Origin of the sequence: Frigoribacterium sp. PhB24, assembly GCF_003755185.1 — a bacterium.
GTDB lineage: Bacteria > Actinomycetota > Actinomycetes > Actinomycetales > Microbacteriaceae > Frigoribacterium.
This window is the reverse complement of sequence record NZ_RKIC01000015.1, coordinates 149638-205409: the sequence shown is the minus strand read 5'-3', so window position 1 is coordinate 205409 and position 55772 is coordinate 149638. Positions and strand designations below refer to the sequence as shown.

The following is a 55772-nucleotide window of genomic DNA, read 5'->3' as shown; positions in this document are numbered from 1 at the left end:
CCTCTACGTTCGTGTCAGCGGTCAGTGACCGAGAAGCTTCTTGGCGACCTTGGCGTCAGCGGGCGCGAGCACCTGGTCCTGGTTCAGGCGAGCCTTGCGCTTGGCGCTCTTCACCTCGAGGTTGTGGCGCATGCCGGCCTGCTGCTTCATGATCTTGCCGGAACCGGTGACCTTGAAGCGCTTCTTGGCGCCGGAGTGGGTCTTCTGCTTGGGCATGTCTTACTTACTTTCTTCTGTCGGTCGGTCGGCCGGTGCATCGGCCGGGACCTCGTCGGACGTCGGGTGCTTCGGCGGCTTGGCGGCCGCCTTGCGAGCCTCGGCCTCGGCCTTGGCCTCGGACTTGTTCTTGTGCGGGCCGATCACCATGACCATGTTGCGGCCGTCGATGGTCGGGGTCGACTCGACGCTGCCGAACTCGGCGACGTCTTCGGCGAAACGCTGGAGCAGACGCACGCCCTGGTCGGGACGCGACTGCTCGCGACCACGGAACAGGATCATGGCCTTGACCTTGTCGCCGCCCTGGAGGAAGCCCTCGGCGCGCTTGCGCTTCGTCTCGTAGTCGTGCTTGTCGATCTTCAGACGGAAACGGACCTCTTTGAGGATCGTGTTCGCCTGGTTGCGACGAGCTTCTTTCGCTTTCTGCGCAGCCTCGTACTTGAACTTTCCGTGATCCATGATCTTGGCCACGGGAGGCTTCGAGTTGGGGGCCACCTCGACCAGGTCGAGCTCGGCCTCTGCGGCGAGACGCAGGGCCATGGCGATGGGGACGACACCGACCTGTTCTCCACCAGGCCCGACGAGGCGGACCTCGGGGACGCGGATACGGTCGTTCGTACGGGGATCGCTGATGCGGAACTCCTCTGTCGTTTCTTCTGCATCTGGCGGGACCGGACGGCCTCGCCAGAGAAAGAGGAGTTTCGTGTGGGCGTCATCTCGAACGCGTCACACTGCACCCTGGCTGCTCGATCGATGCTCACACGCTGCCTCTCACGAGGAGCTGGATGAAACGGTGGTGCTGATCGAACGGGGTGCCAACAACCCGGTAACCTTGTCTAACGGTCAAGCGCGGGTGGGAGAATCTCCACTTTCGCACGGAGCAGACGCTCCGAGCCTGGACGAGTTTAGCAGAGGATCAGTTCGTGAGCCACTCCCCCGACGATGCACCCACTCCCGACGCCCGCTTCGGCGGTGCCGCCTCGGCGACGCCCCACGACCCGACATCGGGGACGAGCCGGTTCGAGGACGATCTGCGGTTCGGCGACGACGCCGCCCGCGACATCGCCGACGTCAACGCGGTCGAGGTGATCAACACCGTCTGCGTCCACCTGATGAGCGCCGCGGCGGTCAAGGTGGGGCTGGCGGACGACCCGCGGACGCAGACCGACCTCGACGAGGCCCGCAAGCTCATCACCTCGCTCGCCGGGCTCGTCACGGCCAGCGCACCCGAGATCGGCGACCAGCACGCCCGGGCGCTCCGTGACGGGTTGCGGTCGCTGCAGCTCGCCTTCCGCGAGGCCTCGGCCATACCGGACGCCATCGGCCAGGGGCCGGGCGAGAAGTACACCGGCCCCGTCAACTGATCCGGCTCCTCGGCCGTAGCACGCCGTCTCGAGCGTCGGAGCGTCAGCCCGGGACGACCTTCACCGACATGCTGTCGACCCGGTCGACGATCAGCGGGTCGACGGCCCAGGCCCCCTGGAGCCGCTGCAGCAGAGCCCCGAGGGCGTCCCGGTCGAGACCGGGCGTTACCCCGAGTTGCACCACGATCTCGGGTGCGCCGAGTCGGGCGTCTCGGTAACCGGGTGCGACGACCAGACTGACCAGCGCCTCCTCGTCCCGGGACGCGTCGAGGAACGCACGCAGGACCTGTTCGTCCTGATGACTCGGCGTCCAGGGCAGATCCCGGGCGACCGCCCAGACGGCCGGGCGACGCAGGCCGAATTCCGTGATCGACCCGGGGTCGATCACGATGCGGTCGGTGGCTTCCGAGGCCGCGGCGAGGGCCACCCGTCGGGCGTCCACGGGCACGGGTCGAGCCGCGGAACGCCACCGGGTCAAGGTCTCGACCGAGGTGAAGGCCGGCAGCACGTCGCGACCGTCGGGGCCCGAGACCGTGACGATCGAGAGTTCCTGGGTCTTGTCGACGCGGCGACCGTGATCGTCGAGATCCTCGTCTCCCGCCACGGCGACCAGCGGCACGAGCAGACGCGCGAGGCGGAGCGCGTCGACGACGTCCCCCTCGCCGAGTCGCCCCTCGCGGAATCCGAGGAGGGCGTCCAGGAGGCGCGGGTCGGCCGAGCCGTCGTCACCCGCGTGCGCCGCGTCGTGGTGGTCGAAGGTGCGTCCCGCCCAGGGGCGACCCGCGCTGTCGGCCTCACGGCCGGCACCGTCGTGCGTGTGCCCCGACCCGCCGGGCCCGGCGGTCATCAGTTCGAGGCGACGTCGAGGGCCGCGGCCAGCGTGAAGGCCCCCGAGTACAGCGCCTTGCCGACGATCGCGCCCTCGAGACCCTGCGGCACGAGCTCACGGAGGGTCGCGAGGTCGTCGAGGCTCGAGATGCCGCCGGACGCGATGACCGGATGATCGGTACGGTCCATCACCTGACGGAGCAGGTCGACGTTCGGGCCCTGGAGCGTGCCGTCCTTCGTGACGTCGGTCACGACGTAGCGCGCGCAGCCGGCCTCCTCGAGCCGGGCGAGCACCGTCCAGAGGTCGCCGCCCTCTTCGGTCCAGCCCCGCGCCGCGAGGGTCGTGCCACGGACGTCGAGCCCCACGGCCACCGCCTCGCCGTACTCGGCTATGACATGGGCGGCCCACTCGGGGTTCTCGAGGGCGGCCGTCCCCAGGTTGATGCGCTTGACGCCGGTGCTCAGCGCGTCCTCGAGGGACTTGTCGTCGCGGATGCCGCCGCTCAGCTCGACGTTGACGCCCTTCACCTGCTTGATGACCTTCTTGATCACCGAACGGTTGTCGCCGCGCCCGAAGGCGGCGTCGAGGTCGACGAGGTGCAGCCAATCGGCGCCCTGGCTGGCCCAGTCGTCCGCGGCGGCGACCGGGTCACCGTAGTTCGTCTCGCTGCCAGCCTCGCCCTGGGTCAGGCGCACGGCCTGACCGCCCGCCACGTCGACGGCGGGGAACAGGGTCAGGGCGGGGGTGGTGCAGAACTCGCTCATGTCGTCTCTCTCACGGGCCGGGGCGCCGCAGGGTCAGGAGGCGCGATCGGGTCGGTCGCGTCGGGGTCAGAGGGTGTCGAGCCAGTTCGAGAGCAGCCGGATGCCCGGCCGCCCCGACTTCTCGGGGTGGAACTGCGTCGCCCAGAGCGGACCGTTCTCGACGGCGGCGACGAACCGACCGCCGTGGTCGGCCCAGGTCACGTGCGGCTCGGTGAAGGGACGGATCACGTCGAGCGACCATTCTTGCGCCGCGAACGAATGGACGAAGTAGAACCGCTCGTCGGCCACGCCGTCGAACAGCACGCTGCCCTCGGGCACGTCGACGGTGTTCCAGCCCATGTGCGGCAGGACGTCCGCCCTGAGTTCGTCGACGACCCCTGGCCAGGCACCCAGGCCGCCGGTGCTGTTGCCGCGCTCGACCCCTCCCTCGAAGAGGATCTGCATGCCGACGCAGATGCCCATGACCGGACGCCCGCCGGCCAACCGTCGGTCGATCAGCTCGCCGCCACGGACGGACTCGAGTTGGCTCATGACGGCTGCGAACGCACCGACGCCGGGGACGAAGAGCCCGTCGGCCGCCTGCACGCGGGCCCGGTCGGCCGTCAGCTCGACGTCGGCGCCCGCGAGCTCGAGGGCCTTGACCGCCGAGTGGACGTTGCCGCTGCCGTAGTCGAGGACGACGACCGACGGACGGACGCCCGTCACAGGGCGCCCTTGGTCGACGGGATGCCGCTGACCCGCGGGTCGGGCTGGACGGCCTGACGGAGGGCCCGGGCGAACGCCTTGAACTCGGCCTCGGCGATGTGGTGCGGGTCGCGTCCGTCCAACACCCGGACGTGCACCGTGATGCCGGCGTGGAAGGTGATCGCCTCGAAGACGTGACGGACCATCGAGCCCGTGAAGTGCCCGCCGATGAGGTGGTATTCGAATCCCTCGGGCTCACCCGAGTGCACGAGGTACGGGCGGCCCGAGACGTCGACGACCGCCTGCACCAAGGCCTCGTCGAGGGGGACGAGCGCGTCGCCGTAGCGCGAGATGCCGGACTTGTCGCCGAGGGCCTGCTTGAGCGCGGTGCCGAAGGTGATGCCGATGTCTTCGACCGTGTGGTGCACGTCGATGTGGGTGTCGCCCGTCGCCGCGACTTCGAGATCGATCAACGAGTGCTTGGAGAGGGCCGTCAGGAGGTGGTCGAAGAACGGCACCGACGAGTCGATCGATGATCGACCCGACCCGTCGAGGTCGAGGGCGAGCGTGATGCTCGACTCGCTCGTCGCACGCGAGAGGGAGGCGGTTCGGGCGGCACGGGTGGTCTCGGTCACGAAGAGAGCCTAATGTCGCGGAGCGCCTCGAGGAACGCGGTGGTCTCGGCCTCGGTACCGGCGCTGACCCTCAGGTGGTTCGGGATGCCGAGGTCACGGACGATGATCCCCCGCTCGAGGAGGCGTTCGAAGACGTCGCTCGGGTCGTCGACCCCGCCGAAGAGGACGAAGTTCGACCAGGTGGGCCACGGTTCGTACCCGAGCTCGGTCAGCTCGTGCACGATGCGATCACGCTGGGCCTTGATGTCGTCGACCATGGCGAGCATCTCGCTCGCGTGCGAGAGCGCGGCGACCGCCGCCGCCTGCGTCAGGGAAGAGAGGTGGTAAGGAAGGCGCACGAGACGCAGCGCGTCGGACACGGCCGGGTGCGCGGCCATGTACCCCACCCGGGCGCCGGCGAAGGCGAACGCCTTGCTCATCGTGCGCGACACGACGAGACGCTCGCGACCGGCGAGCAGGGTCAGCGCCGTGGGCTGATCGGCCGGCATGAACTCGGCATAGGCCTCGTCGACGAAGACGATGCCGTCGGTGGCGTCGTAGGCCGCCTCGATGGTGGCGAGGTCGAGGGGCGTGCCGGTGGGGTTGTTGGGGCCGCAGAAGAAGACGATGTCGGGACGCGTGCGTTCGATCTCGGAGACCGCGGTCTCGGGCGAGATGCGGAAACCCTCGTCGCGGCGCCCCTCGATCCATCGACTGCCGGTGCCCGTGGCGATGGTGGAGTGCATCGAATACGTGGGAGGAAAACCGAGGACGGAACGACCCGGACCGCCGAAGGCCTGGAGGAGTTGCTGGATGACCTCGTTCGAGCCGTTCGCGGCCCAGATGTTGTCGCGGGTGAGCCCGTGCCCGAGGTAGGCCGCCAGCGAGTCACGCAGCGTCGCGAATTCGCGATCGGGATAACGATTGACGTCGAGGACGGCTCGAGCCACGGACTCGACGATGTCTCGGGCGACGTCTTCGGGAATGGGATGCGTGTTCTCGTTGACGTTGAGAGCGACCGGGACCTTCTTCTGGGGGGCGCCGTACGGCGTCAGACCCCTGAGGTCGTCACGGATGGGCAGGTCATCGAGGCTGAAGGACACCCCTCCATGCTACGGGCGGGTCGACCGTCCGGCGGGCCGGCACGGGCACCCCCGCCCGATGACTCAGCGCACGTACTGAGCGGGTACGGCGAGGCTCTGACCCGCAGAGACCTCGGCGCTCGGCAGATTGTTCAGCGAGACGAGGTCGGCGATGACGTCGCGAGGGTCGGCGCTGGGATCGATCTCGGCCGCGACCTGCCACAAGGTCTCGCCACCATCGACGGTCACGTGCTGGAACTCGGCGGAACTCGTCGTGTCGGACGCGACCGCACCGCCCCCGTTGAGGACGAGAGCGCCTGCCACGAGGACGAGCGGGACCGCGACCAGCGCGGCCACGACCGCGCGACCTCGTCGGGTGATGCGCAGACGCGTGCGCACCACGCGGGGCGAGTCGACGGGGGACGCAACTGCTGATGCTGACGTGACGCTCATGAGGTGGTCCTTTCACTGCAGGAAGACGAGGGACGCGTTCGTGCCCGGCACTCGGCCGGGAATGCCGGGCACGAAGACGTGTTCCGAACATACATTCGATTCTCGGCGCTTTCAACCCCTCAGGGAGGAAAACCATGGAGAACCGAGCAGGATCAGGAGGCGAATACGCGACACACTCGAACATGTGTTTTGTCGACACCGTCTGATCGGATACGGTTTCGATCGGTGGTAGGAGTCAAACAGGGACCACCGACATCGACGGCAGGAGACCCATGAGCGACCCGAAGCGCACCCCGCAGGCGGCCCCCGACGCGCCCCGTCGGGTCGACCCCGGTCTCCTCCCCCGCAAGGAGTTGACCGCAAAACAGTCGTCGATCCTCGCCGCGATCACCGAGAGCATCGGCCACCGTGGGTACCCGCCGAGCATGCGCGAGATCGGCGACGCGGTCGGCCTCAAGTCCCTCTCCAGCGTCACGCACCAGCTCAACCAGCTCGAACTCGCCGGCAAGATCCGCCGTGATCCGAACCGACCCCGCGCCCTCGAAGTCCTCGTGGACGCGACGGCGCCGGTCGCTTCCCCGGCCACCGTCTTCACCACCAGCGACGACGGCGACACCGCTCACGTCCCCATGGTCGGGCGAATCGCCGCCGGCATCCCCATCACGGCCGAACAGCAGATCGAGGATGTGATGCCCCTGCCGCGTCAACTCGTCGGCAAGGGCGAACTGTTCATGCTGCGGGTGGTCGGCGACTCGATGATCGATGCGGCCATCTGCGACGGGGACTGGGTCGTCGTGCGGCAGCAGCAGGACGCCGAGAACGGCGACATCGTCGCGGCCATGCTCGACGACGAAGCGACCGTCAAAGTGTTCCGCCAGCGAGACGGCCACACCTGGTTGCTCCCGCGCAACAGCGCGTTCGAACCCATCGTCGGCGATCACGCCCAGATCGTGGGCAAGGTCGTCGCCGTGCTGCGCTCCGTCTGACGTTCCGGGCCCGCTCGGCCCTCTCCCCCTTTCGCACGACGAAGCGCCGGCCACCTCGAGGTGGCCGGCGCTTCGTGTCGGCGTGAGCGCTCCGGTGTCAGCCGCCGACGCCGACCGGTGCGACGTAGGGCGCGAGCCCGGCGACGTCGCTCGGATAGACCCGAGCGTGCACCCGAGTGCCCTCTTCTTCGTAGTCCGTGCTGAGGATGCGACCGGAGTCGTGCAGGTGCGAGACCACATCGCCGCGGTCGTACGGCACCAACAGGTCGAGCTCGATCTCGGGCTCTGGCAACACGGAGGCGATGCGGGCGAGGAGTTCGTCGATGCCCTCACCGGTCCGAGCCGAGACGAAGACCGCCGTCGGTTCGAGCCCGAGCAGGACGAGACGCTGGTCGTCGTCGACGAGGTCGCTCTTGTTGAAGACGACGATCTCGGCGATGTCGCGACCGTCGACCTCGGCGATGACGTCTCGAACCGTGGCGAGCTGCGCAGCCGGGTCGGGGTGTGACCCGTCGACGACGTGCACGATGACGTCGGACGCCTCGACCTCTTCGAGCGTCGACCGGAACGCTTCGACCAGCTGGTGGGGCAGGTTGCGCACGAAACCGACGGTGTCGGCGTACGTGAAGGGGCGCCCGTCCGACGTGACGCTCTTGCGGACCGTCGCGTCGAGCGTCGCGAACAGTGCGTTCTCGACGAGGACACCGGCACTCGTGAGACGGTTCAGCAGGCTGGACTTACCCGCGTTCGTGTAACCCGCGATGGCGACCGTGGGCACCTCGTTGCGGTCACGGTTGGCCCGCTTGGCGTCGCGGGCCGGCTTCATCTCTTTGATCTGCCGCCGGAGCCGCGCCATGCGGGTGTGGATGCGGCGCCTGTCGAGCTCGATCTTGGTCTCACCGGGCCCACGGCTGCCCATTCCGGCACCCGCGCCTCCTACCTGCCCACCGGCCTGGCGCGACATCGACTCGCCCCATCCTCGGAGGCGGGGCAGCAGGTATTCGAGCTGAGCGAGTTCGACCTGCGCCTTGCCCTCGCGGCTCTTGGCGTGCTGGCTGAAGATGTCGAGGATGACGGCCGTCCGGTCGATGACCTTGACCTTGACGACGTCTTCGAGGGCACGACGCTGGCTGGGGGCGAGTTCGGTGTCGGCGATGACCGTGTCGGCGCCGAGGGCCGCGACCGTCCCGCGGAGTTCTTCGGCCTTGCCCTTCCCCAGGTAGGTGCTCGGATCGGGGTTCGGCCGTCGCTGCAGCAGCCCGTCGAGGACGACGGCCCCTGCCGTCTCGGCCAATGCCGCCAACTCGCGCAGGGAGTTCTCGGCGTCGGACATCGACCCCTGCGAGTAGACGCCGATGAGGACGACGTTCTCGAGACGCAGCTGGCGGTACTCGACCTCGGTGACGTCCTGCAACTCGGTCGAGAGTCCCGCGACACGGCGGAGGGCCTGGCGGTCGTCCCGCTCGGACTGGTCGCCGTCGGAGCCGTCGTCGTGCAGCGAACGGGTCTGGATCGCCTGGGCCGGCGAGAAGACGGTGTAGCCGGAGGCCCGCTGGGCCGCACGATCGAGGACGCGCGCGACGACGTCGTCGGGCTGGTCGTCCCGCTCAGAATCGAGCGGTGTCGTGGTGTGGTCTGTCATCGGGGTGATACTAACCCTTTCGGTGTGTGGGGAGCAGGGAACGGCGCCCCGGCGGATGTTCGGTAGGTTGACGAGCATGGCCAGCGAGCACTACTTCTCACCCCAGCCCGGCAGCGCGGCCAAGCCCAGGACGATCGACGTCGTCCTCGCGGGCCGCGAGTGGACGTTGACCACGGCTGCCGGGGTCTTCAGCCCGGGCCGCGTCGACCCAGGAACCTCGGTGCTGTTGGCAGGCACGCCGACGCCGCCCCGGGCGGGTCATCTGCTGGACGTCGGATGCGGTTGGGGCCCCATCACACTGAGCCTCGCGTTGTCGTCACCCGACGCGACGGTCTGGGCCGTCGACGTGAACGAGAGAGTGCTCGACCTCGTGCGCGAGAACGCGCGCTCGATCGGCCTCGAGAACGTCAACGCCGTCACCCCCGACGGTGTTCCCGACGACCTGCGGTTCGCGACGATCTGGTCGAATCCCCCGATCCGGGTCGGCAAGGCCGAACTGCACTCCCTGCTCGAACGGTGGTTGCCCCGACTCGACGTGGGCTCGGACGCCTGGCTGGTCGTGCAGAAGAACCTCGGGGCCGACTCGTTGCAGCGCTGGATGAACGAGACGATGGCCGACGTCGTGGACGTGACCCGCGCCTCCACCAGCAAGGGGTACCGCATCTTGCGGGCGGAGCGCCTCACCGAGGCGGGCTGAGCGGACGCCCCGTCGGGGTCGGGGACGACACCGCTGGGCCTCAGAGGTCGAGCGCCCCGGTGAAGACCAGTTCGGCCGGCCCGCTGAGCGAGACGTGCTCTCCGTCGTCGTGGTGGCTGATGGAGACGCCCACGACACCACCGGGAACGTCGACCAACCAGGCCTCGGGTGCGGAAGCACCCGCCCAGTGCCGTGTCGCCAGGGCGGCCGCGGCCGCGCCGGTGCCACAGGAGAGGGTCTCGCCACTGCCACGCTCGTGGACGCGCATGCGGATGCGGCCGAGCCCGTCGACCACGAGCGGGTCGGCGGGCACCACGAACTCGACGTTCGCCCCGTCAGCCGGGACCGGGTCGACGATCGGCACGTAGGTCAGGTCGAGTCCGTCGAGTTCGTCGTCGCCGGCGAGGGCCACCACCACATGGGGGTTGCCGACCGAGATCGGCAGGCCCGGACGGGCGGCGTGCAGCTCGCGCGCGCGAACGACCGGATCGTCGTCGCCGAGACGCCAGGGGCCCAGGTCGACACGGAAGCCCGTGCCGTCGCGTCGCACCTCGCGCGCACCGGCTCGCGTACCCACGACGAGCACGTCGTCGTCGCCCAATTGCACCAGACCCCGCTCGACGAGGTACCGGGCGAAGACGCGGATGCCGTTGCCGCACATCTCTGCCGGGCTGCCGTCGGCGTTGTGGTAGTCCATGAACCACTCGGCACGCGGTTCGGCCTGCAGCAGGGCCGCCTCGGTCGACAGTGCCGCCGTCCGGACCGCGCGGATCACCCCGTCGGCGCCCACCCCGAACCGCCGGTCCGCCAGAGCCCGGATCATCGCGGGTGTCAGGTCGGTGCCGGCGTCGGGATCAGTGAACAGGACGAAGTCGTTGCCGGTGCCCTGACCTTTGGTGAACTGCAGCGTGGTGGTCACCCGAGGAGTCTAGCCACGGCCCGGTCGACGGCTCGGGCATCACCCGAGCGGGACCACTCGACGTCGTCATAGCGACGGAACCAGCTCGCCTGGCGGCGGGCATAGCGACGGGTGAGGGCCGCCGTGGCATCGATCGCCTCGGCCTCGGTGAGCTCGCCCCGGATCTGCGCCGCGGCCTGCGCGTAACCGATGGCCCGGCCCGCCGTGACCCCCCGCTCGAGCCCGAGGGGAAGAAGGTCCCGCACCTCGTCGACGAGGCCGCCTCGCCACATCTGCTCGACGCGTCGATCGAGGCGTTCGACGAGCACGGGGCGCTCCTCCGCGACACCGAAGACGGTCGACGGTCGCCACGGCGACGGCTGCTCGGGCAACGTGCCCGAGAGTGGTCGCCCCGTCAGGTCGCCGACCTCGAGCGCCCGGACGAGGCGCCGCACGTTGAACCGCCCGATCGAGGTGGCGGACGCAGGGTCGCGTTCTGCCAAGAGATCGTGCAGGGCCCCAGGCCCCTGCACGTCGGCGATCGCCTCGTACTGCGCCCGGATCACGGGATCGGTACCAGGGAACCGGAAGTCGAACAGCACGCTCGAGACGTAGAGCCCTGACCCGCCGACGAGGACCGCGACGGCGCCACGCGCCACGATGTCGTCGACCAGGGCACGGGCCTCGCGTTGGTACCACTCGACGCTCGCCTCGTCGGTGACGTCGAGGACGTCGAGGAGATGGTGCGGGATGCCTCGTCGTTCGGTGAGGGGCAGTTTGGCCGTTCCGACGTCCATGCCGCGATAGAGCTGCATGGCGTCCGCGTTGACGACCTCGACGGCCTGGCCCCGGTCGGCCATCGCCGCGGCGAGGTCCAGCGAGAACGCCGACTTCCCCGTGCCGGTCGCCCCGACGATCGAGACCAGCACGTCAGCGGAGGTCGTCGGTCGCGCTGTAGATCGGCGTCGTCGCCACCCGCAGCGTCGGCAGACCGAGGCTCACCCTCGCCGGCCGAGCCGAGGAGGCGCGGGTCGCGTCACCCCCGGACGGCACCCCGCACGAGGCGGCCTGCGCGGCGTCCCAGGCGTCGCCCGCACGCGTGCGACGGACCTCGTAGAGGGACTTCCGGCCGTCGACCGCATCGGCGAGCAGGTAGAACGGAGCGGCGTCGGTGACTCGCACCCGGACCACGTCGCCGGGGCGTGGGACCGGACGCCCCGGGGGCACCTCGAAGTGGACGAGACGGCTGTCTTCCGCACGCCCCGAGAGACGATGCGTGGAGGCGTCCTTCCGACCCTCGTCGGAAGCCACCAGGACTTCGACCGTGCGGCCGACCTGGCGACGGTTCTCTTCGGCGGAGATGCGGTCCTGGAGGGCGGTGAGGCGCTCGAACCGTTCTTGCACGACGGCCTTCGGGATCTGGTCGGCCATCTCGCCGGCCGGCGTCCCGGGACGCACCGAGTACTGGAAGGTGAACGCGGAGGCGAACCGGGACCGCTCGACGACCCGGAGGGTCTCGGCGAAGTCGTCCTCTGTCTCGCCGGGAAAGCCGACGATGATGTCCGTGCTGATCGCGGCCTCGGGCATGGCCGCACGCACACGGTCGATGATGCCGAGAAACCTCTCGCTGCGGTAGCTACGCCGCATGGCTCGCAGCACCCGGTCGGAACCCGACTGCAGGGGCATGTGCAACTGGGGCATGACGGAAGGGGTCTCGGCCATGGCGGCGATCACGTCGTCGGTGAAGGACGCCGGGTGGGGGCTGGTGAACCGCACCCGCTCGAGCCCGTGGATCGTCCCGACGGCACGCAGCAGCTTGCCGAAGGCGAACCGGTCACCGAACTCGACACCGTACGAGTTGACGTTCTGTCCGAGCAACGTGACCTCGACGGCACCGTCGTCGACCAGTGCCTTCACCTCGGCCAGGATGTCGCCCGGCCGTCGGTCTTTCTCCTTGCCCCGGAGCGACGGCACGATGCAGAACGTGCACGTGTTGTTGCAGCCGACCGAGATCGAGACCCAGCCGCTGTGCGTCGAGTCACGTTTGGTCGGCAGGGTCGAGGGGAAGACGTCGAGCGATTCGAGGATCTCGAGCTGCGCCTCGTCGTTGTGGCGCGCCCGCTCGAGGAGAGTGGGCAGGGCGCCCATGTTGTGTGTGCCGAAGACCACGTCGACCCAGGGTGCCTTGTCGAGGATGACGTCCTTGTCTTTCTGGGCCAGGCACCCCCCGACGGCGATCTGCATGCCCTCGTGTCTCTTCTTCAGGCCCGCCAGCGTACCCAGCGTTCCGTAGAGCTTCTTGTCGGCGTTCTCGCGCACCGCACAGGTGTTGATGACGACGATGTCGGCCTCGTCTCCACCGGCGGGTACGTAACCGGCCGCCTCGAGCGAGCCACTGAGACGCTCGGAGTCGTGGACGTTCATCTGACACCCGAAGGTGCGCACTTCGTACGTACGGGCCCGGTCGTCGACGGGCGAGAGGTCAGGGATGGTGGCGACCGTCGTCATGGTGACTCAGTGTAGATCGCCACCACCCTCGAGAGGCTCACTCGAAGCGGACGCCGCCGCGGGCGCTGCCGCCACGGGGCAGGGCCTTCTCGATGGCGCGGCGGACGACCTCGGAGCGGTAGCCCCGGCGCATCAGGTAACCGTTGAGGCGACGTTCGGCCGTCTCGCGGTCGAGGCCACGCAACGACCCGGCCCGCTTGCGCGCCCACTCGTCGGCACGCTCTTGCTCTTCGTCGTCGTCGGTGTCGGACAGGGCCTCGTCGATGACCGACGGGTCGATGCCCCGCGCTCGGAGTTCGGACGTCACAGCACCCCGGCCGAGACCCTTGCGCTCTTGCTTCGACCGCACCAGCGTGGCGGCCAATTCGGTGTCGTCGAGCAGACCGACCCGCTCGAGTCGAGCGATCTCGTGGGCCACGACCGACTCGTCGAGGTCACGGGACAGCAGGAGCTTCTCCATCTCGTGAGAGGACACTCCACGACGGGAGAGGGCGTGCAGGCTGACGTTCTCGGCACGCCGCTGCTGCGCTTCGAGGTCTTCGGGGCCGTCATCCGGCTGGTCGTCGAAACCGGACGCCTTGGGCCGGCCCGCGGCCCCGGCCCGAGAGCCCCGGACGGAAGGATGGTCGGCCTCAGAGGCCGAGGAGGACGTGCCGCCGACCCAGTGGGCACTGATGGCCGTGAGCACGCCCTCGGCACCCTGCGTCGAGCGACCGGGAGATGTCGTGTCGTCCGTCATCTCGGCGACACGCGAGCCGCCCGCGTCGCCGAAGAGAGGAGTGACGGGCGCAAGCCGCCCGGTGTCGGTACCGTCGGCAGACGGGCCCGACACCGAAGGGTCGTCGTCGTGCGAGGTCATGCGCCCTTTCGAGCGGCGATCTTCGCCTCGATCGATTCGACGGGTGCCTCGACGGGCTTGGCACCGCCGACTCCGAGCTTGGCGAGGATCTTCTGCTCGATCTCTTGCGCGATGGCGGCGTTCTTGATGAGGAAGTTGCGCGAGTTCTCTTTGCCCTGGCCGAGCTGGTCGCCGTCGTAGGTGTACCAGGCACCCGACTTGCGGACGATGCCGTGCTCGACACCGAAGTCGATCAGGCTGCCCTCGCGCGAGATGCCCACGCCGTAGAGGATGTCGAACTCGGCCTGCTTGAAGGGCGGGGCCATCTTGTTCTTGACGACCTTGACACGGGTGCGGTTGCCGACCGCGTCGGTACCGTCTTTCAGCGTCTCGATGCGCCGGATGTCGAGGCGGACGGACGCGTAGAACTTGAGCGCCTTGCCACCGGCCGTCGTCTCGGGGCTGCCGAAGAAGACACCGATCTTCTCGCGCAGCTGGTTGATGAAGATCATGGTGGTGCCGGTCTGGCTGAGTCCACCGGTCAACTTGCGCAACGCCTGAGACATGAGTCGAGCCTGAAGGCCGACGTGCGAGTCACCCATCTCGCCCTCGATCTCGGCACGCGGCACGAGGGCGGCGACCGAGTCGATGACGACGAGGTCGATCGACCCCGAACGGACGAGCATGTCGGCGATCTCGAGCGCCTGCTCGCCGGTGTCGGGCTGCGACACCAGCAGGGCGTCGATGTCGACGCCGAGCTTCTTGGCGTACTCGGGGTCGAGGGCGTGCTCGGCGTCGATGAAGGCGGCGATGCCGCCGTTGCGCTGGGCGTTCGCGATGGCGTGCAGGGTCAGCGTCGTCTTGCCCGACGACTCCGGACCGTAGATCTCGACGATGCGGCCGCGGGGGATGCCACCGATGCCGAGAGCGACGTCGAGGGCGATCGAGCCGGTGGGGATCACCGCCACGGGAGCACGCTCGTCGCTGCCGAGGCGCATGACGGCGCCCTTGCCGAACTGTCGGTCGATCTGGGCGAGAGCCGTCTCGAGGGCCTTCTCGCGGTTTTCGGCTGAGGGCATGTCGTTCTCCTTCGTGGTGGTCGTCCGTGCGCCTGTAGGCTGTCGCGTCGACGTCGACCGGTGGTGCAGGGTCGTCGTCGCTACGACAAGGCTGGTGTCGCCGGCATGTGCCGGCGACGCGGGACGTCGATGCGAGAAACGCTACGGGCCACCCCCGACATCGCGGTGGCGGTGACGGCCCGACGTGTAGAACTCGATCGTCCACGTCCTTGTGGAGGACGCTACCATCCGCCCGAACACGTGTTCGACCCATCGTCCCGGCGTGTCGAACACACACGCGAGCGAGCTGCGCCTCAGCTCGTCGGTTCGGGGAGCCCGACACCGTGACGACGGGACACCGGGACACCCTCGGCCTCGCAGAGCGCCAGCCACACGTCGCGGGGCGACTCCCCCTGGGCGATCGCCTGTTCGGCGGTCCGGTCACCGAGGGACTGGATCACGAGGTCTCGGGTGATCACCCGGCCGTAGGCGTCTCCGAACTCGTCCTCGACGGCTCGGGCGAACTCGCTCTTGCGCATCAGACGAGGGTACCCCGGACGACGAACGCCCCCGGCGTGAGCCGGGGGCGTTCGGAAGGACGTCGGGCGGTCAGCGCACCGCGAGGTCGGAGTCGAACTCGGCGACGAGGTCGTCCGGCAGGGTGTCGGGGATCGGGTTGAGCCCCTCGATGACGGCCATGCGGTCGCCGACCTCGCGCATGATCACCGAGATGGGGGTCTCGAGCGCATCGGCGACGGAGGCCAGGATCTCTGAGCTCGCCTCTTTCTGGCCCCGCTCGACCTCGCTGAGGTAACCGAGGGCGACGCTCGCCTTGCTCGCGACCTGACGGAGCGTGCGGCCCTTCTGCAGACGGAAGTCGCGAAGGACGTCGCCGATTTCTTGACGTACCAGGACCATGGGGACCCTCCTTCGGGGACGACCCATCTGACGGGATGGTTTCAGATGGGGGAAGACGACTGGTGCTCGGACCGACTGACCACGACTGTAGCCATCGGGGACTGTGCACCTGTTGTGAACTCGAGAGATGTAACGAGACCGAAACCCGTGCTATTCCCTTGTCTCGGCCAACCATCGACCGAGCATCGCCAGGGATTCGGAGACCGTGCCGTTTCGGATGGCCCGTCGGTCACCCGAGAGCGAGAGCTCGACTACCCGGACCTCCCCGGGCACCGCCAGACCGACGAAGACCGTGCCGGGTTCGTGTCCGCCCTGGGGGTCGGGGCCCGCGACGCCGGTGGTCGCGAGTCCGATGTCGGCGGCCTGCCCGTCGACCGCGAGTCGGTCACGAACCCCGGTCGCCATGGACGTGGCCACGTCGCGATGTACCGGCCCGTGACGCGCGAGCAGCCCTGCGTCGACCCCGAGCAGGGTGTGTTTGAGCTCGGTCTGGTACGCGACCACCCCACCCCGGACGACCGCCGAGGCACCCGGCACGGAGACGAGTTCGGAAACCAGGGCACCCCCGGTGAGGGACTCGGCCACGGCGATGGTCAGACGTCGGTACGTCAGCTCGGCGACGACGTCGGCCGCCAGCGTCACACCCCGGCCCTGCCGTGCCTCAGCGCCACACGCATGTAGTCAGCACCGGAGAGGAGGGTGGCGACCGTGGCGGCCGTCATGAGAGCGCCGTTGACCCAATGCATGCCCTCACCGAAGACGTTCCAGAGGGGAAAGAGCGCCAGCGTCACCGCGACGGCCTGCAGCACCGTCTTGATCTTGCCGCCACGGGACGCCGGGATCACGCGGTCACGCAGGACGGCGAACCGGTAGACGGTGATGCCGACCTCGCGAACGAGGATCAGTGCGGTGACCCACCACGGCAACTCGCCGAGGATGGTGAGCGAGACGAGCGCTCCGCCGATGAGGACCTTGTCGGCGATCGGGTCGACGATCTTGCCGAAGTCGGTGACGAGGTCGAGACCGCGCGCGAGCATGCCGTCGAGGCTGTCGGTGAGGATCGCCACGACGAAGAGGGCCGCGGCCCAGACGCGGAGCGAGCCGTCCGCTCCGTCGTCGATCAGCAACCACGCGATGAAGAGCGGCGCCATGAGGATGCGCACCACCGTGATCACGTTCGCGATGTTGCCCGTGCTGGCGGGGCCCGGACCCTTCGACGCGAAACGACCGCGGAACGAGAACGCCGAACGCGGGGCGCCCGGGCCGGTGGCGTCGTGCTGGCTCATGATCTAGTCCCTGCCCGTCAGATGCCACGCGTCTTCGGCGCCGGCGGCGTCGTCGTCTTCGGCGTATCCGCGGGTCATGGCCTCGACCGGGTCGTCGTCGTAGTCCCCCGACTCGGCACGCGTGGCGGACGCAGCACCCGAGGAGGCGCGACCAGCACCGGACCCGGCCGCCGCGTCACCCCCGCGCAGCTTGGCGAGCACGCCCGGGAGCTGCTCGGTCGTGACGAGCACGTCGCGAGCCTTCGACCCCTCGGAGGGGCCGACGATGTCACGTGATTCCATGAGGTCCATGAGGCGGCCGGCCTTGGCGAAGCCGACCCGGAGCTTGCGCTGGAGCATCGAGGTCGAGCCGAACTGCGTGCTGACGACCAGCTCGGCGGCGGCGAGCAACAACTCGAGGTCGTCGCCGATGTCGCCGTCGATCTCACGCTTCTCGACCACGGCGGCGACGTCGGGACGATAGTCGGGACGCGCCTGACGAGTGACGTGGGCGACGACCTGGGCGATCTCGTTCTCTTGCACCCAGGCCCCCTGCACGCGCATGGCCTTGGAGGCCCCCATGGGGAGGAAGAGCCCGTCGCCCTGACCGATCAGCTTGTCGGCCCCGGGCTGGTCGAGGATGACGCGCGAATCGGTGACGCTCGAGACGGCGAAGGCGAAGCGCGAAGGGACGTTGGCCTTGATGAGGCCGGTCACGACGTCGACCGACGGTCGTTGCGTCGCGAGGACGAGGTGGATTCCGGAGGCGCGGGCGAGCTGCGTGATGCGCACGATGCTGTCCTCGACGTCGCGGGGAGCCACCATCATGAGGTCCGCCAGCTCGTCGACCACCACGAGCAGGTAGGGATAGGGCTTGAGCTTCCGCTGGCTGCCGGCCGGGAGCACGATCTCGCCACCGACGACGGCGCGGTTGAAGTCGTCGATGTGGCGGAAACCGAAGCTGGCGAGGTCGTCGTACCTCATGTCCATCTCTTTGACGACCCACTGCAAGGCTTCGGCGGCCTTCTTGGGATTCGTGATGATGGGGGTGATGAGGTGCGGAACACCGGCGTAGATCGAGAGCTCGACGCGCTTCGGGTCGATGAGCACCATGCGCACGTCCGTGGGCTTGGCTCGCATCAACAACGAGGTGATCATCGAGTTGATGAAGCTCGACTTGCCCGAACCGGTGGCGCCGGCCACGAGGAGGTGCGGCATCTTGGCCAGGTTGGCCACGACGTACCCGCCTTCGACGTCCTTGCCGACGCCGATCGTGAGCGGGTGGACGCTCTTGCTCGCTGCCGAGGATCGCAGCACGTCACCGAGCGCGACGATCTCTTTGTCGGTGTTGGGGATCTCGACGCCGATCGCGCTCTTGCCGGGGATCGGCGAGAGGATGCGGACCTCGTTGGAGGCCACCGCGTAGGCCAGGTTCTTGGTCAAGGCGGTGACCCGCTCGACCTTGACGCCGGGGCCGAGCTCGATCTCGTAGCGCGTGACGGTCGGACCCCGCTTGAGGCCGGTCACTTTGGCGTCGACGTTGAACTGGTCGAGGACCAGGCTGATGGCGGCCACGATCGCGTCGTTGGCCTCGCTGCGCGCCTTGGCGGGTTCACCCACCGACAGGCTCGAGACGGCGGGAAGACGGTACGGCGCGCTCTCGACACCGTCGTCGACCGTGTCGAGCGAGGGCGGTGCGGGCTCGTCGGGGTCGACCGCGAGGAAGTCGGCGGCCGCGTCGCTGTCGCCCACGGGTTCGGCCGGCACGGTCGGGAGGACCGTGGTCGAGGCGGTGGGCTGCGTGGACGGAACGTCGAACCCCTGGGCCCGCACGGCGTCCTCGGCACGGTCGAGGTCGCCGAGGAGGTCGGCCGAGAAGACGTCGGTCGGAGCAGTCGGTGGCACATCGACTCCGGCAGAACCGGCCTCGGCTGCACCGACCGCAGCGGCACCGGCGCCCGCGTCGTCGGCGTCCGCTTCGAACACGGGCTTCTTGCGGCGGCGGCGACCGAGCGTCTCGGTCGGGGAGGTCTCGGCCGCACTCACCAGCGGGGTGTCGTACGCCGGGTCGTCCTCGCGCTGGTCTTTGTTGCGTCGCCACCAGGGCAACGACTCGGACTCGGCCAGGTCGACGAGGTCGGGGTCACCCTCGGCCCCGCCCGACGTCGAGGTCGTCTCACCGAACAGGTACGCGTAGAGCTCACCGAGCCGGCGGTGGATGCGGTTCGGCGGGGTCTTGGTGATGATGAGCAGCGAGAACGCCAGCAAGAGCACGACCAGAGGGACCGCGACCCACTCGGTGGCGAGGGCGACGAGCCAGGACGCGACGACCCAGCCCAGCACACCGCCACCCGTGGCGAGGGCGCGGAGCCCGGCCGCAGCTTCGGGCTGGCCGCCGAAGATGTGGCACAGGGCACTGATGGAGACGATCGAGAGACCGAGCCCGATGCCGATGCGGGTGTTGTCGTGGACGGATGCCGGGTGCCGGAAGAGCCAGCCCGCGAAGAGGATCATGATGACGGGCAGGGCGTACGCGACCCGCCCCACGAGCCCGCCGAAGGTGTACGCGTCGAACCCGACGGCGATCGGGCTGGTCGGGTTCAGCCACTCGACGACGGCACCGGCGATCGCGAGCAGCACGAGCAGGAACGGCACGCCGTCCCGTCGCTCGTCTTTGGCGAGCGACTCTTTGCCGAGCAGGCGGAACGCGCCCCCGGTGAGGTGCGCAAGTCCCATCCACGCCGCGACGATCGGACCAGGGCCCTCACGGACCGGATCGGGCTGGCGGGGTGCGGGCAGCTTCTTGGTCGCCTTCGTGGCGCCGGAGGTCTGCGACGCTCGCGACGACGAACGCGAGCGCGCAGTCGACTTGGTGGGCGTGGCCATGGGCTCCAAGGTACCTCTCAGCACCGACAGCGGCCGGAGGCCGTCCGGTGTGTGTCAGTAGCGGATGGCGTCGATCACCTTCACACGGATCGCCACGAGCGCCGGCAGGAGACCGGCCACGGCCCCGATCATCGTGGCCGACGCCAGACCGATCAGCGCCGCCTCGACGGGGAACGGCGGGAGGTCGCTAACGGCGCCCTGAGCGATGAAGCCCTGCACGGTCGGGTTCTCGACGACGAGGACGGCCACCATCACGCCCACGGCCCCCGCCACGACCGTGCCGACGACGCTCTCGAGCATGACCGAGAAGAAGACCCGAGGGGCCGTGGCCCCGAACGACCGACGCACGCCGATCTCACGGATGCGCTGACGGACGGTCACGAGGGCGATGTTGACCAGGCCGAGACCGCCGAGCAACAGCACCAGCACGCCGACCCCGGTGATGATCAACTTGATGGGGCCGAACGGGTCGGCGTCGCCGCCCGCGGCGTAGTCCTGCCGTGAGACGTCGACCTGGACGTCGTCACCGAGGGAGGCCCTCATGTCGGACGCCACCTGGGCGCTCAACGCGTCGCTGGCCGCGGGTGGCAGCCACATCTCGTACTGCGGGGTCTCGACGCCGTAGGTGGCCAGGGCGAGGTCGTACCCGGGGATCGGCAGCAGGTACATCTGAGGGCCGTCGTGCTCGGACGAGGCCGAAACACCCGTGACCACGAGCGTAGCCGAGTCGGCTCCCCGGACGAGCATGGTCGGATGTGATGCCAACGGCGGTGAGCCGAGCTGCCGCCAGAGCGCCTCGTTGACGATGACGGGCGGTGCGAGACGGGACGTGTCGGCGTCGCTGAACCACGCCCCCTCTGTCATGACGACGCGATGCATCTCGCCGTACGGGACGTCGACCGTGACGGCCCCCACCTCGGTCACGCCGTCCGCCAGCTGGACGGCGCGATTCCCGTACACGACGCGGCTCGTCTGCTCGATCCCGTACCGCGCCGTCGTCGTGGTGAAGGCGTCCTCGATCGCCTCGCTGCTCGGTGAGGTGGCGCCGTTCGAGTAGGCGTTGACGTAGTAGTTCGCGGGACGGCCACCGAACCGTTCGGCGTTCTCGCGAGAGGACTGCTCGGCGAGCCCACCGAGCGCGACCACGCCGGTCAGGGCCGCGACGGCGACGGCCACGCCGATCAGACTGAGCAACACGCGCAGCTTGTTGACGCGCAGCTCGGCCCAGGCCTCGGCGAAGGCCCCCACCACGTCGGCCACCGCGCGCCTCACGCGCCGACCTCGTCACGGAGGAGCGACGGGGACGCGGCCGGCGGGATCGTCGGTGTCGGCACGTCGAGAGCCCCGTCCACCGACGCCGAGAGGACGCCGGTGTCGAGCTGGTAATGCCTCGAGGCGCGGGCGGCGACGGCGAGGTCGTGGGTGATCGTGACCAGGGCGGCCTCGTTCTCGGTCGCGATGCCGTCGAGCAGCGTCATCACCCCGGCCCCGGTCTCGACGTCGAGCGCACCGGTCGGTTCGTCGGCCAGGATGACGCGAGGCCGCCGGACGAGCGACCGGGCAATCGCCACGCGCTGCTGTTCGCCGCCCGACAGGCGATGGGGCATGGAGTCCGCCCGATGGCCGAGGCCCACGCGCTCGAGCATCTCGCCCGCAATGGATCGGCGGCGCCAGAACTCGGAGCCGGACGCGTAGAGCAGCGGGGTCATGACGTTCTCGAGCGCCGTACGCCCCTGCAACAGGTTGAACTGCTGGAAGATGAACCCGACCTGGGCGCCTCTCAGCCGGTCACGTCGACCACGGCGGATCGAGCGGACGTCGACGTCGTCGAACCAGTGGGTACCCGTCGTGGGCTCGTCGATGAGCCCGAGGATGTTGAGCAACGTCGATTTGCCGGACCCCGATCGCCCCACGATGCTCACGTGCTCGCCCGCGTCCACCACGAGGTCGACGCCCGTGAGGATGTCCAGGGTCTGGTCGTCCGCGAGGGGCACCGTCTTGGTGACAGCCTCGAGCCTGATCAGGGACATCAGCTGCAGAGGTCCGCGCCCGTGGCGGGATCGACGCAGTCGCCCTGCGGAACGGCCGCAGCGCCCGGGACGAACTCGAGCACCAGGTCGCCCTCGGCCAGACCACCCGTGACCTCGACGTTCGTGCCGTCGTTGATGCCGAGGGTGACGTCGCGCTTCTCGCTGGTACCGTCCGCGCCGACGACCGAGACGACGCCCTTGCCGGCGGCGCCCTCGACGGCGGTGAGGGGCACGGTGAGCACGTCGGTGGCGACTCCGGCCGGGATGGTCAGCTTGGCGGCGAGCCCGCTGAACACGGTGACGTCGGCGGGGACGATGCAGGAGACGCTCTGCCCCGACGAGTCCCCCGTCGGCGCGGAGGCGTCGCCGCTCTCGCCGGTACCGGACGACGACGAGGCTCCGGTCCCGATCGCCAGTGCCGTGCACGGGAACGGTGCCGGGCCGCCGGTGATCGCGACGGACCCCTCGGCCGGTCGACTGACGAGACGGTAGAGCTGATCGGCGGCCAGCGATCCCGTCACGTGGAACGTAGGAGGCGCGACCTGCGCCACGGCGTCGCCCACGACGACCGACTGGTCTTTGATGACGGCGACCGACGTGACCGTGCCTGCGACGGGTGCCGTGATGACGGCCGTCTTCACGATCGGCTTGCGTTCTGTCACCGTGCCGTCGGCGGCCACGAGCGGCTCCTGCGGCGTCTCGGACCGGAGGGTGGCGAGCCGGTCCCCCGCGGCGACCGCCTGCCCCTTGACGACGTCGACGCCGGTGACCGTGCCCGCGAGCGTCGCGGGCACGGGTGTCGCCGGGTCGGCGACCACGGTGGCGTCGACGACCACGTCGTTGGTGATCGTGCCGACGGCGACGGCGACCTGCGGTTCGACGAGTTCGCCGGTCGGGACGGTGACCGTGTCGTCGCCGGCCGCGGGTGCCGCGAAGAACGCGAGCTTGACGAGTGCCGCGGCGATGGCGACGAAGATCAGGATGCGGAGGATCGGAAAGACCCAGACTTTGGCGATACGCACGGCTACCCCCGGTCGATGTACTGACGTGTCAGACATCACCGTAGCGAGACACACGGCATCGCCGCCTCAACCCCGAGGATGAACCGGGAGCGGAAAGCTCCTCCCCGATGCCGGTGGTCCGTCCTTCTGTCCGGAGACGGCGACGGCGACGGCCCACGGGGTCTCCCCCGCGGGCCGTCGCCGTGGACGTGTGACTCAGGCGCTGATGACCACCGGCACGATCATCGGGCGACGACGGTGCTGCGTGTTGACCCAGCGACCGACCGTGCGACGCACGACCTGGCTGAACGCGTGCGTGTCGCGCGTGCCGTTCTCGGCGGCCTCGGTGAGGGCCGCGATGATCTTCGGCTTGACGTCGTCGAACACCCGCTCGTCTTCCGCGAAGCCTCGCGACTGGATCTCGGGTCCGACCACGACACGGCCCGTCGACGCGTCCATCGCGATGAAGACCGAGATGAAGCCTTCTTCGCTCAGGATGCGACGGTCCTTCAGGTCGGCGTCGGTGATCTCGCCGACGGTCGAGCCGTCGACGTAGACGTAGCCGATGTCGAGCTGGCCGACGACCTTCGCGACTCCGTCGCGCAGGTCGACGACGATGCCGTCCTCACCCAGGATCGTGTTCTTCTGCGGCACGCCGGTCCGGACCGCCAGCGCGGCGTTCGCGTAGAGGTGGCGGTGCTCGCCGTGGACGGGCATGACGTTCTTCGGCCGCAGGATGTTGTAGCAGTACAGCAGTTCGCCGGCCGAGGCGTGTCCCGAGACGTGCACCTTGGCGTTGCCCTTGTGCACGACCTTGGCCCCGAGCTTCGTGAGACCGTCGATCACTCGGTAGACCGCGTTCTCGTTGCCCGGGATCAGGCTCGACGCGAGGATGATCGTGTCGTCGGCGCCGATCTCGATCTGGTGCTCGAGGTTCGCCATGCGGGCGAGGACGGCCATCGGTTCGCCCTGTGACCCCGTGCTCATGTAGACGATGCGGTCGTCGGGCAGGTCTTTGGCCTTCTTGGCGTCGATCAGGACACCGTCGGGCACCTTGAGGTAGCCCAGGTCGGCCGCGATGCCCATGTTGCGGACCATCGAGCGCCCCATGAAGGCGACGCGACGGCCGTTGGCGTGCGCGGCGTCGAGCACCTGCTGGACGCGATGCACGTGGCTGGAGAAGCTCGCGACGACCACGCGGCGGGGGGCCCGACGGATCACGTCGTCGAGCACGGGCCCGATGTCGCGCTCGAGCGCGGTGAACCCGGGCACGTCGGCGTTCGTCGAGTCGGGCAGGAACAGGTCGACGCCCTCTTCACCGAGGCGGGCGAACGCGCGAAGGTCGGTGATGCGGTCGTCGAGCGGCAGCTGGTCCATCTTGAAGTCGCCGGTGTGCAACACGGTGCCCGCCGAGGTGCGGATGGCGACGGCGAGAGCGTCCGGGATCGAGTGGTTCACCGCGATGAACTCGAGGTCGTACGGCCCGAGGGACTCGCGCCCGCCCTCTTTCACGGCGAGGGTGTAGGGAGTGATGCGGTGCTCTTTGAGCTTCGCCTCGATGAGCGCGAGCGTCAGCTGCGAGCCGATCAGGGGGATGTCTTTCCGGAGGCGCAGCAGGTAGGGCACGGCGCCGATGTGGTCCTCGTGACCGTGCGTCAACACGACGGCCAGGATGTCGTCGAGGCGATCGCGGATGGGCGAGAAGTCGGGCAGGATCAGGTCGACTCCGGGCTGGTGCTCTTCGGGGAAGAGCACGCCGCAGTCGACGATGAGCAGCTTGCCGTCGATCTCGTAGACCGTCATGTTGCGGCCGATCTCGCCGAGTCCACCGACGGGGATCACGCGGAGCGTGCCCTGGGCGAGATCTCGGGGAGCGTGGATTGTCGTGGGCATCTGTTCCTTCGGTTGAGGTGGGGCTCGTGCCCCGGTGTGCGGGAGGTGCGTGGCCGACGACGTCGTCGGCGGCGATCAGGAGGTCAGCGCGTGGTGCCGTGGACCTTGGGCAGCGCACCACCGGCGGCGGCGTTGCGGTCGGGGCGGAAGCGGCCGAGGTCGAGGCCGGGGATCGAGCCGACGTGCGACAGCTCGTCTTCGATCAGGGCGGCCTCGCTGTCTTCGGGGCCCACGAGCGGCAGGCGGACCCGGGGGCTCGAGATGCGCCCGAGGCCGTGCAGGATGTACTTCGCCGCGACCGTGCCGGGCACGTGGGTCATGACGGCGCGCACGAGGGGCTCGAGCATCTGGTGCGCCTCGGTCGCCGTGTGCAGGTCGCCCGCGTTCACGGCGTCGACGATGGTGCGGTAGGGCGCCGCGGCGATGTTCGCCGTGACGCCGATGAGCCCCGAGGCGCCGATGGCGAGGTGCGGCAGCACGTTCGCGTCGTCGCCCGAGAAGTAGAGCAGGTCGGTCTGGTTCAGGACGCGGCTGACCTCGGCGAAGTCGCCCTTGGCGTCCTTCACCGCGACGATGTTCGGGTGCTTGGCGGCCCGCAGCAGCGTCTCGTACTTGATCGGGATGCCGGTGCGGCCGGGGATGTCATACAGGATGACCGGCAGGTCGGTCGCGTCGGCGATCATGCGGAAGTGCGTCAGCACTCCGGCCTGCGTGGGCTTGTTGTAGTACGGCGTGACGATCATGACGCCGTCGGCGCCGGCTTTCTCGCTGGCCTTGTAGAGCTGGATGGCGTGCGCGGTCTCGTTCGACCCTCCGCCCGTGATGATCTTGGCCCGACCGGCGGCCACCGACTTGCCCACCTCGACGAGACGGAGCTTCTCGGGGTCGGTGAGCGTGCTGGTCTCGCCGGTGGTACCGGTGACGACGATCCCGTCGGCCCCGGCGGTGATGCAGTCGTCGATGTGCTTCTCGACGGCCGGCCAGTCGACCTCGCCGTCAGCGGTGAACGGCGTCACGAGGGCGACGAGGACCTGACCGAAGGGGTTGTTGATGTTCGACACGCCCTCCAGCGTACTGTCTCGCATCGGGCCGACCTCCCCTGGGAGCTTCCGACACCCCGCCTGGGAGGCGCGGGTGCCGTCATCGAGGACGACCGTCAGGGGGCCACGCGCCCGTTGGCCCCGAACGCCGCGTAGGTCAGAGGCATGAGCTCGGCCCAGAGGTCTTCCATCTTCTCGGCGCACATCTCGATCTCGCGCTGCGGGAACGACGGGAAGTGCGTGCCCTCGCGCTTGGTCCGCAGGCTGAGGAAGTTCATCAGCGACCGGGCGTTCACGGTGACGTACATCGACGAGTAGATGTTCAACGGCAGCACGATGCGGGCGACCTCTCGTGCGATGCCGGCGTCGAGCATGCGCTGGTAGGCCTCGAACGCCTGGGTCGAGGCGGCTCGGGTGGCCTCGTCGACGAGAGCCGACTGCTCGGGCGTGCCGGGCAGGAAGTCGTACGCGCCGGGCTTGCCGACCTGCTGCAGGTTGCGGGTCGGGGCGGGCACGTAGAAGACGGGGTTGAGCTCGCGGTAGCGGCCGCTCTCTTCGTTGTAGCTGGCCATGCGGTGCCGCATGAACTCGCGGAACACGAAGATCGGCGCCTGCACGTAGAAGGTCATCGAGTTGTGCTCGAACGGCGAGCCGTGGCGGTCGCGCATCAGGTAGTTGATGAGGCCGGCGCCCTTGGTCGCCTGGGCGCCGTCGGCCGACGCCTGCGCGCCGTCGAGGGTCAGCTCGCCCATGGTCGAGACGCGTGCGGCGAACAGCACGTCGGAGTCGTGGGCGCTCGAGCGGACGAGCTCGACGGTGACGTCGGAGCGGAACTCGGGGGTCTTGGCGGAGGGCACGGCGGGGGTGGCTTCGGTCTCGGACACGGCGTCGACTCTACCTCGGTGGACCGCCCCGACGAGAAGCGCGGCACGGACCGACGGACGCTCCCCCAGCGGGCCGGAATACGGTGTCCCCATGACCGACGCACTCACCGTCCTGATCTCCGGCGCCAGCGGCATGATCGGCTCCGAACTGACCCGCCAGCTGCGCGAGGCCGGCCACCGCCCGCTCTCGTTGGTGCGTCACGAACCGCGCACCGAGGACGAGTACACCTGGGTGCCGAGTGCCGGCATCGTCGACCACGACCTGATCGCCCGCGCGGACGCCGTCGTGAACCTGGCCGGCGCCTCCTTGGGGCGTCTGCCGTGGACGGCCGGGTACAAGCGCGACATCCTCGAGTCACGCCTGGCCGCGACGTCGACGCTCGTCGAGGGCATGGCAGCGGCTTCGCAGGCGCCCACGACGTTCCTCAGCGGCTCGGCCGTCGGCGTCTACGGCGACCGACCCGGTGAGCGGTTGACCGAGTCGAGCGGCCGGGGCGAGGGGTTCCTCAGCGACGTCGTCGTCGCCTGGGAGGCCGCCGCCGAGAAGGCCCCCGAGGCCACGCGCGTCGTCACGTTGCGGACCGGCATCGTGATCGGACCCGGCGGAGGCGCGCTCAAGCCCCTGCTGCCCCTCACCAAGCTGGGCCTCGGCTCACGACTCGGCACCGGCGACCAGTTCTGGCCCTGGATCAGCCTGCACGACGAGGCCGCCGCGATCGTGCACCTGTTGACGTCGTCCGTGGCGGGGCCCGTGAACCTGGTCGGGCCCACACCGGCGACGAGTGACCTCGTCACCCGCACCCTGGCCTCGGACCTGCACCGCCCCTATCTGCTGGGCGTGCCCGAGGTCGTCATCTCGACGGCCATGCAGGAGGCCGGGCGCGAGATGCTGCTGCCCAGCCAGCAGGTCGTTCCCGAGGTACTGGAGCGCGACGGCTTCGTGTTCCGGCACCGCACGGTCGAGGACGCCCTGACGGCGTTCGTCGACGCCCTCTGACCGCTCGCCCCGCCCGGCCCCTCCGGATCAGCCGCCCGTCTCGCGTCGCAACGTGATGGCCCAACGCAGGGCCTGACGGGCCCGTCGGCGGTCGCCGCACGCGTCGTAGGCCAGGCCGAGCCGGAACCACGCGCGCCAGTCGTCGGGTGCCGCCTCGACGCCCGCCTTGTAGGCGGGGAACGCGGCGTCCGCCGCCTCGCGCTCGTACCGACCGGAGGCGCGGCGCGGCACGTCGTCGACCGGCAGCCCGCCCTCGGCCGCGAGTTGTTTGACGATCTCTTGCGTCCGCAGGCCGAAGCGCAGTTCGACCACCAGGGCGAACAAGCCCAGGAGGGGAAGGACGAGCAGGGCGATGCCGAGCGCGATCGCCACCGGCTCGCCGGTCGAGATGAACAGGACGGCCCGCTGGCCGACCAGCACGACGTAGAGCAGCAGGAGGAGCGCCATCACCAGCGCCGCGGTACGCCCCTTCACGACTCGAGGGGGAGCACGGCGTCGAGGCCCACGACGACCCCGGTGACGTCAGGGGCGGCCGCCATCGCGACCCGGAGCCCCTGTTCGTAAGCGCGCTGCGAGAGCGTGTCGTGCGTGATGGTGAGAGTCTCGCCTTCTCCGCCGAACACGACCTCTTGCTTGGCGACGACGCCGCGGAGGCGCATGCTGTGCACGGGCACACTCGCCACCTGCTGGCCCCTGGCCCGCTGGTCGGCGTGCGGAGCCGACACCGGACCGAGGTCGCGACGCGCCTCGGCGATGAGTTCAGCCGTGCGCACGGCCGTGCCCGAGGGCGAGTCGACCTTGCCCTCGTGGTGGGCCTCGACGATCTCGACGGACTCGTAGAAGCGAGCCGCCAGGGTCGCGAACCGCGTCGCGAGTACCGAACCGATCGAGAAGTTCGGCACCACCAGCACCCCTGGACCCCCCGCGTCGGCGACCACGGTCGAGAGCCGGGCCAGCCGCTCCGCGTTGTAACCCGAGGTGCCGACGAGGACCGGGATGCCCGCACGGACGACGTGCTCGACGATTCGGGGGCTGACGGCGGGATGCGTGACGTCGATGACCAGGTCGGCCCCGAGGACGCCGTCGAGGTCGTCGCGCGACGACAGACCGGCGTGCAGCTCGAGCCCCGGCGTGCGCTCGACGAGGTCGACGATGAACGAGCCGAGGGTGCCGGTGGCTCCCACCACGGCGATGCGCGAAGTCATGTCGTCCAACCTACCGGGGGCGACCGGACGGGGCCGGGGCCGCGACCTACGATGGTGGGCATGCCCCGGTTCCGCGAGACGGACGTCTCCTCCCCCGACGCCGCTGCCCTCCTGACCGAGTACTTCGCCGAACGCGAGAGCACGTTCCCCTCGGCCCAGGGCAGCTACACGACGACCCTTCCCGACGCGACGGCCTTCGTGCCACCGAGCGGGGTGTTCGTCGTCGTCGACGGCGATCCGGCGGGTCCGGACTCCGGTTCACCGTCCGCGGCGTCCGCGTGCGGCGGCATCCGACTCATCGCCCCCTCGGCCTCGGGTGCCGTGCGGTACGAGGTCAAGCACCTCTTCGTGAGACCCGCGGGCCGAGCGCGAGGCCTCGGGCGCGCCCTGCTCGATGAGCTCGAACGGCGGGCTGCCGCCTTCGGTGCCGGCGAGATCGTGCTCGACACCAACGACAGCCTCGCGGCCGCCGGAGGCCTCTACCGCAGCGCGGGCTACAGGAAGATCGAACCGTACAACGCGAACCCCAACGCCACGACCTGGTACGGCAAGACCGTCCAGGAAGGGACCACCTGAGGCACGGCCCGACCGTGGGCGGCCCGAAGGCCCGACGGATCAGAAGGGCTGTTCGACGGGCAACCCGGTGCGGAGCTCGACCGGGAGGTGGCCGAGGTCGTTGTGCGTCACCAGCTCGGGCGGCTTCGCCGATCGCACCCGGATGATCGTCAACCCGGCGTTCGCCTGGTTGACGCCCATCCATCGCCAATCGGGTGCGCCGAACACCTCGCGCACGAACCAGCCGATGACGAAGTTGTGCGTGATGAGCAGGTCGTGGCGGTCCTCCCTGGCCGGGGTGAGCCACTCGGCGACCGCGTCGGCCATCTGCGCCTGTCCGGCCTCGATCTGCTCGTCGGTCACACCGCCGAAGAACGGTTTGTAGGACGACGGCATGTCGGGCGTCGGCCCGGACGGGACGCAGTCGAACAACAGGGTCGAGGGTTGTGACTCGAGAGCCGGCATGCGCTCGGTCATGATGGCGGCCGTCTCTTCGGCACGCTCGAGCGGCGAGTGCCAGGCCGCGTCGAACGGGACGCCTCCGAGGCGCTCGGCGAGGAGGCGCACCTGGCGCTTGCCCCGTTCGCTGAGGGGACCGTCGGGCAGCCCGTGCTCGGCGTCCTGCTGTTCGCCGTGCCGGACGAGGTAGAGGTAGTGGGACACCGTCGTCTCCTGGTTCATCGAGGGATCGCTCCCGACGTCGTCGTCGGGACGGGGAAGGTCGTCTCGTCGACCTCGCCGACGACCACGGTCGACAGCGGGCCGGAGAGGAGTCGTGCCGCCAACGTCCGCACGTCGTCGGACGTGACCGCCTCGACGCGACCGAGGGACGTGTCGAGATCGACGAATTCTCCTGTCGTGATCTCGGCTCGGCCGAGGCGGTTCATGCGGGTGTCGCTGTCCTCGAGGGCGAGCGCCGCAGCGCCTCCGAGCTGGCCGAGGGCCCGGCGACGCTCGTCGTCGGTGATTCCGTCGGTCGCGAGACCGGCGAGCTCGTCGAGCATGAGACGCGCGACGTCACCGGCGTTGGCGGGAGTGCACCCCGCGTAGAGCCCGAACAGACCGGCGTCCGAGTAGCTCGGGGCGAACGAGTAGACCGAATAGGCGAGCCCGCGGCGTTCACGGACCTCTTGGAAGAGGCGGGACGACATGCCACCGCCGAGCACCGAGTTCAGCACGGCCAGGACGGGTCGGCGATCGTCACCGACGGAGATGCCCGGCAGGCCGAGGAGCACGGTGGCCTGCTCGAGGGGGCGCCGGATCACCTGCAGCGGTTCACCGGCGACGAGGTCGACGGCCGTGTCGTCGCGACGAGGCACGGGTGCCGCCGCGACGGTGGGCCATCCGGCCCGGTCGAGTGCCGCCGTCAACCGGCCGAGGGCACGCTCGTGGTCGACGGCGCCGGCGATCGACACGACGAGGTCTTGGGGGCGGTAGTTCGCCCGGTAGTGCCGGTCGACGTCGTCGCGGGTCGCGGCGCGGATGCTGTCGGGCGATCCACCGATCGGACGCCCGAGCGGGTGGTCGCCGAAGACCGACTCGAAGAGGCGTTCACCGGCCATGTCGGCGGGATCGTCGTCGGCCATGGCGAGCTCTTCGAGGATCACCCCGCGCTCGGTCTCGAACTCCACCGGGTCGAGGGTCGACGAGGTCACCATGTCGGTCAGCACGTCGATCGCGTCGTCGAGGTCGACGTCGCGAACCCGGGCGTAGTAGCAGGTGTACTCCTTGGCGGTCGCGGCGTTGTGCTCGCCGCCCACCGATTCGAACGACACCGCGATGTCGAGGGCGGAGCGTGTCGACGTGCCTTTGAACAGGAGGTGCTCGAGGAAGTGCGTCGAGCCCCGGTCGGCGTCGGACTCGTCGCGAGAACCGACCGCCACCCAGAGACCGATGGTCGCGCTGCGAGCCCCGGGCATGCGCTCGCTGAGCACTCGGACGCCGGAGGGCAGCACGGTGCGCCTCACGAGCGCGTCGCCCGTGGCGCGGAAGGAGATCTCGACCTCGTCGAGGGGGAAGGAGACAGGGCCGTTCATCACGTCGAGCCTAGGCGACCTCTCCTGCAACCGTCCGTGAGTCGCTCGACACGCCTGCCACCCGAACTGGGGGACGATCAGGAGGACAAACAGACCACTCTGTTTGTCCTCATCGGTGTTAGTGTGGATCAACCGACGTCGACTCCATCCCCCCTGACGGTCGTCGTCGGCGGCTGGTCGGACGTCGTCAGAAGGTCCGGAGCGCGCGTCCCCCCACGCGGCTTCAAGCCGAGACGTCCCAAGGAGCCACGCTGTGACGGTCGATTCCCCCCAACCGGCCGTCCAGCGTCTCCCTGGCCGGCCTCGCGCCGATTCGCCTCTTCCCGGTGCTCGGTCCAGGGTCCTCACGACCGCCGATCGTCTCTTCTACGACGAGGGAGTCCGCGTGGTGGGTGTCGACCGCCTGATCGCCGAGTCGTCGGTGACCAAGGCGACGTTCTACAAGCACTTCGGCGCGAAGGACACTCTCGTCCTCGAGTACCTCAGCGGTCGCCACGACCTCGAGGCCGCCGAGCTGGCTGCCCTGACCGAAGCCCACGACGGGGGTCGCGCGACCCTCGAGGCCTACCTCGACGCCGTCGTCGGTCGGCTGCAATCGGTGTCGTTCCGAGGTTCGGCCTTCGCGAACGCGGCGTCCGAGTTCAGTGACCCGACCCACCCCGTGCGCCTCGCCATCTCCGAGCACCATGAGTGGCTGACGGGCGAGATCGTCGCCCTCTTCAAGGCGGCGGGTCACCCCATGCCGGGCGACGCCGCCGACGATCTCGTGCTCGCCCTCGACGGCGCCCAGATGGGCGCGTACGCCGGCGACGCCATCGCCTCTGCGGCGTCCCTGCGTCGCACGGCCGAACGACTCCTCGCCGCCTGAGCCACCGGGTGACCGCATCGGACACGGAACACACGACCGGGTCGGTGTCGTCCGGTCGGCGGCAGGTCACGAGGCAGGCGCCTCGACCAGCGGTCAGGCGGAGGCGCGATCGAGGTCGAGCACCTGGTTGCGCGTGAGCTGGACCCGCGCGGCCTGCGCGAGCTCGTAGACCTGCTTCGCGTTCGTGGCACTGGCCACCGGCGCGACGACGTTCGGCTTGGCGAGCAACCACGCGAGCGCGATGGCGCCGCTCGAGACCTCGTGGACGGACGCGATGCGGTCGAGCTCGTGCACGACCTTCAGCCCTCTCTTGGACAGGTACTTCGCCAGCACACGACGTCGGGGGCTGTGCGCGAAGTCGGAGCGCGAACGGTACTTGCCCGTGAGGAATCCGCTGGCGAGGGCGAAGCGCGGCATCACCGCGAGGCGCTGCTGCGCGGCGACGTGTGACAGGCCCTTCTCGTACTCGACGCGGTCGAGCAGGTTGTACTGGTTCTGCAGCGCCACCATCGGGGCGATGCCGAGCATGCCCGCGGCGATGCGCGCCTCGTAGAGACGGTTGCCCGAGTGGTGGGACCCCCCGAACCAGCGGACCTTCCCGACCCTGATCAGATGGTCGACCGCCAGGAGCGTGCGCTCGAACGCCACCTCGGTGTCGTCCACGTGGAGGTACAACAGGTCGATGCGGTCGGTGCCGAGACGTTCGAGCGAGGCGTCGACGGCCCGCTCGATCGCCCGCGGGGTCAGACCGGGGTTGTCGGCGCTCTTGCCCACCTTGGTGGACACGACCATGTCGTCGCGTGATCGACGAGTGCGCATCCACGAGCCGATCATGATCTCGCTGCGGCCGCCTGCGTACGAGTCGGCGGTGTCGACGAAGTTGCCCCCGAGGTCGAAATAGGCGTCGAGCACCGAGGTGGTCTCGGCCTGGTCGGCCGTCCAACCGAAGACGTTGCCGCCGAGCGCCAGGGGGAAGACCTTGAGGTCGGACAGGCCGAGACGCCGGCGCGGCTGGATGATGCCGAGGTCGACGGGCACGGTGGGCTGAGCGGCCGAGGCACGGGCCGCGGCCGCCGCGACGGCGGCAGCAGCGGCGAAGTCGGACGTGGCTGAACGGGCGAGCTCCGCCGTCGTCTCGGTCACGCCGTCCCCTTCTCGTCGCGAACCCCCGATGCGTCTCTGTACGACCGCATGGGGTATGGTTCGCCCTCCACCGTCAAGAATACGACCCCACGACCGGTTTCCCGCGCCGCCGCACCCAATCGTTACGCCGTGTCGCCGCCCCGATCCGCGAGTCGCGCCTCCTCGTCGGTCCGCTCCCCCCGGAGAGGACGCGTCGACGGCGAAGGGCCCGCCCCGACCGAGGTCGGAGCGGGCCCTTCGTGACGTGGTGACTACGCGTCGACCGACTCGTCGGTCGACTGCTCGGTCGCTCCGCTCGAGTCGGTGTCGGCCTCGTCGGCCACGACCGGAGCGAGCGAGAGCTTGCCACGGTCGTCGATCTTGGTGATCTCGACGAGGATCTTCTGGCCCACGCCGAGGACGTCCTCGACGTTCTCGACCCGCTTGCCGCCGGCGAGCTTACGGACCTCGCTGATGTGCAGCAGGCCGTCCTTGCCGGGGAGCAGCGAGACGAACGCACCGAACGACGCGATCTTGACGACGGTGCCGAGGAACTGCTCGCCGATCTCGGGGTTGGTCGGGTTGGCGATCGCGTTGACCTGGGCACGTGCAGCCTCGGCCGACGGGCCGTCGACGGCGCCGATGTAGACGGTGCCGTCTTCTTCGATGCTGATGTCGGCGCCGGTCTCGTCCTGGATGGCGTTGATCGTCTTGCCCTTGGGGCCGATCAGCTCGCCGATCTTGTCCTGAGGGATCTGGACCGAGATCACGCGGGGCGCGGTCGGGGCCATCTCGTCGGGGGCGTCGATCGCCGAGTTCAGCACACCGAGGATGGCGGTGCGCGCCTCCTTCGCCTGCTTGAGGGCGGCGTCGAGCACGGCGGTCGGCAGACCGTCGAGCTTGGTGTCGAGCTGGATCGCCGTGACGAACTCGCTCGTGCCGGCCACCTTGAAGTCCATGTCGCCCAGGGCGTCCTCGGCGCCGAGGATGTCGGTCAGCGCCGCGTAGCGGGTCTGACCGTCGACCGTGTCGGAGACGAGACCCATGGCGATGCCGGCGACCGGGGCCTTGAGGGGCACACCGGCGTTGAGCAGCGACAGGGTCGACGCGCAGACCGAACCCATCGACGTCGAACCGTTGGAGCCGAGGGCCTCGGACACCTGGCGGATGGCGTAGGGGAACTCGTCGCGGCTGGGCAGCACCGGCACGAGGGCGCGCTCGGCGAGGAAGCCGTGCCCGATCTCGCGACGCTTCGGCGAACCCACACGGCCGGTCTCACCGGTCGAGTAGGGCGGGAAGTTGTAGTGGTGCAGGTAGCGCTTCTTGGTGACCGGGCTCAGCGAGTCGATCTGCTGCTCCATCTTGAGCATGTTCAGCGTCGTGACGCCCATGATCTGGGTCTCACCGCGCTGGAAGATGGCGGAGCCGTGCACACGCGGGATGACCTGGACCTCGGCGTCGAGCGGACGGATGTCGGCGAGGCCGCGACCGTCCATGCGGATCTGCTCGGTGAGGATGCGGTCGCGGACGACCTTCTTGGTCGCCGACTTGTAGGCGGCGCCGACCTGGCCGAGGGCCGTGTCGGGCAGCTCGCCCGCGTCGACCTTGGCGGCGATGGCGTCCTTGACACGGGACTTCAGCGCGTCGTCGGCGTCCTGGCGCTCGATCTTGCCGGCGATCTTGTAGACCTCGGCGAGCTCAGTGCCGGCGGCGGCCGTGACGGCCTCGAGCACCTCGTCGGTGTAGGGCAGGAAGACCGGGTAGTCGGCGATCTCTTTCGAGGCCTGCGCGGCCATGGCGGCCTGGGCGTCGACGAGCTGCTTGAGGAAGGGCTTGGCGGCCTCGAGCCCCTGGGCCACGATGGCCTCGTCGGGCTTGGTGGCGCCGCCCTGGATGAGACCCCAGGCGTGCTCGGTGGCCTCGGCCTCGACCATCATGATCGCGACGTCCTCGTTGCCGGCGGCGTCGGTGACGACACGGCCCGCGACGGTCAGGTCGAAGACGGCGTCGGCGAGCTGGCTGGCCTTGGGGAAGGCGACCCACTGGTCACCGATCAGGGCGAGGCGCACACCGGCGATGGGGCCGGAGAACGGCAGACCCGAGATCTGGGTGGAGGCGCTGGCGGCGTTGATCGCCAGGGCGTCGTAGAACTCGTCGGGGGCGATGCTGAGCACCGTGATGACGACCTGGACCTCGTTGCGCAGGCCCTCGACGAACGAGGGACGGAGCGGCCGGTCGATCAGACGGCAGACCAGGATGGCCTCGGTCGAGGGGCGACCCTCGCGACGGAAGAACGAGCCGGGGATCTTGCCCGCGGCGTACGAACGCTCTTCGACGTCGATGGTGAGCGGGAAGAAGTCGAAGTTGTCCTTCGGCTTCTTGCTGGCGCTCGTGGCCGACAGAAGCATGGTGTCTTCGTCGAGGTAGGCAGCGACGGCTCCCTGAGCCTGCTGGGCGAGACGACCGGTCTCGAATCGGATGGTGCGCTTGCCGAACTTGCCGTTGTCGAGGACGGCTTCGCCGAACTTGATCTCTGGACCCTCCATGTGGGGGCTACTCCTCTTTGTTTTGCATCGAGGCCCCGTGTGGGCATCGATGTGTACCGGGAGCGGGCGGCGTGGACGGCATGGCGACATGCACGTGCAACAACGCGACGGAGGCGGTGGCACGTCTGGCCAACAGTAGAAACGGTCGGACCCCGCACCCGACCCGGACGCTCGGCGTCGGTCGGGGCATTCCGCCTGTCACCACCGGTGACCAGCAGCCGTACCGGCCTGCTCCGAGCGTGATCCTAGCACTCGCACCCTTCCGGCCGGGGTGCGTTCGGCGGGTGTCGCCCGGACGGGGAGGCGCGGTGCCGGGTGGACGGCGTTAGGGTCGTCGTCATGCGTGCTCACGACAGATCCGGCCGGGATCGTCGCGCGAGCCGCCTCGCGGTGGCGACCGGCGCCTCCTTGGCTCTCGTCCTGACGACGCTCGTGGCGCCGTCCGTGGCGTCCGCCGCCGGGTACCCGACCTGGGCCCAGGTCGAGGCCGCGAAGGGGAACGCCGCGGCGACCCAGGCGCAGGTCGACCTGATCGACGCGTCGCTCGACAGCCTCGAGAAGGCCGCCTCCGACCGCAGCGACGAGGCCGTGTCGGCCGACCAGGCCAACGCGACGGCGCAGGCCGACCTGGCGGCCGCCTCGCAGCGGGCGGACGAACTCGCCGCCGACGCCGCGCGTGCCCGGGCCTCCGCCGACACGGCGAAGCAGGAGGCCGGCCAGCTGGCCGGCAGCCTGTTCCGCACCGGGGGCACGCGAACCATGGGCACCGACCTCTTCACGTCGCCCGATCCCGGGGCCGCGCTCTATCAGCTGGGCTCGCTGACGCAGCTCGGCGACCGCTGGCAGACCGTGCTGGCCGACGCCACCACGGCGAGCAACACGGTGTCGTCACTCAGCGAACAAGCGGCGACGGCCGCCGACCGGCGCGACGCCTTGGCGAAGGACGCACAGGCCACCGCCGACGAGGCGGCCGCCGCCCAGGCGAGCGCCGACGCCGAGGTCACGAGCGCCACGCAGCGGTCGAGCGATCTCTACGCCCAGCTCGCCGCGCTCAAGGACTCGACGGCCGAGCTCGAACAGCAGTACCGAGCCGGGGTCGCCGCGCAGCAGGCCTACGCCGCACAGCAGGCGGCGGCGAAGGCGCAGGCCGCGGCCGCCGCGAAGAGACCCTCCGGCTCGTCCGGGGGCGGCGGATCGTCCGGGGGCACGGCACCCGTGGCCGGCAGCGGAGGCTCGGGTGGCACGGGCACGGGCGGTGGGGGCGCGACTCCCCCGGTCGGTGCCGTCAACGATCCGGCCGGCGCCAAGGCCTACGCCGCGACGAAGGTCGGCAGCGGCGCCGAGTACACCTGCCTCGTCCAGCTCTGGAACAAGGAGTCCGGCTGGCGCACCAACGCGACCAACCCGTCGGGCGGCGCCTACGGGATCCCCCAGGCCCTGCCCGGCAACAAGATGGCCTCGAGCGGCCTCGACTGGCAGACGAACTACCGCACCCAGGTGAACTGGGGCATCGGCTACATCCAGGGCCGCTACGGCACGATGTGCGCCGCGTGGGCGCACTCGGTCGCGAACAACTGGTACTGAGCCCCGACGCGTCGATCGGGAGGCAGCCACCGACCGACGGGAACGAGAGAACGGCCCCCTCGGCGGCAGCCGGAGCTGCGTGCCGAGGGGGCCGTCGTCGAGACGTGCCGGAGCGCGAAGACTAGCGGCGCAGGCCGAGACGACCGATGAGCGTACGGTAGCGCTCGATGTCGACCCTGGACAGGTAGCCCAGGAGGCGACGGCGCTGGCCGACGAGCAGCAGCAGACCACGACGCGAGTGGTGGTCGTGCTTGTGCTCTTTGAGGTGCTCGGTGAGGTCGAGGATGCGCTGCGTCATCACGGCGATCTGGACCTCGGGGGATCCGGTGTCGCCGGGGTGGGTCGCGTATTCTTCGATGATCCGGGTCTTGACGTCAGGTGCGAGTGCCATGGATGGATCCCCTTTCAGTTCGTTGCGCGGTGCTCGTCACCGGATGTGCGAGCTCTCTTTCTCCGCGGCCGTTCAGACGGCAACCTGAGGAGCCTACCAGACGGGCGACGTCGAGCCCTGTCGTGATCGGGCCCGCCCCCGCCGCCGCCGGGGAAGCACGAGTCCGACGAAGGCCGCGCCGATCGCCGCCCCGAGGGTGTTCATCACGAGGTCCTGCGGGTCGGAGAAGCGGGTCGCCGACAGGTACGTCGCCTGGTAGGTCTCGATGCCCACCGTCGCGGCGAAGCCCACCAGGATGCCGACCCACCAGAACCGCTTGGGCAGCAGCAGCGCCGGGAACATGCCCATCGGCACGAACATCGCCACGTTGGCGGCCGCCTCGACCCGGGCGAAGGTGATCCACGAGGTCTCGTCGTGCCGGGCGAACACGTCGAGCGCCCGCCAGAGCAGCGCCCCCGTGTTCGCGTCGTAGACGCTGGGGCGCAGGGTCATCCAGGCGACCCCGGCGAGGTAGACGAGGGTGAGCAGGAGGAGGACGGCGCGACGCATCCGTCCATGGTGCGGCACGCCCCCGTGGGAGGACGCCCGGAACGCACGAAGATCAACCCAGAGGACGACCCGCCCCGGGGGCGGCGGCGGCAGGGCCGAGGAGGCGCGGCGTCCGACCGCGCGCACCGCGCCTCCTAGGCTCGTCGCGTGGACGCACTCACCGACCTCTGGGCCCGGATCAGCCAGCTCGCCGCTCCCCTGCCCGGCTCGTGGCTGCTCGCCGGCGTCGCCGCCGGCCTGCTGCTCGTGCTGCTGCCGGGCACCTGGCACACGGTGCGGCACGCCGTCACCGTCGTGCACGAGGGCGGGCACGGTCTCGCCGCGGTGCTGACCGGACGGCGACTGACGGGCATCCGGCTGCATTCCGACACGTCGGGCCTCACCGTGTCGAAGGGGCCCCGCACCGGGCCGGGCATGATCATCACGCTGCTCGCCGGCTACACGGCTCCGGCGATCGCCGCCCTGGGCGCCGCGTGGTTGCTGTCGGCGGGGTACGCGGCCGGGCTGCTCTGGGCGCTGCTTCTGCTGCTCGCGCTGATGCTCGTGCAGATTCGCAACTGGTTCGGACTCTGGGTGGTGCTGCTGGGCGCCGCCCTCGTGGTCGTCGTCACGTTCTTCGCGTCGCCGACCTGGCAGGCCGTGTTCGGACTGGTCGTGACCTCGGTGCTGGGGTTCGGGGCGCTGCGCGCCTCGCTCGAACTGCAACGCAGCCGACGTCGCTCTCGCTCTACCGCATCGGACGCCGACCAGCTCGCCGGGCTGACCCGGGTGCCGGGCGTGGTCTGGGTCGGGGTGTTCGTGCTCGTCGCCCTCGCCTGCCTGCTCGGCGGGGCGGGGCTGCTCTTCCCCGGGGCGCTTGAGGCCGCGCGCTCGTTCGCCTGAGCAGCCACGCCTGCCGATCCGCTGTACACGACCGGTACGACCCTCATCGACGAGCCCGAGAGCATGACCATCTGTTCGCCGATCGACGGCTGCACCGGGCGTCGCCATTGACACGGGCGTGCCGAGACGGCAGAGTAAGTGCAATATTACGTTCAGGATTAGACGTGTAGAACGAAGGAGTTCACATGCAGAGCAGACCATCAAGCAAGCTGGCCGCGATCGTCGGGGGTCTTGCCCCCACGGGCAGCGTGCTCGTCGCGACCCCTGCGGAGGCTGCCGAGCCAGCTACGAAGGCCATACGCAGCATCGAGGCAGTTGCACCCGACGTATTGCTCGAGGTTGCCGCATCAAGAGCCGTCGACGTGCCCACCGACCCGGAGGAGCCGATCACGGTCAAAGACGACCCCCAAGCCGGTTCTGGAGGACTGCAGATCGGAGTTCCATTCGCCGACACTGCTGACGATGCAGTGACGCCCCGACCGGGCGTCCGATTCTTCGACAACAACAACGGCTCGAGCACGGTCCCCGTGACGCACGACGACGCATCGGTCCAGTTGCTCACTGTGATCGGCAACGCGAGCGCACCCACCCGATACGACTACCAACTGCACGTGCCGCCGGGCGCCACAGCAACGCTCGACCACGGAGGGGTGTTCATCACGGAGGCGAACGGCGACCTGGCGGGAATGATCGCGCCAGCCTGGGCAAAGGATGCTCAAGGCGCCGCGGTGCCGACGCACTATGAATTCATCGGCGACACCCTGACTCAAATCGTCGAACACTCCAGCGCTTTCGCGTATCCCATTGTGGCCGATCCCTACCTCGGGGTGAAGATGGTGCAGAACGTCACGTGGGTCAAGCGTGACAAGCGCGGACGAACCCTCGTCGTTACTCCGACGCGAGCATCGCGGGCATTCGGCGGCGCCTACCTCGCCGGGGTTTACGGATGGAAAGAAGTCGAGGCGCGGGCGGGGCGCCAGAACGTGCAGATGCAATGGCAGTACATCTGCCACCAGCAGTTTGCGTTCGCGAAAGCCACGTACAACCTCGACACGTGGTGGCGTCGGGCGAACTACCCTGACGTCGTCAACCACCGGTGCAACTGAGAGGCGATGGTGAAGAACCTGATCTGGCTCGGCGCGGCGCTGACGCTCATGAGCATGGTCGGTGGCGTGTGGGCTGCGGTGCACCTCGTGAACCTGGGCATCGCGGCCGACGAAGGCGCCGAGGTGACATCCGACATGAGCCGGACGGCGTGGTTGGCCCTCTACGCGCCGGTCGTCACCTTTGTCGCGGGCGTGGTCATCATCATCGTCGGAGGGACCCAGAGGCCTCGCGCCGCCGACTAGAACTGGCGGGCGCTCAGGCGGGGGCGGACGAGAGGGCGTGCACGGGGACGTGGCCCTCGAGGCGGGCCCGACCGTCGAGACCGTCGAGCTCGAGCAGCACGGCGACGCCGGCCACGACGTAGCCCGCTCGCTCGAGCAGGGAGATGGTCGCCTCGACCGTGCCGCCGGTCGCGAGCACGTCGTCGACGATCAGGACGCTCGACCCCGCCGGGATCTGGTTCGGACGCAGTTCGAGCGTGGCCTCGCCGTACTCGAGGGCGTAGCTCTCGCTGAGCACCTCGCCGGGCAGCTTGCCCGCCTTGCGCACCGTCAGCACGCCGACGCCCTGCTCGATCGCGATGGCCCCGGCGAGCGCGAAGCCCCGCGCCTCGATGCCGGCGACGGCGACGAACCCGCCGTCGAACGGCTCGGAGAGCGCCGTGGTCACGGTGGCGAAGGCGTCGGCGTCGGAGAAGAGCGGGGTGACGTCGCGGAAGAGGATGCCGGGCTTGGGGAAGTCGGGGACGACGGCGATCTTGCTGTCGACGAACGAGGAGGCGTCGGTGACGGTCATGGGGTCAACGCTAGTCGCGCGGACGGCCCGCCCCGGGCCCGCGTCACGATCGTGTGAACAGTCCGGACCGATGTCGGAGGCCCGTGCGAGAGTGCACCCATGTCGCGGTTCATCGTCCCCCCGTACCTGCTCGCCCACCTCGCCGAGGCCGACTCGCCCCGCCTTCACCGGGCCCCGCAGGCCGCCCGCAACGGCCTGCTCGCCCTGGAGGCCGTCGACCGCAACGCGGCTCCCCCGGTCGTGCGGGGCGCGCTCGGCGGCGGGGCCGTGCTCGAGCGGACGATCTTCGACGCGCAGGGCACCGAAGAGCTGCCGGGCGTCCGGGTCCGGGGCGAGGGCGAGCCGGCCACCGACGACGTCGCCGCGACCGAGGCGTACGACGCGCTCGGTGCCACCTACGCCCTGTTCCGCGAGGTGTACGGGCGGTATTCGATCGACGGCGCCGGGCTCCCGCTCGACGCGACGATCCACTACGGCCAGGACTACGACAACGCCTTCTGGAACGGCGAGCGGATGGTGTTCGGCGACGGCGACGGCGAGGTCTTCGAGCGCTTCACGGCATCCGTCAGCGTCATCGGGCACGAGCTCACCCACGGCGTGACGCAGTACACCGCGAACCTCACCTACCAGGGGCAGTCCGGCGCGCTCAACGAGTCGGTGAGCGACGTGTTCGGGACACTCGTCGAGCAACACCTGTTCGGCCAGACCGCCGACCAGGCGACCTGGCTGATCGGTGAGGGACTCTTCACACCCGAGGTGCAGGGTCGGGCCCTCCGGTCGATGAAGGCCCCGGGCACCGCGTACGACGACGACGTCCTCGGGAAGGACCCCCAACCCGGGCACCTGGACGACTACGTCGAGACCACCGACGACAACGGTGGGGTGCACCTCAACTCGGGCATCCCCAACCGGGCCTTCTACCTCGTGTCCGAGGCGCTCGGCGGCGAGGCCTGGGTGCGGGCCGGTCAGGTCTGGTACGACACGCTGACCGGCGGGGCCCTGCCGACCGACGCCACCTTCGCGCAGTTCGCGGCGGCGACCGTCGAGGCGGCCACGGCACGGTACGGAGCGGATTCCGACGAGACCCGGGCGACCTCGGCGGGGTGGGAGGGCGTCGGGGTCACCCCGGCGGCCTGATGCCGGTCGGCACGACACCCCGCTGCCCCGGACACCGCGGGGGTACCATCGCGCCCATGAAGATCACCGTGTCGCGCTCCGGTGGATTCGCCGGCCTCACCCGCAGCTGGTCGGTCGACGTCGACTCCGAGCCCGACACCGAGTCGTGGCTCGTCCTCATCGACCAGGTGCCCTGGTCCCAGGCCCCGACGGCCGCCCAGGCCGTGCAGCCCGATCGCTTCGTCTGGGTCATCACGGCAGAGACCCGACCCACCCGCAAGGCCAAGCTGCCCGAGCAGCAGGTCACCGGGCCGTGGCGCGAACTCGTCGACCGCGTCCGCGACACGTCCGAGGCCGAGGCCGAGGCGAACTCCGGTCCGACACGATGAGTGGTCGCGCTCACCGGCCTCGGCGAGGGCTCTCGGGCGAGGTGCTGGCGGGGCTGCTCGCACTCGTCGTCCTCGTGGCGGGCGGGGCCGGTGTGGCCGTGGTGCAGAGCGGCAACCCGCTGAACGTCCACGGGGCCGCCACCGCGCCTCCGTGGGGTCGACCCCCGACCGACCAGCTCGAGACCCGGGCGACCGCCGCCGGCCTCGAGAACGTCTGGGGCCAGGACCTCGCGATGCACGTGCACACGCACCTCTCGATCACCGTCGACGGACGAGCGGTGACGGTGCCGGGCGACATCGGACACGACTCCGACACGAAGTTCGCCGCCGAGATCCACACCCACGACACCAGCGGCATCGTGCACGTCGAGTCGCCCACACGCGAGACGTTCGTGCTGGGTCAACTCTTCAGCGAATGGGACGTCGCACTCGACGGCCGGGGCGTGGGGTCGCTCGGGCACGACGACGGGCTCGAGCTGCACACCTTCGTCGGGGGCAGCCCGTACACGGCCGACCCGGCCGGCATCCCGTTGCGGGACTTCGAGCGCATCGACCTCGTGCTCGCACCCGTCGGCGAGACCGTGACCGCACCCGCGGCCTTCGCCTGGCCGGCCGACTACCGCTGAGCCGCCCGACGCGCCCGAGCGCATCTGCCCCGACGTCGGCTCGCTGCCGACCGGCCCGGCCTACGAGACGACCGTGAGGCGTTGCGTGGGCCGGGTCATCGCCACGTAGAGGCTGGCGTTGCCGCGTCGGCCGGCCTGGCGCACGCGCTCGGGGTCGACCACGACGACCGAGTCGAACTCGAGGCCCTTCGACGTCGCGGGGCTCAGCACCGAGATCGGCCTGGTGAGCGACGCCGTGCCCGCGGCCACCAGGCCGTCGAACTCGGCGGACAGCGCCTCGACCAGGGTCGGGACGGCCTGCTCGGGCGCGATCACCGCCAGGGTGCCCTCGGCGTCGATCGCCCGGTCGGCCCGGACGGCCTCGACCGTGGCTCGGACGAAATCGTCCTTCGAGGAGGCGCCGGTCACCTCTCGCACCGGCCACTCGCTCGAGCGCACCGACCGGCTCGGGGTGATCCGCAGCCCGGTCGACGTCGCGACGCCCTCGGCGTAGACCACGATCTGCGCCGGGGTGCGGTAGTTGACGGTGAGCTCTTCGAGCCGCCACGGGGCCGACGTGCCCTGGGCGCCGCCGCCCCGACGACGCCCGAGCAAGGCCTGCAGGGCGCGGTCCCACGAGGACGCGGACGCCGGGCTCGACGCCTGCGCGATGTCGCCGACGACGGTGAACGACCGCAGCGGGCACCGTCGCGAGAGCAGCCGCCACTGCATGGGCGAGAGCTCTTGCGCCTCGTCGACCACGACGTGGCCGAAGGCCCAGGTACGGTCGCCCGCGGCCCGCTCGGCCGTGGTCATGGACGCGGCGCGCTCGGCGAAGCCGCCGGCGATCTGCTCGGCGCTGACCATGCCCTCGACGCCCATGTTCTCGATGGCGCGCTCGGCGTTCTCGATGTCGCGTTTGCGCTGGGCCTTGCGGGCCAGCCGCTCGGGGTCGACGCCCGTCTGGAACTCGCCGAGCAGCTCGGCGGCCTCGTCGAGCAGCGGCACGTCGGAGACGGTGAAGCCCGCCCCGCGCTCGCGCCGCAGCAGGGCGCGCTGCTCGGGCGTCCAGCGCGGGGTGATCGAGGCGAGCCAGTTCGGTCGGGCGTACAGGTCTTCGACGAGCTTCTCGGCGCTCAGCGGAAGCCAGGCGGTGTTGAGCAGGACGCGCACGTCGTACGACTGCCGGATGTCTTCTCGGAGGACGGCCTCGTCGGACTCGTCGACCGTCGTGCCGTGCTCGCGCATCTGGTCGACCAGCTGACGGGTCAGGGCCGAGAGAGCCGCCTTGTTGAACGTGACCCGGGCCACGTTGTGCGGCTTGCCCCGCTCCTGTGCCTTGCGCATGGCCTCGCCGACGAGCTCGGGGCGCACCACGAGACGCTCGCCGTTGATGTCGATGGTCGTCGGCTCGGCCGGGCGGATCTGCCGCGACCGGACGGCGCGGCGCATCAGCTCGGCCATCTCGGCGGAGCCCTTGAGGGCGGCGACGTCGGGCGCGTCGTCGGTCTGCGCCTCGATGCCCGGGTACAGGCCGCCGAGGCTCGACAGGACGACGCCGCTCTCGCCGAGCGACGGCAGCACCTGTTCGATGTAGCGCAGGAACGACCTCGACGGCCCGACGACGAGCACGCCCGATCCCTTGAGCCGGTCACGGTGCGAGTAGAGCAGGTACGCGGCCCGGTGCAGTGCGACGGCCGTCTTGCCCGTGCCGGGACCGCCCTGCACGACGAGCACGCCGTCGAGTTGCGAGCGGATGATGCGGTCCTGTTCGCCCTGGATCGTGGCGACGATGTCGGTCATGCGGCCGGTGCGCTGGGCGGTCAGCGCGGCCATGAGCGCACCCTCGCCCTGCAACTGGACGTCGTCGCGGTCGAGCAGGTCGGGGTCGAACACCTCGTCCTCGAGGCGGGTGACGGTGCGCCCCTCGAGGGTCAGGTGGCGACGGGCGCGGGCCCCCATGGGCGTCGCGGCGGTCGCCTGGTAGAAGGCGCTGGCCCCGGGCACGCGCCAGTCGAGCAGGATCGGGTGGTGCGCCTCGTCACGCAGGCCGATGCGGCCGATGTAACGGTAGCGCCCGCCCTCGCCCGCCTCGGCCGGACGGTCGACGTCGCCGGTCTGGCCGAGCAGGTCGGGCGTCTCGAGCTCGAGCCGACCGAACGCGAGCCGTTCGTCGACCGAGCCCAGCTGGACGATCGTGTCTTCGTACAGGCGCGCGTAGGCGTCGCGCTCACTGCGGCTCTGGTGGTTGCCGCCGACGGTCTCGCGGCGGGTGCGCTCGAGGCGGACTCGGGCGTCGGCCTTCAGCTCGTCGAGGCGGTCGTAGAGGGTGCCCACGTAGGCGCGTTCGCGGTCGATCTCGGATGACAACAGGTGTTCGTACCCTTCGGGAAAAGTCGGCACGCCAGTCTACCTTCCGGCCACCGACGGCGAGGGCCGGAATCGTGCGAGAACGAAGGAGGCGCGCCCGTCCTCGTGGGGACGGGCGCGCCTCCTGGGGTGGTCGCGGCGGAGCCGGGCCTAGAACTCCTCGTGGGTCAGCGGGTCGCCGTCCCACAGGCGACCACGCTCGAGACCGCTGAGCGACTCGACCTCGTCGGGCGTGAGCTCGAAGTCGAACACGTCGAGGTTCTCGCGCTGTCGGCCGGCGTCGGCCGACTTCGGCACGGGGACCGCACCGAGTTGCACGTGCCAGCGCAGGACGACCTGGGTGGGCGTCTTGCCGTGGGCCCGCGCGATCTCGGTGACCCGCGCCTCTTGTAGCAGTTCGCTCTGCTTGGCCAGCGGGCTCCAGCTCTCGGTGACGATGCCCATGCTCTCGTGCACGGCACGCAACTCGGCCTGGGGGAAGTACGGGTGCAGCTCGATCTGGTTGACCGCCGGGACCACGCCCGTGTCGTCGGCGACGCGTCGGAGGTGCTCGGCCGTGAAGTTCGAGACGCCGACCGAGCCGACGAGCCCGTCTTCTTGCAACGTGACGAAGGCCTTGAACGTCTCGACGTACTTGTCGACGCGCGGCAGCGGCCAGTGGATCAGGTACAGGTCGACGAAGTCGAGGCCGAGGTTCGCGCGGCTCTCGTCGAAGCTCGCCAGGGTCTCGTCGTAACCGTGGTGCCGACCCGGCAGCTTCGTCGTGACGACGAGGTCGCCACGCGGCACGTCGGTCTGACGAATCGCCGCCCCGACGGCCGCCTCGTTGCCGTAGTTGAGCGCCGTGTCGAGCAGGCGGTAGCCCGACGAGATCGCCTGCACGACCTGCGCCGTGCCCTCGTCGTCGTTCAGCCCGTAGGTGCCGAGGCCGAGCTGGGGCAGCGTGCGCCCGTCGTTGAGGCCGACCGAGGGGGCGACCGTCATCAGCTGACGCCGAGCAGGTCGATGACGAAGATCAGGGTCTTGCCCGAGAGCGGGTGTCCGCCACCGGCAGGGCCGTAGGCCAGGTGGGGCGGCACGACGAGCTCGCGGCGTCCGCCGACCTTCATGCCGGGGATGCCCTCCTGCCAGCCGCGGACGAGGGCCTGCAGCGGGAAGTTGATGGCCTCGCCACGGCTCCAGGACGAATCGAACTCTTCACCGGAGTCGTACTCGACGCCGAGGTAGTGGACGTTGACGGTCGAGCCGGACTGCGCCTCGGCTCCGTCGCCGACGGTGACGTCGGTGACCGTGAGCTCGGTGGGGGCGGGGCCGGTCGGGGCGTCGATCTCGGGCTTGGTCTGGGGGTCGTGAGTCATGCCGACCATCCAACCACCGACGGGCCGAGGGGGCGGGTCGGCCGCTCGCGTCCTCCCTGCGAGGCCCGAGAAGCCGACCCGGCGTCCGCACCGAGAGCGAGTCATCGATGCGAACACATGGACGCTACTCCGACGGTGTCGTGACGCCAAATCGTCCGACGGCAGCCCGGCCCCGGGTCGGGCGGCACGGGTCGGGCGGCACGGTCCTGCGGGATTCTGCACGATCGGCAAGAATGGCAGCTTGACCACCACCCCGCCTCCCCCCGCGTCGTCGCCGAGCCCCACGCCGCCCGCCCGTCGCCCGCTGTTCGTCGACGTCACCCCGCTCCGCACCAGCCCCGCCTTCGCCCGTCTGTTCGCAGGCAGCGCGATCAGCGGTATCGGGACGCAGCTCACACTCGTCGCCGTCGGCCTCGAGATCTTCGAGATCACCCGCTCGACCTTCGCCGTCGCCCTGGTCGGTGTCGTCTCGCTCGTGCCGATGATCCTGGCCGGTCTCTACGGCGGCATGCTCGCCGACGCCTTCGACCGACGAAAGGTCGCGCTGGTCGCCGCCGTGTTCGCCTGGCTCTCCACCGCTGCGATCGCGCTGCACGCCTACCTCGGGCTGCACGAGGTGTGGCTGCTGTACCTGCTGACCACGGTCAACGCCGTGGCGGGCACGATGATCGCGACCTCCCGCGCCTCGATCGTGCCGCGCCTCCTGCCCCGCGAGCTGCTGCCGGCCGCCTCCGCGCTGAGCGGCATCAGCATGGGCCTCATGCTGACCGTCGGCCCCGCGCTGGCCGGCGTGCTGGTCGCGAGCGTGGGGTTCCCGCTGACGTACACGGTCGACGTCGTGTTGTTCTCGACGGCGTTCCTCGGCATCGTCACGCTGCCCCCGATCCGACCAGAGGGCGAGACCCAGCGCCCGGGGCTGGAGTCGCTGCGCTTCGGCCTGGCGTTCCTGAAGCGGTCGCCGAACATTCGGACGACCTTCGTCATGGACGTCGTCGCCATGACGTTCGGCATGCCCCGCGTGCTCTACCCGGTGGTCGGCACGCTCGTGATCGGAGGAGGCGCGGTGACGGTCGGTGTCCTCTCCGCCTCGTTCGCGGTCGGGGCATTGCTGAGCAGCGTCTTCTCGGGACGCCTCGGCCACGTGCGGCGACAGGGTGTCGCCGTGCGGTGGGCGATCACCGCCTACGGACTCTGCATCGCGGCGTTCGGCGTCGTGCTGCTCGTGACGCCGGCCCACGGCGGCGCCGTCACGGCAGGCCTCGACCAGGCGAACCTCGTCGCCCTCGGCGGGGCGGCCCTCGCTCTGGCCGGAGCCGGTGCGAGCGACAACGTCAGCTCGATCTTCCGGTCGACCATCCTGCAGTCGGCCGCACCGGACGCGATGCGGGGTCGCCTGCAGGGCATCTTCATCGTGGTGGTCACGGGCGGGCCCCGGGTGGGCGACCTGTTCGTCGGGCTCGTCGCCGGAATCGCGGTCTTCTGGCCTCCCCTGCTGGGCGGGCTGCTCGTCGTCGCGCTCGTCGCGCTCGTGGCCCGGCTGACCCCCGCTTTCGGGCGCTACGACGCCGAGGCACCGACGCCCTGACCCGCGTCCGCTGTGACGGCCGTCGTGGCTGGGGCGGTCGTCGTGGCTGGGGCGGTCGTCGAGACGGGTGGCGTCACCACCCGGGGCCGGACTGCGGCGAACCGGGGTGCCGGGGCAGCTGCGGCGGCCAGCCCGGGTGCTGCGGGTAGCCGACGAACGCGGTCGGCGGAGCCTGCAGGGCGAGACGGCTCGCGGTGAGGGCGTCCAGCAGTTCGGCCTCGTCACGCTGCACCGCCTCGTCGAGTGCACGACGCCCCTTCACGAGCCGCTGACGGGTGAAGGCCAGACGCGTCGCGTTCGAGATGAAGACCTTCATGGCGGGCCGGATGCCGCGGGACGCGGCCCACGACCTCGCGCGACGACGGCCGGCGCTCGACGAGAGCATGCCGACCTCGTCCGCGCTGAACCACCCCACGGCGGCGTACTCGGCGAGACGGTCGTGGGTGACCCTCCGCTCGTTGCGCCGGAGGAACACCACGAGCAGCACCATCGCCACGAAGATCGGCACCTGCACGAGCAGGTAGTAGACGAAGAAGCCGTCCCCGACGACGAACAACGCACCGTTCCAGAGCGCGTGCAGACCCGCCGCGGGGACGAGGCCGACGAAGAACCAGCCGATCGCACCGTAGGGACCCGTCCGCCGCGCCGCGAGGCCGAGGGCGAAGCCCGTGCAGGCCGTGTACATCACGTGGGCGAAGGGCGACATCAGGGCCCGCACGAAGAAGACGTACGCGAGGCCCTGGCTGCCGGTGGCCAGATCTTCACCGACCTGCAGGGCGAAGTACTGGATGTTCTCGACGAACGCGAAGCCCGCCGCGACGGTCGCCGCGTAGACGATGCCGTCGACCGGGCCGTCGAAGTGCCGTCGGAAGATCCACAGGACCAACAGGACACCGAGCCCCTTCGCGCCCTCTTCGACGAGCGGCGCCTGGACGACCGCGCCGAGCACGTCCTCGAGCCCGCTCGACCGGACGCCGAGCACCGAGCGCGCCGTCGTCAGGGCGATGTCGACGATCAGGGCGGTGCCGACCGCCACCGCCGCGCCCCAGAGGAAGGCGAAGAGCAGCGCCACGCGCGGTTCGGGCTCCCACCGGTCGACCAGCCAGATGCCGACCAACACGATCGCCAACGGCACGAAGGCGAGCAGGCTGCCCGCGAGCAACACGGCGGGTTGCACGAAGATGACGAAGTACAGGCCGACGGCCGCGGCGAACGTGCCGATCACCGTGAAGCCGACCGCGAGGGCCACCGCACTGGCGACGCGACGACGCGGCGCAGGCTGCGCGAAGACCGGCTGCACCGGGTACCAGACCGGCTCGGGGTTGACCGCGGGGCCGTGGACCGACCGCCCGCCCCCCGCCGCCGGGCCCGCCGAGGAGGGGTCGGCGTAGGGCGTCAACGGGCGTCCGTACGCGTCGTGTCCGACGCCGCGGGGATCGGACCAGGTCATCCCCCGACCCTACGGGCTGGTGCCCGGGTCGGTGCGGCGCGAGGGACGAGCCGCGTCGACACGGGCAGCCGGTAATCTCGCAGGATGGCCCCGACGCGTTCCCTGCCCGAGGACCCGTCGCTGGTCCGGTACGTGATCATGCGGGTCTGGCACGATTTCCTGCGCCATCGCACCATCGACGCCGCCGGTTCCCTCACCTTCTTCTCGATGCTGGCCCTCGTGCCCGGCGCCCTCGCTCTCGTCTCGGGGGTCGCCCTGTTCGTCGACGACGGTGACGCCGTGGACGAGATCCTCTCGGTGGCCCGATACGTCCTGACCCCCGACGCGATCGACACCCTGCGCTGGCCGCTCGAACAGATGCTCAGCCTGTCGAACCCGGGCGTCGCCTTCGGCATCGGCCTGTGGCTCACCCTCTGGTCGCTGTCGGCCTACACGACGGCCTTCGGACGGGCCATGAACACGGCCTACGAGGTCGAGGAGGGGCGTCGTATCTGGAAGTTCCGTGGCCACATGATGATCGTCACACTCGTGTTGATGGTGTCGTTCGCCGTCATCGCGGTGATCCTGCTCGTGACGCCCACGCTGAGCGACGCGGTCGCCGCCCGGTTCGGCATCGGCCGCCCCTGGACCGACCTCTACAACGTCTTCAAGTGGCCGGTGCTCGTGGCCCTGGCCGTGCTCTCGGTCGCGATGCTGTACTTCTTCACCCCCAACGTGCGACCACCCCGCCTGCGCTGGGTGTCGTACGGCGCCATGGTCGCGCTCGGCGGCTGGGCGATCGCGACGGTGGGCTTCGCGGTCTACGTCGCGACGGTCTCGAACTACGACCGCTTCTACGGCTGGGTCGGCGGCGTGGTCGTCGTGCTGCTCTACGCGTACATCAGCAACTTCGTGCTCGTGATCGGCGGCGAGCTCGACAGCGAGATCCTGCGCATGCGCCAGCTGCGCCGAGGGGTGCAGGCCGAGGAGGTCATCCCCCTGCCGTTGCGTGACACGGCGCGCAACCACATCCTGGCGCGCAACCTCGCGTGGGACGTCCGGGTGGGCCGGGCGATCCGCGAGCGGGCCCTGCGCGAGAACGGTGGCGTGCTCGAGCCGGACGAACTGCGGCGCGTCCACCTGCGGGGCGATCGCGACCGGCCCGCCGACGAGCGGCCGCAGGCCGCGCGGCGCGCCGACCAGGTCGACCCGAACACCCACGCCCCCTCGACGCCCTAGGCGCCCGAGGCGTCCCCGACCTGCAGGAGGCGCGGTGCCGGTCGACCGGCACCGCGCCTCCGGCAGGTGATCGCGTCAGCCGGCGGTCTCGTCGCCCGGGTTGCGGGCGCCCGTCGTGTTGGCCGCCCGGGCCACCGCCGCGGCGGGGTCGTCGACGTCGATGATCGTGATCGCGCTGGTGATGGGCGAGAGCCCGGAGAGGCGGGCGGGAGAGAGCACCTTGCGCACCTGCTCGTCCGTCATGAGACCGGCGGCGACCACGAGCGGCGCGATCGCCGCGTTCGTCGTCAGCGCCGTGTGGGCGATGGCCGCCGCCGCCGTGTAGCCGATGTAGGGCGTGAGGGCGGTCACGCTGCCGACGTTCGTCTCGACCTGCTGGGTCAGGCGGGCACGGTTCGCCTCGATGCCGTCGACGCAGTTGACCCGCAGTGTCTGACAGGCGTAGGTCATCCACTGCAGGCTCTGCATGACCGAGTGCGTGATGACGGGCTCGAAGGCGTTGAGCTGCAGCTGCCCGGCCTCGGCGGCCATGGTGACCGTGACGTCGGCTCCGGCGACGGAGAACGCGACCTGGTTCACGACCTCGGGGATCACGGGGTTCACCTTGCCCGGCATGATCGACGACCCGGCCTGGCGCGGCGGCAGCGTGATCTCGCTGATGCCCGCCTGGGGGCCGGAGGACAGCAGTCGTAGGTCGTTGCAGATCTTCGAGAGCTTGATGGCGCTGCGCTTGAGGGCGCCGCTCAGGGTCATGAAGACGCCCGTGTCGCTCGTGGCCTCGATGAGGTCGGGGGCCGTGACGAGGTCCATGCCCGAGAGCGTGCTGAGGTGCCGACGGACGGCGTCGGCGTACAGCGGGTCGGCCGTGATGCCCGTGCCGATGGCGGTGGCCCCGAGGTTGATCTCGCCCAGCAGCGGCACGACGTCACGGAGGCGCTGGACGTCCTCGGCGAGGGTGTGCGCGAAGCCCGTGAACTCTTGACCGAGGGTCATCGGCACGGCGTCCTGCAGCTGGGTGCGGCCGACCTTCAGCACGTCGTGGAACTCGGCGCCCTTGGCGGCGAACGAGTCGGCCAGCAGGTCGAGTTCGACCAGCAGACGACGCAGGGTGAGCACCATCGCGATCTTGATCGACGTGGGGTAGGTGTCGTTGGTGCTCTGGCTGCGGTTGACGTCGTCGATCGGGTGCAGGTGGCGGTACTCGCCCTTGGCGTGACCCAGCAGCTCGAGGGCGCGGTTGGCGATGACCTCGTTGCTGTTCATGTTGGTCGACGTGCCGGCCCCGCCCTGGATGACCCCGACGGCGAACTGGTCGTGCAGGGCGCCACCGCGGATCTCTTCGCAGGCGCGCTCGATGGCCTCGGCCTTGACCGGGTCGAGGACGCCGATCTCGACGTTGGCCCGGGCCGCCGCCTGCTTCACGAGCGCGAGGGCCGTGACGAGGTCGGGGTAGACCGAGATCGGCCGCTGCGAGATGGGGAAGTTCTCGAGCGCCCGGGCGGTGTGGATGCCCCAGTAGACGTCGGCGGGAACCTCTCGGCTGCCCAGCGAATCGGTCTCGGTGCGGGTCGGTGCTGTTGTCTCGGTCGTCACGTGTGGTGCGCCTCCGTCATCAGTCGGGGCCCGGTCGTCGTCGACCGGACGCTTCCGCCGAGCCTACCGGCGGGGCCACGGGCCGGGCATCTCGAGGAGGCGCGGCCGGCACGGACCGCGACCGTCGAGCTGCCGGGGGACGAGACGCGACCGCCGGGTCAGCGGTGGAAGCCGGGGATGATCAGGTAGATGCCGTACAGCACACCGAGTGCACAGACGACGAAGCAGGCGTACCCGGCGGCGGTGCGGACGGGCGTCCGGTCCTCGACCGTCAGGAGGCGCAGGCCGAGGGAATAGAGCGACACGAGGGCGGCGGCGGAGAAGAGCGCGACGAGCGCCACCACGACGAAGGCGGACCAGTCGATCATCAGCGCACCTCGTCGTCGGTCGCCGCCGTGCCGCGCGGGGCGGGGACGGGCTCGGGCGGGTCGTCCATGCGGACGAAGGGGGCCTCGACCCCGGACGCCGGGGTGTCGACGCGGCCCTTGCGGACGGCCCGGCGGGCACGACGACGCGAGAGCACCGAGGTGGCCGCGACGTCGACCTCGATGGCCGATCCCTGATCGTGCGGTCGGCGGCGCGAGAGGACGAAGATGCCGGCGATGACCACCGCGCCGACGGCGGCGTCGATGACCAGCCCGGTGACGCCGAGCGTGGCGATGAGGGCCGCCACGGCACCGACCGCCGCCGACGCGGGGAGCGTGATGAACCAGGCGACGACGATCTTGCCGGCCGTGCCCCACTGGATCTTCGAGCCGCGGCGTCCGAGACCGGCGCCGATGATCGACCCGCTCGCGACCTGCGTCGTCGACAGCGCGAAGCCCAGGTGGCTCGAGGCCAACACCGTCGCGGTCGTCGACGCCTCGGCCGAGAAGCCCTGCGTGGGCTTGACCTCGGTCAGGCCGCCGCCCATCGTCTGGATGATGCGCCAGCCACCCGTGTACGTCCCCAGGGCGATGGCGAAGGCGCAGACGACGACCACCCAGAAGGGCGGGCCGGAGTCGGGAGTGAGCAGACCGCCCGCGATCAGCGTGAGCGTGATGACGCCCATCGTCTTCTGCGCGTCGTTCGTGCCGTGCGCGAGGGCCACCAGCGACGACGTGAAGATCTGGCCGTACCGGAAGCCGCCGCGCTCGCTCTTGTCGTCGCGACGTCGGGTGATCGTGTACGCCAGTCGCGTGGCGGTGTACCCGACCACCCCGGCGATCAGGGGAGCGAGCAGGGCGGGCAGCACGACCTTCGACAGCACGACCCCGAAGTCGACCGACCCCATGCCGGCGCCGACGATCGCCGCACCGATCAAGCCGCCGAAGAGGGCGTGCGACGAGCTCGACGGAAGGCCCCTCAGCCAGGTGAACATGTTCCAGACGACGGCCCCGATGAGGCCGGCGAAGATCATCTCGGGGGTGATCTGCACCCCGCCGTCGCCCTCACGGATGATGCCGCCCGAGACGGTCTTGGCGACCTCGGTGCTGAGGAACGCCCCGACCAGGTTGAGGATCGCGGCCACCGTGACGGCGACCTTGGGTTTCATCGCGCCGGTCGCGATCGGGGTCGCCATGGCGTTGGCCGTGTCGTGGAACCCGTTCGTGAAGTCGAAGAAGAGCGCCAGTGCGATGACCAGGACGACGATGAGTGTGATGTCCACCGGCCCGAGTGTATAGGTGGGTGAACGCGGGTCAACTCGACGGTGACCTCCGGGGTACATCCCGGTGAACGACAGGTGACGCCCACCGCGACACCGCTGTGGCACGGCCGCGGACGCGACCTCAGACGTGTGGCACGAAGTCCTGCCAGGCCCGTCGCCGTTCGCCCCGCGGGTCGTGCTCGACGCGGTCACGCGCGTCGATGATCAGGGTGCGCCGCCGGTGGGGGTCGTAGGTCGGCCAGTCGGCCACCGCGCCCGTGCGGACGAACTCGAGCCAGCGCGAGCGGGTCCGTGCCGCCGTGCGCAAGAAGGCCCGACGCCCGCCCAGCAGGCTCATCGCCCACCCGAAGGCGGACCCCATGCGGTCGTAGATGGCCCAGAGCTCGAGACCGTGGAACGCGTCGACCCCGGCCGCGCGCAGGATGCGCGTCGTCGCGTCGAAGCGGTAGAAACGCACGGGTTGGTGCAGCGCGTGCCGTTCGGCGACCTTGACGCTCGGGAACCAGAACGCGTAGTCGCCACCGAAGTCGAGGGCCGCGGGTCGGGCGGGTAGCCCCGGGTAGTGCTTCTGGATCGCCTTGCGGGCCTTCTTCTCGGTGGCGGCGAAGATGGCCCGGATGCGCGGCTTGGTCGTCGCGAGGATGTCGCGACGACCGGTGAACACCGACCCCTCGCGGTCGTTCGTGCCGATGATCAACGGCACCGGGTGGGCCCGGCCCGCCTTGAAGGCGTCGAGCGGTCGTTCGGGCAGGAAGTCGCCGTCGATGACCGGGCTGAAGCAGATCGTGCCCGGATCGTCGTCGGGGGTGCGCAGTTGCAGACGGCTCGCCGCCCGGACGATGGCCGTCGTCGGAGCCACGGCGAGCAACGCTGCCGCGTCGTCGACGCTCGTGGCCTCGAGGTCGTCGTCGTGCAGGTCGTGGGTCAGCAGCTCGAGGAACTCCCCCGCCCACCGCTGCGTCACGTCCGGCGGGTAGATCGCGTTGGGCGGTGCGCTCTGCGCGACGACCCCGCGGAACAGGCCGCGAGCGCGCGGCACCGTCATGAGGGTCGTCACGGCGTTGCCGCCCGAGCTCTCGCCCGAGACGGTGACCCGGTCGGGGTCACCGCCGAACGCGGCGACGTTGTCGCGGACCCATTCGAGGGCGGCGACCTGGTCGCGCAGCCCGAGGTTCGATTCGAACGGACGGTCCTCGGTCGCCCAGTGGCTGAAGTCCAGGTAACCGAAGGCGCCCAGCCGGTAGTTGAGGCTG

General features: G+C 70.1%; 57 protein-coding genes (1 of these 57 running past the window's edge). 15 read left to right on the top strand and 42 right to left on the bottom strand.

All coding sequences use genetic code 11. The features are described from left to right. Positions 1-21: 21 nt before the first annotated feature. Positions 22-216 (bottom strand): 50S ribosomal protein L35, encoded by a 195-nt coding sequence (gene rpmI, locus EDF50_RS15205; protein ID WP_043596704.1) that lies wholly within the window; start codon positions 214-216, stop codon positions 22-24. Positions 217-219: 3 nt separating this feature from the next. After that, positions 220-849 (bottom strand): translation initiation factor IF-3, encoded by a 630-nt coding sequence (infC, locus tag EDF50_RS15200; protein WP_123520340.1) that lies wholly within the window; start codon positions 847-849, stop codon positions 220-222. A gap of 398 nt (positions 850-1247) precedes the next feature. Here infC and EDF50_RS15195 point away from each other — a divergent pair, with 398 nt between their 5' ends. Further along, positions 1248-1580 carry a DUF1844 domain-containing protein gene (locus EDF50_RS15195; RefSeq protein ID WP_123520375.1) on the top strand — a complete coding sequence of 111 codons (333 nt, stop codon included), beginning with the start codon at positions 1248-1250 and terminating at the stop codon, positions 1578-1580. 43 nt (positions 1581-1623) lie between these two features. On the opposite strand, the gene EDF50_RS15190 is transcribed toward EDF50_RS15195, so the two are convergent. The 6 genes from EDF50_RS15190 to EDF50_RS15165 all read right to left on the bottom strand — a co-directional run bounded on the left by EDF50_RS15190 (position 1624) and on the right by EDF50_RS15165 (position 6006). Then, positions 1624-2427, bottom strand: coding sequence for an SseB family protein (locus EDF50_RS15190; protein ID WP_123520339.1), 804 nt, complete (start codon positions 2425-2427; stop codon positions 1624-1626). Further along, positions 2427-3173 carry a bifunctional 1-(5-phosphoribosyl)-5-((5-phosphoribosylamino)methylideneamino)imidazole-4-carboxamide isomerase/phosphoribosylanthranilate isomerase PriA gene (gene priA / locus EDF50_RS15185; protein WP_123520338.1) on the bottom strand — a complete coding sequence of 249 codons (747 nt, stop codon included), beginning with the start codon at positions 3171-3173 and terminating at the stop codon, positions 2427-2429. The genes EDF50_RS15190 and priA overlap by 1 nt, the downstream gene beginning before the upstream one ends. A 66-nt stretch (positions 3174-3239) precedes the next feature. After that, complete coding sequence (gene hisH / locus EDF50_RS15180) at positions 3240-3878, bottom strand: imidazole glycerol phosphate synthase subunit HisH (protein ID WP_123520337.1); 639 nt, start codon at positions 3876-3878, stop codon at positions 3240-3242. Next, a complete protein-coding gene (gene hisB / locus EDF50_RS15175) occupies positions 3875-4492 on the bottom strand; it encodes an imidazoleglycerol-phosphate dehydratase HisB (RefSeq protein ID WP_123520336.1) in 618 nt (205 codons plus the stop codon). Before hisB ends, hisH begins: the two co-directional genes overlap by 4 nt. Further along, the gene (locus tag EDF50_RS15170) at positions 4489-5574 is read right to left on the bottom strand and encodes a histidinol-phosphate transaminase (RefSeq protein WP_123520335.1); all 1086 of its coding nucleotides are present in this window, start codon (positions 5572-5574) and stop codon (positions 4489-4491) included. Before EDF50_RS15170 ends, hisB begins: the two co-directional genes overlap by 4 nt. A 63-nt stretch (positions 5575-5637) precedes the next feature. Beyond that, entirely contained in the window at positions 5638-6006 is a 369-nt protein-coding gene (locus EDF50_RS15165) for a hypothetical protein (protein WP_123520334.1), read from the bottom strand. A 272-nt stretch (positions 6007-6278) separates the two neighbouring features. On the opposite strand from EDF50_RS15165, the gene lexA reads away from it, so the two are divergent. Further along, entirely contained in the window at positions 6279-6992 is a 714-nt protein-coding gene (gene lexA, locus EDF50_RS15160; RefSeq protein WP_123520333.1) for a transcriptional repressor LexA, read from the top strand. 97 nt (positions 6993-7089) lie between these two features. Here lexA and hflX read toward each other — a convergent pair whose 3' ends face one another. Further along, positions 7090-8634, bottom strand: coding sequence for a GTPase HflX (gene hflX, locus EDF50_RS15155; RefSeq protein ID WP_123520332.1), 1545 nt, complete (start codon positions 8632-8634; stop codon positions 7090-7092). A 76-nt stretch (positions 8635-8710) separates the two neighbouring features. Here hflX and EDF50_RS15150 point away from each other — a divergent pair, with 76 nt between their 5' ends. Continuing rightward, the gene (locus EDF50_RS15150; RefSeq protein WP_123520331.1) at positions 8711-9331 is read left to right on the top strand and encodes a class I SAM-dependent methyltransferase; all 621 of its coding nucleotides are present in this window, start codon (positions 8711-8713) and stop codon (positions 9329-9331) included. 40 nt (positions 9332-9371) lie between these two features. Here the strand turns inward: EDF50_RS15150 and dapF are convergent, their stop codons facing one another. From dapF to thyX, 16 genes are all read right to left on the bottom strand, one after another. After that, positions 9372-10250 carry a diaminopimelate epimerase gene (dapF, locus tag EDF50_RS15145; protein ID WP_123520330.1) on the bottom strand — a complete coding sequence of 293 codons (879 nt, stop codon included), beginning with the start codon at positions 10248-10250 and terminating at the stop codon, positions 9372-9374. Continuing rightward, complete coding sequence (gene miaA / locus EDF50_RS15140; protein WP_123520329.1) at positions 10247-11158, bottom strand: tRNA (adenosine(37)-N6)-dimethylallyltransferase MiaA; 912 nt, start codon at positions 11156-11158, stop codon at positions 10247-10249. The genes dapF and miaA overlap by 4 nt, the downstream gene beginning before the upstream one ends. 1 nt (position 11159) lies before the next feature. Then, on the bottom strand, positions 11160-12737 hold the full coding sequence (gene miaB, locus EDF50_RS15135; protein ID WP_123520328.1) for a tRNA (N6-isopentenyl adenosine(37)-C2)-methylthiotransferase MiaB: 1578 nt from the start codon (positions 12735-12737) through the stop codon (positions 11160-11162). A 37-nt stretch (positions 12738-12774) separates the two neighbouring features. After that, positions 12775-13596, bottom strand: coding sequence for a regulatory protein RecX (locus EDF50_RS15130; protein WP_123520327.1), 822 nt, complete (start codon positions 13594-13596; stop codon positions 12775-12777). Further along, complete coding sequence (gene recA, locus EDF50_RS15125) at positions 13593-14654, bottom strand: recombinase RecA (protein WP_043596683.1); 1062 nt, start codon at positions 14652-14654, stop codon at positions 13593-13595. The genes EDF50_RS15130 and recA overlap by 4 nt, the downstream gene beginning before the upstream one ends. 293 nt (positions 14655-14947) lie before the next feature. Then, a complete protein-coding gene (locus tag EDF50_RS15120) occupies positions 14948-15172 on the bottom strand; it encodes a DUF3046 domain-containing protein (protein ID WP_123520326.1) in 225 nt (74 codons plus the stop codon). Positions 15173-15242: 70 nt separating this feature from the next. Continuing rightward, the gene (locus EDF50_RS15115) at positions 15243-15551 is read right to left on the bottom strand and encodes a helix-turn-helix domain-containing protein (RefSeq protein ID WP_043596680.1); all 309 of its coding nucleotides are present in this window, start codon (positions 15549-15551) and stop codon (positions 15243-15245) included. A 150-nt stretch (positions 15552-15701) separates the two neighbouring features. After that, on the bottom strand, positions 15702-16193 hold the full coding sequence (locus tag EDF50_RS15110; protein ID WP_123520325.1) for a CinA family protein: 492 nt from the start codon (positions 16191-16193) through the stop codon (positions 15702-15704). Continuing rightward, positions 16190-16837: a CDP-diacylglycerol--glycerol-3-phosphate 3-phosphatidyltransferase gene (pgsA, locus tag EDF50_RS15105; RefSeq protein WP_123520324.1), complete on the bottom strand. Its 648-nt coding sequence runs from the start codon at positions 16835-16837 to the stop codon at positions 16190-16192. The genes EDF50_RS15110 and pgsA overlap by 4 nt, the downstream gene beginning before the upstream one ends. Before the next feature lie 3 nt (positions 16838-16840). Next, positions 16841-19702, bottom strand: a complete 2862-nt coding sequence (locus EDF50_RS15100; protein ID WP_123520323.1) for a DNA translocase FtsK — start codon at positions 19700-19702, stop codon at positions 16841-16843. A 54-nt stretch (positions 19703-19756) separates the two neighbouring features. Continuing rightward, positions 19757-20974 carry an ABC transporter permease gene (locus tag EDF50_RS15095; protein WP_123520322.1) on the bottom strand — a complete coding sequence of 406 codons (1218 nt, stop codon included), beginning with the start codon at positions 20972-20974 and terminating at the stop codon, positions 19757-19759. Then, positions 20971-21732 (bottom strand): ABC transporter ATP-binding protein, encoded by a 762-nt coding sequence (locus EDF50_RS15090; RefSeq protein WP_123520321.1) that lies wholly within the window; start codon positions 21730-21732, stop codon positions 20971-20973. Before EDF50_RS15090 ends, EDF50_RS15095 begins: the two co-directional genes overlap by 4 nt. Further along, entirely contained in the window at positions 21732-22754 is a 1023-nt protein-coding gene (locus tag EDF50_RS15085) for an HlyD family efflux transporter periplasmic adaptor subunit (protein WP_123520320.1), read from the bottom strand. Before EDF50_RS15085 ends, EDF50_RS15090 begins: the two co-directional genes overlap by 1 nt. 195 nt (positions 22755-22949) lie before the next feature. Then, on the bottom strand, positions 22950-24626 hold the full coding sequence (locus EDF50_RS15080; RefSeq protein ID WP_123520319.1) for a ribonuclease J: 1677 nt from the start codon (positions 24624-24626) through the stop codon (positions 22950-22952). 83 nt (positions 24627-24709) lie between these two features. Further along, positions 24710-25711, bottom strand: coding sequence for a 4-hydroxy-tetrahydrodipicolinate synthase (gene dapA, locus EDF50_RS15075; protein WP_370454003.1), 1002 nt, complete (start codon positions 25709-25711; stop codon positions 24710-24712). Positions 25712-25782: 71 nt separating this feature from the next. Beyond that, positions 25783-26550, bottom strand: a complete 768-nt coding sequence (thyX, locus tag EDF50_RS15070) for an FAD-dependent thymidylate synthase (RefSeq protein ID WP_233570668.1) — start codon at positions 26548-26550, stop codon at positions 25783-25785. A 91-nt stretch (positions 26551-26641) separates the two neighbouring features. Between thyX and EDF50_RS15065 the strand changes: the two genes are divergently transcribed. After that, a complete protein-coding gene (locus EDF50_RS15065; protein ID WP_123520316.1) occupies positions 26642-27547 on the top strand; it encodes a TIGR01777 family oxidoreductase in 906 nt (301 codons plus the stop codon). Between the two features lie 27 nt (positions 27548-27574). Here the strand turns inward: EDF50_RS15065 and EDF50_RS15060 are convergent, their stop codons facing one another. Together EDF50_RS15060 and dapB are read right to left on the bottom strand one after the other, a co-directional pair. Further along, positions 27575-27994, bottom strand: coding sequence for a tetratricopeptide repeat protein (locus EDF50_RS15060; protein ID WP_123520374.1), 420 nt, complete (start codon positions 27992-27994; stop codon positions 27575-27577). A gap of 23 nt (positions 27995-28017) precedes the next feature. Further along, positions 28018-28752 carry a 4-hydroxy-tetrahydrodipicolinate reductase gene (dapB, locus tag EDF50_RS15055; RefSeq protein WP_123520315.1) on the bottom strand — a complete coding sequence of 245 codons (735 nt, stop codon included), beginning with the start codon at positions 28750-28752 and terminating at the stop codon, positions 28018-28020. Positions 28753-28812: 60 nt separating this feature from the next. On the opposite strand from dapB, the gene EDF50_RS15050 reads away from it, so the two are divergent. After that, complete coding sequence (locus tag EDF50_RS15050; protein ID WP_123520373.1) at positions 28813-29328, top strand: GNAT family N-acetyltransferase; 516 nt, start codon at positions 28813-28815, stop codon at positions 29326-29328. Positions 29329-29367: 39 nt separating this feature from the next. Here the strand turns inward: EDF50_RS15050 and EDF50_RS15045 are convergent, their stop codons facing one another. Both EDF50_RS15045 and EDF50_RS15040 read right to left on the bottom strand, forming a co-directional pair. Next, the gene (locus EDF50_RS15045; protein WP_071257375.1) at positions 29368-29970 is read right to left on the bottom strand and encodes a histidine phosphatase family protein; all 603 of its coding nucleotides are present in this window, start codon (positions 29968-29970) and stop codon (positions 29368-29370) included. 14 nt (positions 29971-29984) lie between these two features. Further along, positions 29985-31343, bottom strand: a complete 1359-nt coding sequence (locus tag EDF50_RS15040; RefSeq protein ID WP_123520314.1) for a pitrilysin family protein — start codon at positions 31341-31343, stop codon at positions 29985-29987. A 253-nt stretch (positions 31344-31596) separates the two neighbouring features. On the opposite strand from EDF50_RS15040, the gene EDF50_RS15035 reads away from it, so the two are divergent. Continuing rightward, a complete protein-coding gene (locus tag EDF50_RS15035; protein ID WP_123520313.1) occupies positions 31597-32211 on the top strand; it encodes a TetR/AcrR family transcriptional regulator in 615 nt (204 codons plus the stop codon). 93 nt (positions 32212-32304) lie between these two features. Here the strand turns inward: EDF50_RS15035 and EDF50_RS15030 are convergent, their stop codons facing one another. Further along, positions 32305-33354, bottom strand: coding sequence for an aldo/keto reductase (locus EDF50_RS15030; protein ID WP_123520312.1), 1050 nt, complete (start codon positions 33352-33354; stop codon positions 32305-32307). Positions 33355-33605: 251 nt separating this feature from the next. After that, complete coding sequence (locus tag EDF50_RS15025; RefSeq protein WP_123520311.1) at positions 33606-35879, bottom strand: polyribonucleotide nucleotidyltransferase; 2274 nt, start codon at positions 35877-35879, stop codon at positions 33606-33608. Between the two features lie 339 nt (positions 35880-36218). Here EDF50_RS15025 and EDF50_RS15020 point away from each other — a divergent pair, with 339 nt between their 5' ends. Beyond that, positions 36219-37463 (top strand): hypothetical protein, encoded by a 1245-nt coding sequence (locus EDF50_RS15020; protein WP_148076853.1) that lies wholly within the window; start codon positions 36219-36221, stop codon positions 37461-37463. Between the two features lie 121 nt (positions 37464-37584). Here the strand turns inward: EDF50_RS15020 and rpsO are convergent, their stop codons facing one another. Both rpsO and EDF50_RS15010 read right to left on the bottom strand, forming a co-directional pair. Further along, on the bottom strand, positions 37585-37854 hold the full coding sequence (gene rpsO / locus EDF50_RS15015) for a 30S ribosomal protein S15 (protein WP_123520309.1): 270 nt from the start codon (positions 37852-37854) through the stop codon (positions 37585-37587). A gap of 93 nt (positions 37855-37947) precedes the next feature. Beyond that, positions 37948-38403 carry a VanZ family protein gene (locus tag EDF50_RS15010; protein WP_123520308.1) on the bottom strand — a complete coding sequence of 152 codons (456 nt, stop codon included), beginning with the start codon at positions 38401-38403 and terminating at the stop codon, positions 37948-37950. Between the two features lie 147 nt (positions 38404-38550). Here EDF50_RS15010 and EDF50_RS15005 point away from each other — a divergent pair, with 147 nt between their 5' ends. From EDF50_RS15005 to EDF50_RS14995, 3 genes are all read left to right on the top strand, one after another. Further along, a complete protein-coding gene (locus EDF50_RS15005; RefSeq protein ID WP_123520307.1) occupies positions 38551-39285 on the top strand; it encodes a M50 family metallopeptidase in 735 nt (244 codons plus the stop codon). A gap of 185 nt (positions 39286-39470) precedes the next feature. Beyond that, on the top strand, positions 39471-40391 hold the full coding sequence (locus tag EDF50_RS15000; protein WP_148076852.1) for a DUF2599 domain-containing protein: 921 nt from the start codon (positions 39471-39473) through the stop codon (positions 40389-40391). Positions 40392-40397: 6 nt separating this feature from the next. After that, complete coding sequence (locus EDF50_RS14995) at positions 40398-40634, top strand: hypothetical protein (protein WP_123520305.1); 237 nt, start codon at positions 40398-40400, stop codon at positions 40632-40634. Positions 40635-40647: 13 nt separating this feature from the next. Here EDF50_RS14995 and EDF50_RS14990 read toward each other — a convergent pair whose 3' ends face one another. Continuing rightward, entirely contained in the window at positions 40648-41187 is a 540-nt protein-coding gene (locus tag EDF50_RS14990) for an adenine phosphoribosyltransferase (RefSeq protein ID WP_123520304.1), read from the bottom strand. A 99-nt stretch (positions 41188-41286) separates the two neighbouring features. On the opposite strand from EDF50_RS14990, the gene EDF50_RS14985 reads away from it, so the two are divergent. Genes EDF50_RS14985 through EDF50_RS14975 form a run of 3 tightly spaced genes read left to right on the top strand, consistent with a single transcriptional unit; the run spans position 41287 to position 43318 of the window. Then, positions 41287-42324, top strand: a complete 1038-nt coding sequence (locus EDF50_RS14985) for a M4 family metallopeptidase (protein WP_123520303.1) — start codon at positions 41287-41289, stop codon at positions 42322-42324. Positions 42325-42380: 56 nt separating this feature from the next. Further along, positions 42381-42692 (top strand): protealysin inhibitor emfourin, encoded by a 312-nt coding sequence (locus EDF50_RS14980; RefSeq protein ID WP_123520302.1) that lies wholly within the window; start codon positions 42381-42383, stop codon positions 42690-42692. Further along, entirely contained in the window at positions 42689-43318 is a 630-nt protein-coding gene (locus EDF50_RS14975) for a hypothetical protein (RefSeq protein ID WP_148076851.1), read from the top strand. The genes EDF50_RS14980 and EDF50_RS14975 overlap by 4 nt, the downstream gene beginning before the upstream one ends. A gap of 60 nt (positions 43319-43378) precedes the next feature. Here EDF50_RS14975 and EDF50_RS14970 read toward each other — a convergent pair whose 3' ends face one another. The 3 genes from EDF50_RS14970 to EDF50_RS14960 form a co-directional block, all read right to left on the bottom strand. Next, a complete protein-coding gene (locus tag EDF50_RS14970; protein ID WP_123520372.1) occupies positions 43379-45670 on the bottom strand; it encodes a UvrD-helicase domain-containing protein in 2292 nt (763 codons plus the stop codon). A gap of 147 nt (positions 45671-45817) precedes the next feature. After that, on the bottom strand, positions 45818-46651 hold the full coding sequence (locus tag EDF50_RS14965) for an aldo/keto reductase (protein ID WP_123520300.1): 834 nt from the start codon (positions 46649-46651) through the stop codon (positions 45818-45820). After that, on the bottom strand, positions 46651-47025 hold the full coding sequence (locus EDF50_RS14960) for an FKBP-type peptidyl-prolyl cis-trans isomerase (RefSeq protein ID WP_123520299.1): 375 nt from the start codon (positions 47023-47025) through the stop codon (positions 46651-46653). Before EDF50_RS14960 ends, EDF50_RS14965 begins: the two co-directional genes overlap by 1 nt. A 241-nt stretch (positions 47026-47266) precedes the next feature. On the opposite strand from EDF50_RS14960, the gene EDF50_RS14955 reads away from it, so the two are divergent. Then, a complete protein-coding gene (locus tag EDF50_RS14955; RefSeq protein ID WP_233570666.1) occupies positions 47267-48610 on the top strand; it encodes an MFS transporter in 1344 nt (447 codons plus the stop codon). A gap of 73 nt (positions 48611-48683) precedes the next feature. On the opposite strand, the gene EDF50_RS14950 is transcribed toward EDF50_RS14955, so the two are convergent. Then, a complete protein-coding gene (locus EDF50_RS14950) occupies positions 48684-50060 on the bottom strand; it encodes a PrsW family intramembrane metalloprotease (RefSeq protein ID WP_123520297.1) in 1377 nt (458 codons plus the stop codon). Positions 50061-50144: 84 nt separating this feature from the next. Between EDF50_RS14950 and EDF50_RS14945 the strand changes: the two genes are divergently transcribed. Beyond that, on the top strand, positions 50145-51278 hold the full coding sequence (locus tag EDF50_RS14945) for a YihY/virulence factor BrkB family protein (protein ID WP_123520296.1): 1134 nt from the start codon (positions 50145-50147) through the stop codon (positions 51276-51278). Between the two features lie 75 nt (positions 51279-51353). Here the strand turns inward: EDF50_RS14945 and EDF50_RS14940 are convergent, their stop codons facing one another. From EDF50_RS14940 to EDF50_RS14925, 4 genes are all read right to left on the bottom strand, one after another. Next, a complete protein-coding gene (locus EDF50_RS14940) occupies positions 51354-52871 on the bottom strand; it encodes an aspartate ammonia-lyase (protein WP_123520295.1) in 1518 nt (505 codons plus the stop codon). A gap of 158 nt (positions 52872-53029) precedes the next feature. Continuing rightward, positions 53030-53239 carry a hypothetical protein gene (locus tag EDF50_RS14935; protein WP_123520294.1) on the bottom strand — a complete coding sequence of 70 codons (210 nt, stop codon included), beginning with the start codon at positions 53237-53239 and terminating at the stop codon, positions 53030-53032. Continuing rightward, positions 53239-54519: an inorganic phosphate transporter gene (locus tag EDF50_RS14930; protein ID WP_123520293.1), complete on the bottom strand. Its 1281-nt coding sequence runs from the start codon at positions 54517-54519 to the stop codon at positions 53239-53241. The genes EDF50_RS14935 and EDF50_RS14930 overlap by 1 nt, the downstream gene beginning before the upstream one ends. Before the next feature lie 121 nt (positions 54520-54640). Then, on the bottom strand, positions 54641-55772 hold the 3' portion of the coding sequence (locus EDF50_RS14925) for a carboxylesterase/lipase family protein (RefSeq protein WP_123520292.1). 428 nt of this gene lie beyond the right edge of the window; 1132 of the gene's 1560 nt are visible here — the last part of the coding sequence; the start codon falls outside the window, past its right edge — the gene reads right to left on this strand; it ends in the stop codon at positions 54641-54643.

Coding starts and splice junctions, on each gene's coding strand:
- EDF50_RS14975 (WP_148076851.1), top strand. CDS start 42,689: ATGAGTGGTCGCGCTCACCGGCCTCGGCGAGGGCTCTCGGGCGAGGTG.
- miaB (WP_123520328.1), bottom strand. CDS start 12,737: ATGACGACGGTCGCCACCATCCCTGACCTCTCGCCCGTCGACGACCGG.
- dapB (WP_123520315.1), bottom strand. CDS start 28,752: ATGACTTCGCGCATCGCCGTGGTGGGAGCCACCGGCACCCTCGGCTCG.
- lexA (WP_123520333.1), top strand. CDS start 6,279: ATGAGCGACCCGAAGCGCACCCCGCAGGCGGCCCCCGACGCGCCCCGT.
- EDF50_RS15065 (WP_123520316.1), top strand. CDS start 26,642: ATGACCGACGCACTCACCGTCCTGATCTCCGGCGCCAGCGGCATGATC.
- EDF50_RS15010 (WP_123520308.1), bottom strand. CDS start 38,403: ATGCGTCGCGCCGTCCTCCTCCTGCTCACCCTCGTCTACCTCGCCGGG.
- EDF50_RS14985 (WP_123520303.1), top strand. CDS start 41,287: ATGTCGCGGTTCATCGTCCCCCCGTACCTGCTCGCCCACCTCGCCGAG.
- EDF50_RS14945 (WP_123520296.1), top strand. CDS start 50,145: ATGGCCCCGACGCGTTCCCTGCCCGAGGACCCGTCGCTGGTCCGGTAC.
- priA (WP_123520338.1), bottom strand. CDS start 3,173: ATGAGCGAGTTCTGCACCACCCCCGCCCTGACCCTGTTCCCCGCCGTC.
- EDF50_RS15080 (WP_123520319.1), bottom strand. CDS start 24,626: ATGCCCACGACAATCCACGCTCCCCGAGATCTCGCCCAGGGCACGCTC.
- rpmI (WP_043596704.1), bottom strand. CDS start 216: ATGCCCAAGCAGAAGACCCACTCCGGCGCCAAGAAGCGCTTCAAGGTC.
- EDF50_RS14960 (WP_123520299.1), bottom strand. CDS start 47,025: ATGACTCACGACCCCCAGACCAAGCCCGAGATCGACGCCCCGACCGGC.
- EDF50_RS15190 (WP_123520339.1), bottom strand. CDS start 2,427: ATGACCGCCGGGCCCGGCGGGTCGGGGCACACGCACGACGGTGCCGGC.
- EDF50_RS15165 (WP_123520334.1), bottom strand. CDS start 6,006: ATGAGCGTCACGTCAGCATCAGCAGTTGCGTCCCCCGTCGACTCGCCC.
- EDF50_RS14950 (WP_123520297.1), bottom strand. CDS start 50,060: ATGACCTGGTCCGATCCCCGCGGCGTCGGACACGACGCGTACGGACGC.
- rpsO (WP_123520309.1), bottom strand. CDS start 37,854: ATGGCACTCGCACCTGACGTCAAGACCCGGATCATCGAAGAATACGCG.
- EDF50_RS15115 (WP_043596680.1), bottom strand. CDS start 15,551: ATGGTCCTGGTACGTCAAGAAATCGGCGACGTCCTTCGCGACTTCCGT.
- recA (WP_043596683.1), bottom strand. CDS start 14,654: ATGCCCTCAGCCGAAAACCGCGAGAAGGCCCTCGAGACGGCTCTCGCC.
- EDF50_RS14995 (WP_123520305.1), top strand. CDS start 40,398: ATGGTGAAGAACCTGATCTGGCTCGGCGCGGCGCTGACGCTCATGAGC.
- EDF50_RS15090 (WP_123520321.1), bottom strand. CDS start 21,732: ATGTCCCTGATCAGGCTCGAGGCTGTCACCAAGACGGTGCCCCTCGCG.
- EDF50_RS15120 (WP_123520326.1), bottom strand. CDS start 15,172: ATGCGCAAGAGCGAGTTCGCCCGAGCCGTCGAGGACGAGTTCGGAGAC.
- EDF50_RS14935 (WP_123520294.1), bottom strand. CDS start 53,239: ATGATCGACTGGTCCGCCTTCGTCGTGGTGGCGCTCGTCGCGCTCTTC.
- EDF50_RS14980 (WP_123520302.1), top strand. CDS start 42,381: ATGAAGATCACCGTGTCGCGCTCCGGTGGATTCGCCGGCCTCACCCGC.
- EDF50_RS15130 (WP_123520327.1), bottom strand. CDS start 13,596: ATGACCTCGCACGACGACGACCCTTCGGTGTCGGGCCCGTCTGCCGAC.
- EDF50_RS15150 (WP_123520331.1), top strand. CDS start 8,711: ATGGCCAGCGAGCACTACTTCTCACCCCAGCCCGGCAGCGCGGCCAAG.
- EDF50_RS15025 (WP_123520311.1), bottom strand. CDS start 35,879: ATGGAGGGTCCAGAGATCAAGTTCGGCGAAGCCGTCCTCGACAACGGC.
- EDF50_RS15050 (WP_123520373.1), top strand. CDS start 28,813: ATGCCCCGGTTCCGCGAGACGGACGTCTCCTCCCCCGACGCCGCTGCC.
- EDF50_RS15040 (WP_123520314.1), bottom strand. CDS start 31,343: ATGAACGGCCCTGTCTCCTTCCCCCTCGACGAGGTCGAGATCTCCTTC.
- EDF50_RS14965 (WP_123520300.1), bottom strand. CDS start 46,651: ATGACGGTCGCCCCCTCGGTCGGCCTCAACGACGGGCGCACGCTGCCC.
- EDF50_RS15060 (WP_123520374.1), bottom strand. CDS start 27,994: ATGGCGCTCCTCCTGCTGCTCTACGTCGTGCTGGTCGGCCAGCGGGCC.
- EDF50_RS15020 (WP_148076853.1), top strand. CDS start 36,219: ATGCGTGCTCACGACAGATCCGGCCGGGATCGTCGCGCGAGCCGCCTC.
- pgsA (WP_123520324.1), bottom strand. CDS start 16,837: ATGAGCCAGCACGACGCCACCGGCCCGGGCGCCCCGCGTTCGGCGTTC.
- EDF50_RS14990 (WP_123520304.1), bottom strand. CDS start 41,187: ATGACCGTCACCGACGCCTCCTCGTTCGTCGACAGCAAGATCGCCGTC.
- EDF50_RS15000 (WP_148076852.1), top strand. CDS start 39,471: ATGCAGAGCAGACCATCAAGCAAGCTGGCCGCGATCGTCGGGGGTCTT.
- hflX (WP_123520332.1), bottom strand. CDS start 8,634: ATGACAGACCACACCACGACACCGCTCGATTCTGAGCGGGACGACCAG.
- dapA (WP_370454003.1), bottom strand. CDS start 25,711: ATGCGAGACAGTACGCTGGAGGGCGTGTCGAACATCAACAACCCCTTC.
- EDF50_RS15100 (WP_123520323.1), bottom strand. CDS start 19,702: ATGGCCACGCCCACCAAGTCGACTGCGCGCTCGCGTTCGTCGTCGCGA.